The 57,671-nt window shown below is 71.6% G+C and carries 48 protein-coding genes and 1 pseudogene (1 of these 49 only partly in view); 36 read left to right on the top strand and 13 right to left on the bottom strand.

Features of this window, described 5'->3' with window-relative positions; translation table 11 throughout:
* The 8 genes from CPH93_RS09915 to CPH93_RS09880 form a co-directional block, all read left to right on the top strand.
* Positions 1-452, top strand: partial view of an enhanced serine sensitivity protein SseB gene (locus CPH93_RS09915; protein ID WP_096212566.1) — the 3' portion only. 346 nt of this gene lie to the left of the window's left edge; 452 of the gene's 798 nt are visible here — the last part of the coding sequence; its start codon lies beyond the left edge, outside the window; its stop codon occupies positions 450-452.
* Positions 453-575: 123 nt separating this feature from the next.
* Positions 576-1,367 (top strand): enhanced serine sensitivity protein SseB C-terminal domain-containing protein, encoded by a 792-nt coding sequence (locus tag CPH93_RS09910; protein ID WP_093485278.1) that lies wholly within the window; start codon positions 576-578, stop codon positions 1,365-1,367.
* Positions 1,368-1,758: 391 nt separating this feature from the next.
* A complete protein-coding gene (locus tag CPH93_RS09905; RefSeq protein ID WP_093485279.1) occupies positions 1,759-2,757 on the top strand; it encodes an ABC transporter permease in 999 nt (332 codons plus the stop codon).
* An 84-nt stretch (positions 2,758-2,841) separates the two neighbouring features.
* Positions 2,842-4,596 (top strand): ABC transporter substrate-binding protein, encoded by a 1,755-nt coding sequence (locus CPH93_RS09900; RefSeq protein WP_093485280.1) that lies wholly within the window; start codon positions 2,842-2,844, stop codon positions 4,594-4,596.
* A gap of 77 nt (positions 4,597-4,673) precedes the next feature.
* The gene (locus CPH93_RS09895) at positions 4,674-5,684 is read left to right on the top strand and encodes an ABC transporter permease (protein ID WP_093485281.1); all 1,011 of its coding nucleotides are present in this window, start codon (positions 4,674-4,676) and stop codon (positions 5,682-5,684) included.
* The gene (locus tag CPH93_RS09890; protein WP_093485282.1) at positions 5,681-6,781 is read left to right on the top strand and encodes an ABC transporter ATP-binding protein; all 1,101 of its coding nucleotides are present in this window, start codon (positions 5,681-5,683) and stop codon (positions 6,779-6,781) included. Before CPH93_RS09895 ends, CPH93_RS09890 begins: the two co-directional genes overlap by 4 nt.
* Entirely contained in the window at positions 6,778-7,902 is a 1,125-nt protein-coding gene (locus CPH93_RS09885) for an ABC transporter ATP-binding protein (protein WP_391257089.1), read from the top strand. The genes CPH93_RS09890 and CPH93_RS09885 overlap by 4 nt, the downstream gene beginning before the upstream one ends.
* Positions 7,903-7,999: 97 nt before the next feature.
* Entirely contained in the window at positions 8,000-9,409 is a 1,410-nt protein-coding gene (locus tag CPH93_RS09880; protein WP_093485283.1) for a M1 family metallopeptidase, read from the top strand.
* Positions 9,410-9,516: 107 nt separating this feature from the next.
* On the opposite strand, the gene CPH93_RS09875 is transcribed toward CPH93_RS09880, so the two are convergent.
* Positions 9,517-10,152, bottom strand: a complete 636-nt coding sequence (locus CPH93_RS09875) for a trimeric intracellular cation channel family protein (RefSeq protein WP_173909762.1) — start codon at positions 10,150-10,152, stop codon at positions 9,517-9,519.
* Between the two features lie 95 nt (positions 10,153-10,247).
* Here CPH93_RS09875 and CPH93_RS09870 point away from each other — a divergent pair, with 95 nt between their 5' ends.
* The 5 genes from CPH93_RS09870 to CPH93_RS09850 all read left to right on the top strand — a co-directional run bounded on the left by CPH93_RS09870 (position 10,248) and on the right by CPH93_RS09850 (position 18,590).
* On the top strand, positions 10,248-11,096 hold the full coding sequence (locus CPH93_RS09870; RefSeq protein ID WP_096212565.1) for a thioesterase family protein: 849 nt from the start codon (positions 10,248-10,250) through the stop codon (positions 11,094-11,096).
* Between the two features lie 154 nt (positions 11,097-11,250).
* On the top strand, positions 11,251-11,721 hold the full coding sequence (locus CPH93_RS09865; protein WP_093485286.1) for a CU044_2847 family protein: 471 nt from the start codon (positions 11,251-11,253) through the stop codon (positions 11,719-11,721).
* A complete protein-coding gene (locus CPH93_RS09860; RefSeq protein WP_096212564.1) occupies positions 11,718-13,895 on the top strand; it encodes a VMAP-C domain-containing protein in 2,178 nt (725 codons plus the stop codon). Before CPH93_RS09865 ends, CPH93_RS09860 begins: the two co-directional genes overlap by 4 nt.
* A 73-nt stretch (positions 13,896-13,968) precedes the next feature.
* Positions 13,969-14,979: an AAA family ATPase gene (locus tag CPH93_RS09855; protein WP_173909761.1), complete on the top strand. Its 1,011-nt coding sequence runs from the start codon at positions 13,969-13,971 to the stop codon at positions 14,977-14,979.
* On the top strand, positions 14,976-18,590 hold the full coding sequence (locus tag CPH93_RS09850) for a tetratricopeptide repeat protein (RefSeq protein WP_096212563.1): 3,615 nt from the start codon (positions 14,976-14,978) through the stop codon (positions 18,588-18,590). Before CPH93_RS09855 ends, CPH93_RS09850 begins: the two co-directional genes overlap by 4 nt.
* Here CPH93_RS09850 and CPH93_RS09845 read toward each other — a convergent pair.
* Positions 18,580-19,461 carry an alpha/beta fold hydrolase gene (locus CPH93_RS09845; RefSeq protein ID WP_173909760.1) on the bottom strand — a complete coding sequence of 294 codons (882 nt, stop codon included), beginning with the start codon at positions 19,459-19,461 and terminating at the stop codon, positions 18,580-18,582. The two genes, CPH93_RS09850 and CPH93_RS09845, sit on opposite strands and share 11 nt — an antisense overlap.
* Positions 19,462-19,669: 208 nt before the next feature.
* Between CPH93_RS09845 and CPH93_RS09840 the strand changes: the two genes are divergently transcribed.
* Complete coding sequence (locus CPH93_RS09840) at positions 19,670-20,839, top strand: cysteine desulfurase family protein (protein ID WP_093485289.1); 1,170 nt, start codon at positions 19,670-19,672, stop codon at positions 20,837-20,839.
* A gap of 90 nt (positions 20,840-20,929) precedes the next feature.
* Here CPH93_RS09840 and CPH93_RS09835 read toward each other — a convergent pair whose 3' ends face one another.
* Both CPH93_RS09835 and CPH93_RS09830 read right to left on the bottom strand, forming a co-directional pair.
* Positions 20,930-21,661 carry a dienelactone hydrolase family protein gene (locus CPH93_RS09835; protein WP_096212561.1) on the bottom strand — a complete coding sequence of 244 codons (732 nt, stop codon included), beginning with the start codon at positions 21,659-21,661 and terminating at the stop codon, positions 20,930-20,932.
* A gap of 248 nt (positions 21,662-21,909) precedes the next feature.
* The gene (locus CPH93_RS09830) at positions 21,910-22,650 is read right to left on the bottom strand and encodes an N-acetylmuramoyl-L-alanine amidase (protein WP_231977255.1); all 741 of its coding nucleotides are present in this window, start codon (positions 22,648-22,650) and stop codon (positions 21,910-21,912) included.
* Positions 22,651-22,704: 54 nt separating this feature from the next.
* On the opposite strand from CPH93_RS09830, the gene mnmA reads away from it, so the two are divergent.
* Positions 22,705-23,835 carry a tRNA 2-thiouridine(34) synthase MnmA gene (mnmA, locus tag CPH93_RS09825; RefSeq protein WP_093649138.1) on the top strand — a complete coding sequence of 377 codons (1,131 nt, stop codon included), beginning with the start codon at positions 22,705-22,707 and terminating at the stop codon, positions 23,833-23,835.
* Positions 23,836-23,919: 84 nt separating this feature from the next.
* On the opposite strand, the gene CPH93_RS09820 is transcribed toward mnmA, so the two are convergent.
* From CPH93_RS09820 to CPH93_RS09805, 4 genes are all read right to left on the bottom strand, one after another.
* Positions 23,920-24,150, bottom strand: coding sequence for a hypothetical protein (locus CPH93_RS09820; protein WP_159394986.1), 231 nt, complete (start codon positions 24,148-24,150; stop codon positions 23,920-23,922).
* A gap of 64 nt (positions 24,151-24,214) precedes the next feature.
* Positions 24,215-24,643, bottom strand: coding sequence for a type II toxin-antitoxin system VapC family toxin (locus tag CPH93_RS09815; RefSeq protein ID WP_096212558.1), 429 nt, complete (start codon positions 24,641-24,643; stop codon positions 24,215-24,217).
* Positions 24,640-24,921, bottom strand: coding sequence for a hypothetical protein (locus tag CPH93_RS09810; RefSeq protein ID WP_096212557.1), 282 nt, complete (start codon positions 24,919-24,921; stop codon positions 24,640-24,642). The genes CPH93_RS09815 and CPH93_RS09810 overlap by 4 nt, the downstream gene beginning before the upstream one ends.
* Positions 24,922-25,024: 103 nt before the next feature.
* Positions 25,025-25,879 carry a GntR family transcriptional regulator gene (locus CPH93_RS09805; RefSeq protein ID WP_096212556.1) on the bottom strand — a complete coding sequence of 285 codons (855 nt, stop codon included), beginning with the start codon at positions 25,877-25,879 and terminating at the stop codon, positions 25,025-25,027.
* Between the two features lie 680 nt (positions 25,880-26,559).
* Between CPH93_RS09805 and CPH93_RS09800 the strand changes: the two genes are divergently transcribed.
* The 16 genes from CPH93_RS09800 to CPH93_RS09725 all read left to right on the top strand — a co-directional run bounded on the left by CPH93_RS09800 (position 26,560) and on the right by CPH93_RS09725 (position 44,506).
* Positions 26,560-27,240 (top strand): VC0807 family protein, encoded by a 681-nt coding sequence (locus tag CPH93_RS09800; RefSeq protein WP_096215373.1) that lies wholly within the window; start codon positions 26,560-26,562, stop codon positions 27,238-27,240.
* Between the two features lie 384 nt (positions 27,241-27,624).
* Positions 27,625-29,001 carry an NADP-specific glutamate dehydrogenase gene (gdhA, locus tag CPH93_RS09795; protein WP_173909759.1) on the top strand — a complete coding sequence of 459 codons (1,377 nt, stop codon included), beginning with the start codon at positions 27,625-27,627 and terminating at the stop codon, positions 28,999-29,001.
* A gap of 329 nt (positions 29,002-29,330) precedes the next feature.
* Positions 29,331-29,873, top strand: a complete 543-nt coding sequence (locus CPH93_RS09790; RefSeq protein ID WP_093485295.1) for a TIGR00730 family Rossman fold protein — start codon at positions 29,331-29,333, stop codon at positions 29,871-29,873.
* An 86-nt stretch (positions 29,874-29,959) separates the two neighbouring features.
* On the top strand, positions 29,960-30,649 hold the full coding sequence (locus CPH93_RS09785) for an SDR family oxidoreductase (protein WP_096212555.1): 690 nt from the start codon (positions 29,960-29,962) through the stop codon (positions 30,647-30,649).
* Between the two features lie 131 nt (positions 30,650-30,780).
* The gene (locus CPH93_RS09780) at positions 30,781-31,221 is read left to right on the top strand and encodes a MarR family winged helix-turn-helix transcriptional regulator (RefSeq protein ID WP_231977254.1); all 441 of its coding nucleotides are present in this window, start codon (positions 30,781-30,783) and stop codon (positions 31,219-31,221) included.
* Positions 31,222-31,238: 17 nt separating this feature from the next.
* Positions 31,239-31,970: an MFS transporter gene (locus CPH93_RS09775; RefSeq protein WP_231977253.1), complete on the top strand. Its 732-nt coding sequence runs from the start codon at positions 31,239-31,241 to the stop codon at positions 31,968-31,970.
* A 374-nt stretch (positions 31,971-32,344) separates the two neighbouring features.
* Positions 32,345-33,301, top strand: a complete 957-nt coding sequence (locus CPH93_RS09770; RefSeq protein ID WP_443031459.1) for a methionine synthase — start codon at positions 32,345-32,347, stop codon at positions 33,299-33,301.
* A gap of 31 nt (positions 33,302-33,332) precedes the next feature.
* On the top strand, positions 33,333-35,549 hold the full coding sequence (gene ligA / locus CPH93_RS09765) for an NAD-dependent DNA ligase LigA (RefSeq protein ID WP_096212551.1): 2,217 nt from the start codon (positions 33,333-33,335) through the stop codon (positions 35,547-35,549).
* A 156-nt stretch (positions 35,550-35,705) separates the two neighbouring features.
* Complete coding sequence (locus CPH93_RS09760; RefSeq protein ID WP_096212550.1) at positions 35,706-37,814, top strand: putative bifunctional diguanylate cyclase/phosphodiesterase; 2,109 nt, start codon at positions 35,706-35,708, stop codon at positions 37,812-37,814.
* A 77-nt stretch (positions 37,815-37,891) separates the two neighbouring features.
* Positions 37,892-38,287, top strand: a complete 396-nt coding sequence (locus CPH93_RS35725) for a hypothetical protein (RefSeq protein ID WP_159394985.1) — start codon at positions 37,892-37,894, stop codon at positions 38,285-38,287.
* Between the two features lie 154 nt (positions 38,288-38,441).
* Positions 38,442-38,738 (top strand): Asp-tRNA(Asn)/Glu-tRNA(Gln) amidotransferase subunit GatC, encoded by a 297-nt coding sequence (gene gatC, locus CPH93_RS09750; protein WP_006602950.1) that lies wholly within the window; start codon positions 38,442-38,444, stop codon positions 38,736-38,738.
* Positions 38,739-38,743: 5 nt separating this feature from the next.
* Positions 38,744-40,237, top strand: coding sequence for an Asp-tRNA(Asn)/Glu-tRNA(Gln) amidotransferase subunit GatA (gene gatA / locus CPH93_RS09745; RefSeq protein WP_096212549.1), 1,494 nt, complete (start codon positions 38,744-38,746; stop codon positions 40,235-40,237).
* 5 nt (positions 40,238-40,242) lie between these two features.
* On the top strand, positions 40,243-40,476 hold the full coding sequence (locus tag CPH93_RS09740) for a hypothetical protein (RefSeq protein WP_033266953.1): 234 nt from the start codon (positions 40,243-40,245) through the stop codon (positions 40,474-40,476).
* 16 nt (positions 40,477-40,492) lie between these two features.
* Complete coding sequence (gene gatB / locus CPH93_RS09735) at positions 40,493-42,001, top strand: Asp-tRNA(Asn)/Glu-tRNA(Gln) amidotransferase subunit GatB (protein ID WP_096212548.1); 1,509 nt, start codon at positions 40,493-40,495, stop codon at positions 41,999-42,001.
* A gap of 216 nt (positions 42,002-42,217) precedes the next feature.
* Positions 42,218-43,114, top strand: coding sequence for an LLM class F420-dependent oxidoreductase (locus CPH93_RS09730; RefSeq protein WP_093485305.1), 897 nt, complete (start codon positions 42,218-42,220; stop codon positions 43,112-43,114).
* A gap of 177 nt (positions 43,115-43,291) precedes the next feature.
* Positions 43,292-44,506: a beta-ketoacyl-[acyl-carrier-protein] synthase family protein gene (locus CPH93_RS09725; protein WP_256332024.1), complete on the top strand. Its 1,215-nt coding sequence runs from the start codon at positions 43,292-43,294 to the stop codon at positions 44,504-44,506.
* 101 nt (positions 44,507-44,607) lie between these two features.
* Here CPH93_RS09725 and CPH93_RS09720 read toward each other — a convergent pair whose 3' ends face one another.
* Positions 44,608-45,453 carry a COG4705 family protein gene (locus CPH93_RS09720; RefSeq protein WP_096212547.1) on the bottom strand — a complete coding sequence of 282 codons (846 nt, stop codon included), beginning with the start codon at positions 45,451-45,453 and terminating at the stop codon, positions 44,608-44,610.
* Positions 45,454-45,725: 272 nt separating this feature from the next.
* Here CPH93_RS09720 and CPH93_RS09715 point away from each other — a divergent pair, with 272 nt between their 5' ends.
* Positions 45,726-47,390, top strand: a complete 1,665-nt coding sequence (locus tag CPH93_RS09715) for a N,N-dimethylformamidase beta subunit family domain-containing protein (RefSeq protein ID WP_173909757.1) — start codon at positions 45,726-45,728, stop codon at positions 47,388-47,390.
* 25 nt (positions 47,391-47,415) lie between these two features.
* Here the strand turns inward: CPH93_RS09715 and CPH93_RS09710 are convergent, their stop codons facing one another.
* From CPH93_RS09710 to CPH93_RS09700, 3 genes are read right to left on the bottom strand one after another with little or no spacing between them, the layout of a single operon-like run.
* On the bottom strand, positions 47,416-48,420 hold the full coding sequence (locus tag CPH93_RS09710; protein ID WP_096212546.1) for an aldo/keto reductase: 1,005 nt from the start codon (positions 48,418-48,420) through the stop codon (positions 47,416-47,418).
* 17 nt (positions 48,421-48,437) lie between these two features.
* Positions 48,438-48,701 carry a DUF397 domain-containing protein gene (locus CPH93_RS09705; RefSeq protein WP_096212545.1) on the bottom strand — a complete coding sequence of 88 codons (264 nt, stop codon included), beginning with the start codon at positions 48,699-48,701 and terminating at the stop codon, positions 48,438-48,440.
* The gene (locus CPH93_RS09700) at positions 48,698-49,522 is read right to left on the bottom strand and encodes a helix-turn-helix domain-containing protein (RefSeq protein ID WP_096212544.1); all 825 of its coding nucleotides are present in this window, start codon (positions 49,520-49,522) and stop codon (positions 48,698-48,700) included. The genes CPH93_RS09705 and CPH93_RS09700 overlap by 4 nt, the downstream gene beginning before the upstream one ends.
* A 113-nt stretch (positions 49,523-49,635) precedes the next feature.
* Between CPH93_RS09700 and CPH93_RS09695 the strand changes: the two are divergent.
* Positions 49,636-50,085: pseudogene (locus CPH93_RS09695) on the top strand (ATP-binding protein).
* On the opposite strand, the gene CPH93_RS09690 reads toward CPH93_RS09695, so the two are convergent.
* Positions 50,070-51,782, bottom strand: coding sequence for a chitinase (locus CPH93_RS09690; RefSeq protein ID WP_096212543.1), 1,713 nt, complete (start codon positions 51,780-51,782; stop codon positions 50,070-50,072). The pseudogene CPH93_RS09695 and the gene CPH93_RS09690 overlap by 16 nt on opposite strands.
* 291 nt (positions 51,783-52,073) lie before the next feature.
* On the opposite strand from CPH93_RS09690, the gene CPH93_RS09685 reads away from it, so the two are divergent.
* The 3 genes from CPH93_RS09685 to CPH93_RS09675 all read left to right on the top strand — a co-directional run bounded on the left by CPH93_RS09685 (position 52,074) and on the right by CPH93_RS09675 (position 57,586).
* The gene (locus CPH93_RS09685; protein WP_096212542.1) at positions 52,074-54,185 is read left to right on the top strand and encodes a phosphocholine-specific phospholipase C; all 2,112 of its coding nucleotides are present in this window, start codon (positions 52,074-52,076) and stop codon (positions 54,183-54,185) included.
* A 363-nt stretch (positions 54,186-54,548) separates the two neighbouring features.
* Entirely contained in the window at positions 54,549-56,807 is a 2,259-nt protein-coding gene (locus CPH93_RS09680; RefSeq protein ID WP_096212541.1) for an MMPL family transporter, read from the top strand.
* A gap of 116 nt (positions 56,808-56,923) precedes the next feature.
* A complete protein-coding gene (locus CPH93_RS09675; RefSeq protein WP_093485314.1) occupies positions 56,924-57,586 on the top strand; it encodes a hypothetical protein in 663 nt (220 codons plus the stop codon).
* The last annotated feature ends 85 nt before the right edge of the window (positions 57,587-57,671 follow it).

The following is a 57,671-nucleotide window of genomic DNA, read 5'->3' as shown; positions in this document are numbered from 1 at the left end:
TCAACCCCGACGGCACGATAGGCGTCCCGCTGCCGCCCGCCGCGGTCTCCGAACTCTGCCGGGCGGGGCAGCAGTCGATGGACGGGCTGCCGAGCGGCGGCCGGGTGCGGCTCTTCGAACCGGACTGGCAGCACGAGCCGGTGGACTTCCTCGCCGCCGCCGGACTGGAGTTCTCCGCCGCCGGAATTGTCCTGACTGCCCGGCGTGCCCTGGCAAGTGTCGAGGGCGACACGCCCGCGCTGTTCGTCGGTGTTCAGGTCGCCGCCGACCCCGCCGCAGTGCACGACGGCACGGCCCGCGAGGCGGTACTGTCAGCCCTTGGACGTGCGCTCGGCGCCGTACCGGTGCCCTGGCCCGTGCAGCTCGTCATGCTCGATCTCGCCCAGGGGGACCCGGTCGCCGACTGGATGCTGGAGCGTGTGCGCCCCTTCTTCTCTCGGCACCACTCATAAGGGCTGAGTGCGGAGCACCAGATGCCGCGGCCTTCCGGCCCTGGCCCCTCGGCAAGCCCTAAGCTGGTTGGATGACGGGCGGGCGCACCCTCACGTGCCCTGCTGACAGAAGGGACGGACGACGTGAGCGCGGGTGCGCATCAGGGGCCGGCGGCGGCCGGGCAGCTGGAGCAGCTGCTCCAGCAGGTCTCGCCCGGCCGTTACGACGCCTATGAGGCGCTGCTGCACGCGCTCGCCGCGGGCCAGGTCTGGATGCTGCTCTGGCAGGGCAGGGCCGGTGCGCCCGACGCGCAGTACGGCAACATGGAGGTCGACGGCCTCGGCTATGCGCCCTGTGTGACCTCGGCGCCCGAGCTTGCCGCCTCCGGCTGGAACCGCGACCACGAAGTGGTCACCGGCCCCGAGATCGCCGCCGCGCTCTTCCCCGACCGCTGGGGCCTGTGGCTCAACCCGCACGCCCCCGGGGGCGGCGTCGGCATCCCCTGGCTGGATCTGCGCCGGATCGCCGGCGGCCTCGACCGGCTGCCCGCCGGGCCGTTGCGGATCTCGGAGCCGGTCATCGACATCCCGCAGTTCTATGCGCTGCTCGCGCAGAACGCCCACCGGACGCCCGCCGTCCGGTCGCTCCGCCGGGCCTGGGTGCAGCCCGCGCTCGGTGCCCCGTATCTGGCGGTCGGTCTGGATCTGTACGACACCGGCCAGCAGGCGGTGGATTCGGCGCGGTTGATGATCCAGCAGTCGATCGGCGCGGTGCCGGACGGGCTGCCGGTCTCCACGGTCGCGATGAACGACGAGTACGACCCGGTCGCCCTGTGGATGCGGGCCTCCACGCGCCCCTTCTTCGACCGTGACGGCTACACCCAGCAGCAGCCCCCCGCCGCCTCGTACGGCTACGGCTACCCTCGCCCGTACTGACACGGTGCTGACACGGCACGGCGCGTCGGCCCGATGCCTTTTCAGGGTGAATTCTCCCGCTTTGACCCGCGGTTGAGGCCCTCTCGCGCGGTGGTGCGCCCCGCTCAGACCGCGTTGTTGTCCGTATAACGGAAAGCCGTGGGCCACATCACAGTTACGCATCCTTTCCCGACCGGGTCTGGTGAGTGATCGCAACTCGGATGAAGACTCCGGCAGCAGAGGACCTCGGTTCTTTCTACGAGTGTCATCCCGCACGACGTCACGCGAATCCCCGAATTCCACCGCGCGAATTTCCGGGAAATCCGCAGGACTTGCACCAGTGATGTGAAGCAGGCCGCTATGCGGCGGGGATGTGGGCCGGTCATTGCCGGCCGAGAGGGGTCAAGGCACCGTGACCGCACCGATCGAGACCACCGGGGCGGCTGCCCAGGCGCAGCCGGAAGCGGTGCTGAAAGGCGTGGAAGGAAAGCGGATCGAGGGGCGTTCGCTCGGTCAGATCGCCTGGCTTCGCTTCCGGCGGGACAAGGTCGCGGTGGCCGGTGCCATCGTTGTCATCCTGCTCGTCCTCGTCGCCTCGCTCTCCCGGCCGCTCCAGGCTCTGCTGGGGCTGGACCCCGACAACCCCAACCAGGCGCTGATCGACCCCAACACCACCCTTCCCAAGGGCGACTTGGGCGGTATGAGCGCGGACCATCCGCTCGGTGTGGACCCGAAGTTCGGCCGCGATCTGCTCGCCCGGGTCCTGGAGGGCTCCTGGGTGTCGCTGATCGTGGCGTTCGGCGCGACCTTGCTGTCGGTCGCCCTCGGCACCGTCCTCGGGGTGGTCGCCGGCTTCTACCGCGGGCGGGTGGACGCCTTCATCAGCCGGATGATGGATGTCTTCCTGGCCTTCCCGCTGCTGCTGTTCGCCATCGCGATCTCCGCCTCGCTGCAGGGCGGCGCCTTCGGCCTGGAGGGCCTGCCGCTGCACATCTCGGTGCTGATCTTCGTGATCGGCTTCTTCAACTGGCCGTACATGGGGCGCATCGTGCGCGCCCAGACGCTCTCGCTGCGGGAGCGCGAATTCGTCGACGCCGCCCGCGGCATGGGTGCGCGCGGCCCGTTCATCCTCTTCCGGGAGCTGCTGCCCAACCTGGTGGGGCCGATCATCGTCTACTCCACCCTGCTGATCCCCTCCAACATCCTCTTCGAGGCGGCCCTGAGCTTCCTCGGCGTCGGCATCCAGCCGCCCCAGGCGTCCTGGGGCGGGATGCTCAACCAGGCGGTCAAGTACTACGAGGTCGACCCCCAGTACATGATCGTCCCCGGCCTCGCGATCTTCGTCACCGTGCTCGCCTTCAACCTGCTCGGTGACGGTCTGCGGGACGCATTGGACCCGCGCAGCCGCTGACGGCGGTGCGGGGCGCCCGCTCACATGTCCCACCTGCGTTTTTGATGTTGACCTTTCTCGACGAACGAAGGGGCACCGACCATCATGCGAAGGTCAGTTCCGGTCGCGGCGGTTGCGGCCATCACCAGTGCGGGCCTTTTGCTGGCCGGCTGTAGCGGGGGCAAGGATTCCGGAAGCGGTTCGGGCGAGGCGAACGCCGCCACCAAGGGCGTCGTCAACGCTTCGGACGCGAAGGGGGGCACGGTCACCTACGCGATCAGTGACGCCCCCGAGTCGTTCGACCCGGGCAACACCTACTACGCCTTCGTCTACAACTTCAGCCGGCTCTACGCGCGCCCGCTGACCACCTTCAAGCCGGGTCCCGGCAGCAAGGGCAACGAGCTGGTCCCGGACCTCGCCGAGTCGATGGGCAAGGCCAGCGACGGCGGTAAGACCTGGACGTACAAGCTCCGCAAGGGCGTCAAGTACGAGGACGGCACCGAGGTCACCTCGCAGGACGTCAAGTACGCCGTCGAGCGCAGCAACTTCGCGCGCGACACCCTCTCGCTGGGCCCGAACTACTTCCAGCAGTTCCTCCAGGACAACGACGGCGGCGGCTACAAGGGCCCCTACAAGGACAAGGGCAAGGCCGGGCTGAAGTCCATCGAGACCCCCGACGCGCAGACGGTCGTCTTCCACCTCAAGAAGCCGTTCGCCGAGTTCGACTACCTGGTCAGCGCCCCGCAGACCGCCCCGGTCCCGCAGGCCAAGGACAAGGGCGCGGACTACACCAAGGCGGTGCTGTCCACCGGTTCGTACAAGTTCCAGAGCTACCAGGAGGGCAAGCAGCTCACCCTGGTCCGCAACCCGCAGTGGTCGGCGAAGACCGACCCGCTGCGCAAGCAGCTGCCGGACAAGATCGTCCTGAATCTGAAGGTCGCCCAGTCGACCATCGACAAGGACCTCCAGTCGGGCAACACCCTGGTGGACCTGGCCGGCCGCGGTGTCGACGGGCAGACGCAGGCCAAGCTGCTGGTCGACCCCAAGGAGAAGGCCAACACCGACAACGCGCTCGGCCAGCGCCTGGTCTACACGGCGATCAACACCAAGGTGAAGCCGTTCGACAAGCTGGAGTGCCGCAAGGCCGTCGAGTACGCGATCGACAAGAAGGCCGTCCAGACCTCGCTCGGCGGCCCGATCCGCGGTGCCGTGGCCTCGACGGTCCTGCCGACCGACATCGAGGGCTACCAGAAGTACGACCTGTACCCGCAGAAGTACAGCGGCGACAACCTGGACGTGACCGAGGCCAAGAAGCACTGGGACGCGTGCGGCGCGGGCAAGGCCACGACCACGATCCTGGCCCGCAACGACCGTCAGGACGAGGTCGACGCGGCCACCTCGGTCATCGAGTCGCTCAAGAAGATCGGCGTCACCGCCAAGATCCAGTCCTACCCGTCCAGCAAGTACTTCTCGGACTACGCCGGTGTGCCGGCGTTCGACAAGAAGAACAACGTCGGCCTGATGATGATGCAGTGGGGCGCGGACTTCCCCACCGGCTACGGCTACCTCCAGCAGATCCTGCACGGCAAGGCGATCGGCCAGTCCGGCAACTCCAACCTGTCGCAGCTGGACGACCCGGAGATCAACAAGCTGCTCGACAGCGCCATCGCCAACACCGACAAGGCGGCCCGCGAGAAGGCGTACGCGGAGATCGACAAGAAGGCGATGGAGCAGGCGGCGATCGTCCCGCTGACCTACTTCAAGGTCCTGATGTACCGCTCGCCCAAGGCCACCAACCTGGTGTCCACCTCGGCCTTCAGCGGTGAGTACGACTACCTCAACATCGGCGTCAAGAAGTAGCAGCCCTGGAAGGCAGGTGAAGGCAGGGTGTCCGCGGGCCGGTTGCGGCCGGCCCGCGGCGCCGGCGCCGCGTCCCCGTGTTCTCGTACCTCATCCGCAGGCTGATCAGCGCAGTGGTCCTGCTGCTGATCGTCAGCGCGGTCACGTTCGGCATCTTCTTCCTGCTGCCGAAGCTGGCCGGGCAGACCACCGACCAGCTTGCCCAGCAATACATCGGAAAGGCCCCCACGCCCGCGGACATCGCGGCGGTCAAGAAGAACCTGGGCCTGGACAAGCCCGTCTTCGAGCAATACTGGGACTTCCTCAAGGGCATTTTCGTCGGCGTCGACTACAAATTCGGACCGGAAGCGGCCAAGTGCCATGTGCCGTGCTTCGGTTATTCCTTCAAGACCCATATCGAGGTCTGGCCGGAGATCCAGTCCCGGCTCCCGGTGACCCTCTCGCTGGCCGCCGGCGCGGCCGTGCTGTGGGTGGTCTCCGGTGTCGCGACCGGTGTGCTCTCCGCGCTGCGCCCCGGCTCGTTCTTCGACCGGATGGCCATGACCGTGGCGCTGGCGGGCGTCTCCCTCCCGATGTTCTTCACCGGCGCCCTGGCGCTGGCGCTGTTCACCTACCAGTGGCCGATCTTCGAGCGCAGCGACTACGTACCGCTGATGGACGATCCGTTCCTGTGGGCCCGGACCCTGGTCCTGCCCTGGGTCACCCTGGCCTTCCTCTACTCCGCGCTCTACGCCCGGCTCACCAGAGCGGGCATGCTGGAGACGCTCAGCGAGGACTACATCCGCACCGCCCGCGCCAAGGGCCTGCGGGAGCGCAAGGTGGTCCTCCGGCACGGCCTGCGGGCCGCGCTCACCCCGATCATCACGGTCTTCGGCATGGACCTGGGCCTGCTGCTCGGTGGTGCGCTCATCACCGAACAGGTCTTCTCGCTCAAGGGAGTCGGGGCCTTCGCCGTCGAGGCGATCAACGCCAACGACCTGCCCAACATTCTCGGCGTCACCCTGCTCGCCGCGTTCTTCATCGTCATATGCAACCTGGTGGTGGACGTTCTGTACGCCGCCGTCGACCCGCGGGTGAGGCTCTCGTGACCGACTCCACCGATGACCGGAAGGGGACCGCGGCGGCCGCCCCCGAGAAGGCAGCGCAGCCGGCCGCCTTCCTCGACGTGCGCGATCTGAAGGTGCACTTCCCCACCGACGACGGCGTGGTGAAGTCCGTCGACGGGCTGACCTTCAGCCTGGAGAAGGGCAAGACGCTCGGGATCGTCGGCGAGTCCGGCTCCGGCAAGTCCGTGACCTCGCTCGCGGTGATGGGTCTGCACCGCGCCGCGCGCCAGCAGCGCAGCAAGGTGACCATGTCCGGCGAGATCTGGCTGGACGGCAAGGAGCTGGTCTCCGCCGATCCGGACGAGGTGCGCCGGCTGCGCGGCCGCGAGATGGCGATGATCTTCCAGGATCCGCTGTCCGCGCTGCACCCCTTCTACTCGGTCGGCACCCAGATCGTGGAGGCCTACCGCGTCCACCACGCCGTGGACAAGAAGACCGCGCGCAAGCGGGCGATCGAGATGCTCGACCGGGTCGGCATCCCGCAGCCCGACAAGCGGGTCGACGACCATCCGCACCAGTTCTCCGGCGGGATGCGCCAGCGCGCCATGATCGCGATGGCGCTGGTCAACAACCCCGAGCTGTTGATCGCGGACGAGCCGACCACCGCCCTGGACGTCACCGTCCAGGCGCAGATCCTGGACCTGATCCGCGATCTGCAGAAGGAGTTCGGCTCGGCGGTCATCATCATCACCCACGACCTCGGGGTGGTCGCCGAGCTCGCCGACGATCTGCTGGTGATGTACGGCGGCCGGTGCGTCGAGCGCGGCCCGGCCGAGAAGGTCTTCTCCGCGCCGCAGCACCCCTACACCTGGGGCCTGCTCGGCTCCATGCCGCGCATCGACCGGGACCAGACGGACCGGCTGATCCCGGTGAAGGGCTCCCCGCCCAGCCTGATCAACGTCCCGTCCGGCTGTGCCTTCAACCCCCGCTGCCCGTACGCGGACGTCCCCGAGGACAACCTGACCCGTACGGTCCGTCCCGAGCTGCGCGAGGCCGGCGGCGGGCACTTCTCCGCCTGCCACATGTCGCAGGAGGAGCGGGAGCGTATCTGGACCGAAGAGATTGCGCCGAAGCTGTGACCGAGACGACGGACGACCAGAACAAGACGATCCCGCTCCAGAAGGGGACCGAGGCTTCGAAGGCCCCCGCCGACCCCGAGCCGCTGCTGCGGGTCCGCGGTCTGGTGCGGCACTTCCCGATCACCAAGGGGCTGCTCAAGCGGCAGACCGGGGCGGTGCAGGCGGTCGACGGCATCGACTTCGACGTACGGCCCGGGGAGACGCTCGGCGTCGTCGGGGAGTCCGGGTGCGGCAAGTCGACCATGGGCCGGCTGATCACCCGGCTCGACGAACCGACCGGCGGCTCCATCGAGTTCCAGGGCCGGGACATCACCCACCTCTCGCCGGGCAGGCTGCGGCCGATGCGCCGCGACGTCCAGATGATCTTCCAGGATCCGTACGGCTCGCTGAACCCGCGGCACACCATCGGCGGCATCGTCTCCACCCCCTTCCGCCTCCAGGGCGTCGAGCCCGAGGGCGGGGTGAAGAAGGAGGTGCAGCGGCTGCTGGAGCTGGTGGGCCTGAGCCCGGAGCACTACAACCGCTATCCGCACGAGTTCTCCGGCGGTCAGCGCCAGCGCATCGGCATCGCCCGCGCGCTGGCGCTCAAGCCCAAGCTGGTGGTCGCCGACGAGCCGGTCTCCGCGCTGGACGTCTCGATCCAGGCGCAGGTCGTCAACCTCATGGACGACCTCCAGGAGGAGCTGGGCCTGACGTACGTCATCATCGCCCACGACCTCTCGGTCATCCGGCACGTCTCGGACCGGATCGCGGTGATGTACCTCGGCAAGATCGTGGAGTTGAGCGACCGCAAGGCGCTCTACGAGACGCCGATGCACCCGTACACCAAGGCGCTGCTGTCCGCGGTGCCGGTGCCCGACCCCAAGCGGCGCACCGAGCGCGACCGGATCCTGCTCAAGGGCGATGTGCCCTCGCCGATCAACCCGCCCTCCGGCTGCCGGTTCCGTACCCGCTGCTGGAAGGCCACCGAGGTGTGCACCACCACCGAGCCGCCGCTGGTCGCGCTGCGGACCGGCCATCAGGTGGCCTGTCACCACCCGGAGAACGCCGGCGACCCGGCACCGGCCGCCGCTCCGGCGGCCGAGGGCCCCGCCGGAAGTAAGGCCTCAACCGGCGAATAACGCCTGGACTTGGCAAAGTCCTGGGCAAGACGCAGCGGGAGAGTGCAGAGTCAGCACGGTTGTTCGATCTTCATCCGTGTGTCCGAAGGGATGGCTCATGGCACTCTCCCGTTCTGCGCGTCGCACCTCCCGGTGGCTCGCCCTGGCCACCGCGGTGGCCGCGACGGCCTCGATCGCCGCGGCGCCCGGTGCGTCCGCCGGTGCCGCCGGAGTCGGCGACTCCTATTTCCCCAAGTTGGGCAACGGCGGCTTCGACGCCCTGCATTACGACCTCGGCGTCAGCTACCACCCCGACAGCGGCCGCCTCGACGGCCGCACCACGCTCACCGCCCGGGCCACCCAGAATCTCTCCGCCTTCGACCTCGACCTGCAGCAGCTGACGGTCGACTCGATACGGGTGAACGGCCGCAAGGCCCACTTCGCCAGATCCGGCGACGAGATCACCATCCGCCCGGACTTCGCGCTGCACCGCGGCCGGAAGTTCACCGTCACCCTCGCCTACCACGGTGTTCCCAAGCCGCTGGGCGGGCCGATCATCTTCGGCTCCAACTACGGCTGGATGAAGACCAAGGACGGTGTCTTCGTCGCCTGTGAGCCCAACGCCGCCTCGACGTGGTTCCCCTCCAGCGACCACCCCAGCGACAAGGCGACCTACGACATCCGCATCGACGCCCCCAAGGGCCTGACCGGCGTCTCCAACGGCCGGCTCATCAACTCGGGGGAGGCGCACGGCCGGTCCTACGCCCACTGGCGCGAGAACCGCCCGATGGCCACGTACCTGGCCACCGCCACCATCGGCAAGTTCGACATCCGTACGGGCACCACCCCCGGCGGCACCCCGATCTACGTCGCCACCGACCCCACCCTGCCCACCGGCAAGGTCGACGTCTACGGCATCACCGCCGAGGCCACCGACTACTGGTCCAAGATCTTCGGCCCGTACCCCTTCGAGGAGACCGGGGCGATCGTCGACGACATGCCGGAGGCAGGCTTCTCATTGGAGGTGCAGTCCAAGCCGGTCTACTCGGCCGTGCGCAACGAGACCACCATCGTCCACGAGCTGGCCCACCAGTGGTTCGGTGACTCGGTCTCCGTCAAGCAGTGGAAGAACATCTGGCTCAACGAGGGCTTCGCCAGCTACGCGCAGTGGCTGTGGTCCGAGCACCGCGGGACCCTCAGCGCCCACGACGCCTTCCGCAAGGCCTACAACGACATCCCCGCCGACAGCGACTTCTGGAAGCAGAAGATCGCCGACCCGAAGCGGGACACCATGTTCGCCGACTCCGTCTACCGGCGGGGCGCGATGACGCTGCAGGTGCTGCGCGAGCGGATCGGTGACAAGGCGTTCTTCAAGCTGCTGCCGGCCTGGACCGCACAGCACCGTTACGGCAACGCCGACACCGGCCAGTTCATCGCGCTCGCCGAGAAGATCTCCGGCAAGCAGCTGGACGACCTGTTCCACACCTGGCTCAACACGGACAGCAAGCCGGCGCTGCCGGGGAAGTAGGGGCTGAGGGCCGCGGCCCGGCGGGCTCTCCCCCGCCCCCTCCCCCCTCCCCCCTTCGGGGGAGGGGGCGGGGGTGGGTTCGGGGGTGGGGGGTGCCAGAGCCCCGTTCAGCCGCCGTCCGGCCGGCCGCCCCGGGGGCGCAGCTGCTGCGGCCGCGGCAGATGCAGCCCGAGGTAGACCGCGCCCATCCGCAGGGCGAAGACCACCCCCGCCGAGATCGCCGCGGCGGGGGTGGCGCCCGTTCCGAGGTGGTGCAGCAGCAGGTAGCAGCAGGCGCCGGCCAGCGCGGCGATCGCATAGACGTCCTCGCGCAGCAGCAGCGGCGGGAACTCGCCGCACAGCACATCGCGGATCACCTCGCCGGTGACGCCGGTCAGCACGGCCAGGATGATCACGGCGAGCGGGGTGGCGCCCGCCTCGATCGCCGCCCGCGCACCTATCACCGTCACGACGGACAGCCCGACCGCGTCGACCACCAGCAGTGATTTGTGCGGCAGCTGCCAGAACCGCAGATACGCCATGGTGCCGACGCCGACACAGATGATCACGGTCAGCAGCACCCAGTCGTGCGTCCAGTACAACGGCCGCCGGTCGAGGATGAGATCACGCAGCGTGCCGCCGGAGATGGAGGCGGCGAAGGCGAGCACCAGCCCGCCGAAGGGGTCCATGTTGGCGCGGTAGGCGGCCAGCACCCCGCTCGCCGCGAACGCCGCGACCCCGGCCAGGTAGAGGACGTGAAGCATGGCGCTCATCATCGCAGGCCCCGGAAGGACTGCTTCCGCCGAGGCCGCAAAACTGACACTACCGGTCGGTAACTATCCGGTGTAGCGTGCAACCCATGGCTCTGGTGACCCTTGGCAACAGCGAGTTCGACCGCGATACGGCGGTCAGCCGCCGCGCCCCGGGCGTGTACGACGCGCACCTCTCCGCCGGCTGGACGATCATCCAGGCGGTCAACGGCGGCTACCTCCTCGCCCTCATGGGCCGCGCCCTGGGCGAGGCCCTCCCGCACCCCGACCCGCTGTCGGTCACCGCGCACTATCTGACGGCCTCGGTCCCGGGCCCCGCCGTCATCCGCACCGAGGTGGTCCGCACCGGCCGCACCATGTCGACCGGCACCGCCCGCCTCCTCCAGACCGACGAGGACGGCAACGAGATCGAGCGGCTGCGGGTGCTCGCCTCGTACGGCGACCTCGACGCCCTGCCCGACGACGTCCGCACCACCGCCAAGCCGCCGGCCATCCCGCCGTACGAGCACTGCCTGGGCGCGGACGACGCCCCCGGCGACGCCTCCGCCATCCCCGGCAGCACGGCCATCACCGAGCGGCTCGACCTGCGCCTGGACCCGGCGACCGCCGGCTGGGCGGTCGGCGCCCCCTCCGGCAAGGGCGAGATGCGCGCCTGGTTCGGTCTGGCCGACGGCCGCGACCCCGACCCGCTCTCCCTGCTGCTGACCGTCGACGCGCTGCCGCCCACCGCCTTCGAGATGGGCCTGCTGGGCTGGGTGCCCACCGTCGAACTGACCGCCCACATCCGCCACCGCCCCGCCCCCGGCCCGCTGCGGGTCGCCATCACCACCCGCAATCTGGCCGGCGGCTTCCTGGAGGAGGACGCGGAGGTCTGGGACTCCCAGGACCGACTGGTCGCCCAGTCACGGCAGTTGGCGCGGGCGGTGTTGCAGGGGTAGGGCCCAGCTCTACGGCTGGTCCCCTGTCCGGGAGGGCCGGGCCCCGGCCCGACGTCGCGTCCGGCCCCGTTCGCAGCCCGCCCCGGGCGCGATGACGGAAAGTGTGACGCAAAGAGCAGGCGGTGGCCGACCGGCTCATGTCAGACTGATCGCCATGGGGGATGTGGCTCTCAGGATCGACGACGCGACCGTGGTGTGGCTGCGGGACGGGCACCCGGCCGCCGGGCAGCACTCCGGCACACACGAGCGGTCCACCGGACAGCGGCCGACGGACGGGGACCGGCCTCGACATCCCGGCGACGACGCCGAGTTGGAGCTTCCGGACGGCTTCGGCGCCGCCCTTCCGGTCAGTGTGGACGCCCGGATGAGCCGGGCGCTGACCCGTGGCGGCGAGGCCCTCGAAGAGGCCCTGCGCCCGCTCGGCGGCGTACTCGGCCAGATCCACCGCTCGATCTCCGCCGGCAGTCACCGCCCCGACGAGGTCACCGTCGAGTTCGGGGTCACGCTCGGCTCCGACCTGAGCCTCGGGGTGTTCTCCGGCAGCGGCGAGGCCAGCTTCAAGGTCTCCGCCACCTGGAACCTCGGCAGCGGCACGGACGGATCCGGAGGGACGACGACGCCGTGAGCGCAGGCGCAGGTCCGGACACCCCGCTTCAGCAGTCCTTCGCCTCCTTACGGTCCGGCGACCGGGCCGTCGGCGCGGGCGTACTGGTCGCCGAGCGGCTCGTGCTGACCTGCGCCCATGTCGTCAACAGCGCACTGGGCAGGGACCGTTTCGCCCAGGACACCCCCGGAGCGGGCGACCCGGTCACCCTCCGGCTGCCCCATGTCGCGGCCGGCCGCGATCTGACCGGGCGGGTCGTGCGGAAGATGTGGGTGCCGCCGCGGGCCACGGCCGCCACAAGCGCCCCGGTCCGGCCCGGACAGGTGCCCTACCACGGCGATCTGGCCGTCCTGGAACTGGCCGAGGCCCCGCCCGCCGGCGCCGAGCCGGCACCGTTCCTCCAGCACAGCTACGCCAACGAGACCATCGCCTTGTGGGCCAGCGGCAATCCGCTGCCCACGGTGCGCGCCGTGCCCCGGGTCTCGGCCCCGCCCTGGATCGCCCTGGACGTGCTCGGCGGCGCCGAGGTCACCGAGGGCTTCAGTGGCGGGCCGCTGTGGGACCGGGCCCGGCAGGCCGTCGTCGGTCTGGTCGCGGCCGTCCATCAAGCCCCCCAACCGGCCGCGCCCGGCGCCCTGCCGACGACGATGTACGCCATCAGCGTCCCGGCCATCGAGGCCGAACTCCCGGCGCTGCCGCCCTCGGCGGTGCCCACCGCCCGGCGCGGGGTGCAGCAGTTGCTCACCGCCCTGGAGCGGGTACTCCAGGGCCGCGAGGCGGTGCTGGCCTGCGAGGAACGGCTCGCCGCCCGGTTGGGCAGACCCTCGGCGGGCCCGGCGGCCGACCTCGAACGGCTGGTCGGCCTGGCCGTGGGCGTCCGCCGCGGCATCCCCGAACTCCTCGACCTCGTACGGGACTACGAGCCGCCGCATGCCGGCGGCCCCTACGAGCCGCACCCCTGGCCCGGCCACCACGGCGCCCGCGAGGACTGGGAACGGCTGCGCCGGGCCGCCCGTACGGTCCGCCCCGGCGAGTACCTGACCACCCGTCAGCGCCGCGATCTCTCGGGCCTGCTGGCCCACTGCACCCGCACCGACCCCCGCACCCTCCTCGAACGCGTCCTGCCGCACGCCCCGGAGCTGCCCGCCGTCGCCGGCCTGGCCGATGCGATGGACGCCCTGGAGGGCTTCAGCTCCCTCAGCGGCGCGCCCGTGCCGCCGCTGCTGCAAGGGGTGGTGCGGGTCAGCGTCGAGGAGAGCGCGGCCGGTACGTACCCGTCCGAGGACCTGGACGCCTGGGTCGAGCGCGTCGGTGCCCGCTCGGGCGTCGACGAGGCGGCGGTCAGCCAGTTCCGCGCCGATGTGGTCGCGGCCGCCGCCCCGGTCCGTACCCCGGCAGCGGGCCTGCCGGGCACCGTCGCCCCGTCCGCCGCCCCGCGCGTCCAGGTGGAGCTGCTGCCCACGGCGACCGGACGCCGCTTCACCTACCAGATCTGGACCCTCGCCGACCGCCGGACCCACCGTCTCGCGCTGGTCCGCGACGCCGAGGCGGGCAGCGAGCAGGTGGTGGACGACATCCGCCGGGTGCTGCGCACCGAGGTCCGGGAAGACCCGGAGACCGCCCTGGTGGAGTACTTCCTCCCGGCTGCCTGGCTCGGTCTGGACGTCGACTCGTGGGAGTCGCCCGACGGCGACGAGGACGGGCCGTTCGTCCCGGGGATCACCCGCCGGGTGGTGGTGCGGACCACCGAGCGCTCCCGGGAGAGCTACGCCGGATGGAAACAGCGCACCGCGGCCCTGCCGCACGCCAAACGCCTGGTCCTCGACGAGCGGCACACCGACCGGATGGTCGCCCGCGCCCAGCTGGAGGTGCACCGCGACGCCGGGACGGTGATCGTCTGCTGCCCGCCCCACCACCACGGCACGCTGTTGCGGCAGTGCGTCCAGGCGGGCGTCCACACCGTGCTGTGGCACCGCGCCGAACACGGCGCACAGCTCGCCCAGGACCTGCTGGCCCTGGTGGACGGCGCCGACCACACCGAGGTCCCCGAGGTGGTGCGCCTGGAGCGGGCCAAGGCGATGGCCGAGCCGGAGAGCGCCACCCACCACGGCCGCCGGCTGTCCCTGCTGTACGACGCACCCGACCACCGTCCCCCGCAACTCGCCCCGGATGCCTGGGTGCTGACCCAGCCCTGAACGCCCGGGTGTGCACCGTGGACACGGCGGCCCACCCGGCGAGCCACACAGCAAAGAACGAGGAGAACGTGCGGTGACCGGACAGAGCGCAGCAGGCGCACCCCACGACCCGGAGGCGGAGCCCTGGTGGGTGTTCCGCGGCCCGTCGGACCTGCCCGCCCCACCGCCTTGGCGGCGCTTTCCGGCCGGAGCCGGGGCGGCGGCGCCCCGTGCGCCGTACCTCCTGGAGCGCAATGAGATCTCCGTGGTCAATGCGGCGCTGCATCTGCACCGTCCGCTGCTGGTCACCGGCCGCCCCGGCGCCGGCAAGAGCTCGCTGGCCCATGCCGTCGCCGAGGAGCTCGGGCTCGGGGACGTCCTGCGCTGGTCGGTCAACAGCCGCTCCACGCTCCAGGACGCCCTCTACCGCTACGACGCCGTGGGCCGCCTGCGGGAGGCCTCGCTGCGCCGGGAGCGCGAGGCGTCCCACGGCTCGGTGCGCCGGCCCAGGGCTCCGCGCGCCACGGCCGCCGGCGACATCGGCCAGTATCTGCGCCTCGGCCCGCTCGGCAGCGCACTGGCCGCCGGCCGGCCCCGGGTCCTGCTCGTCGACGAACTCGACAAGGCCGATATCGACCTGCCCAACGACCTGCTGGTCGTCCTGGAGGAGGGCGAGTTCGAGATCCCGGAGCTGGCCCGGCTGCCCGAGCACCAGCAGGAGGTGCCGGTCCTGCTGAGCGGAAGCCGGGAGCGGGTCGCGATCCACCGCGGGGTGGTGCGCTGCACCCACTTCCCGGTGGTCGTCATGACCAGCAACGGCGAACGGGACTTCCCGCCCGCGTTCCTGCGCCGGTGCGTGCGGCTGGATCTGCCGGAGCCGACCGGGGACCGGCTGCGGAAGATCATCGAACACAATCTGGGCGCGCCGGCGGTCGCCGCGGCGGAGGACCTGATCGAGGTCTTCCACCAGCGCGCGCAAACCCAGACCCTGGCCACCGACCAGCTGCTGGCCGCCGTCCACCTGCGCATCAGCGGCGCCGACCTCACCAAGGACGAGCTTCTCGGCGCCGTACTGCACCGCCTCGACGAGCCCATGGCGCCATGATCGACCGACTGCGACAGGCGATGTCGGCCGCCGGCTACGACCTCGGGGCCACCGAACTCCTCGACGTGCTGTGGCTGGCACGGGTGATGGAGGGGCGTACGGCGGCCGGGGGGCCGGGGGATTCGGGGGAGCCGGGGGAGTGCGTGGGCGGGACGGGGGACGGGGCTGCATCCGGGGACGGGGCCGCATCCTGGGGCGAGGACGCCTCCGGGCACGGGGACGGAGCGGAGGAGGGCCGGCGGCGTACGGAGGCCGGGGGAGCGGAGGGCACCACGGCCGCTGCGGACACGGCACCCGAGGGGCGGTCGGCGGACGCCGCGCCCACGACGCCTGCCGCCCCCGCCGACTCCACCGACCCCGCCGACTTCCCGGCCTCCTCCTGTGACTCCCGACCCACCGACTCCACCCGTCCGTTGACGCCTCCCGGCCCGCCCCGGCGCGCGCTGTACGCCTGGGGGAGCGCGGGCGGTGAATCCGGCGCGGACCGGGCCCGCCCCGCGCGGGTCCCCGGCGGGCGTGCGCTGCCCGATGCCCAGCAGCTGGGCCGGGCGCTGCGCCCGCTGCGCAGATCCCGTGACCACCCGCACCGCACCGTCACCGACGTCGAGGCCACCGTCCGGCTCGCCGCCGAGACCGGCTTCCTCGATGTCGTCTCCCGCCCGGAGCAGGAACCGCGCTGGTCGGCCGTGCTGTTGGTGGACTGCTCGGCCGCCATGCAGGTATGGGGGCCGCTCGCCGCCGAACTGCGCGCGCTGCTCGCCCGGAGCACGGTCTTCCGCTCCGTCCGGATCCAGCGGATCGACCCCCGGAACCCCGCCGGCCCGGTGCACCGCCGGCGGTCCGCGGGCGCATCGGTGACCTTTCTGCTCACCGACGGCACCAGCCCGGGATGGCGCAGCCCGCAGACCGTCCGCGCCCTGACCGCATGGGGCAACTGCGGCCCGCTGGCCGTCCTGAACCCGCTGCCCCGGCGGCTGTGGCGCGGCACCGCCCTGGACGCCCGGCCCCGACTGCTGGCCGCGCCCGCCGAGTTCGGCGGCCTCGGCCGGCTCCTCGTCTGTGATCCGCTCAGCGGTGAGCGCGACCCGGAGGCGGCGGGGGTGCTCGCGCTGCCCGTGCTGCATCCGACCGCGTCCGCGCTGGAGCAGTGGGCCGGTCTGCTCACCCGCCCCGGAGTGCCGCATCTGATCGACACGGTGCTGCTGGACGAGCTGCCCGGGCACCGGGGGCCGGACCGGCCCGAGGGCAGCGCCGAGGAGCTGCTGGCGCACTTCCGCGGCGCGTTCTCCCCCGAGGCCTACCGGCTCGCGGTCCGCCTCTCCGCCGTCCGCCCCCTGACCACACCGCTGATGCAGCTGGTGCGCGCGGCCACGATGGGCGACGCCGGCCCCACCCATGTCGCGGAGATCCTGCTCGGCGGCCTCCTGGAGCGCACCGACCGGGCCCGGGACACCTCCGCCGCACACACCCTGGACCGCGCCCTGGGCGCCCCGCCACCGGGCCTGGCCACCGAGCCCGTCTACGACTTCCGCCCCGGCGTACGGGAGTTGCTGTTCAGCGGGCTGGGCGCGGAAGCGGCCGTGGAGGTCGTCGAGGCGGTCGGCCGGTCGCTGGAGCCGTACATGGGGCGGCTGCCCGACTTCCCGGTCCTGATGGGCGACGAGGACGGGGAACTGCGGCTACAGGCCTCGGCGCGGGCCTTCGCCGTCCTGGCCAGCCCGGTGCTGGAGCGGTTGGGGGGTGCGGTGCCGGGCCCGCCGGGCGGGGTGGTGCCGTCGCAGCGCCGCCCCGAGCCGACGCCCCCGTCGCTCGACGAGCAGCTCTCGGTGCCCGCGCGCCGGGCCGTCCGGCTGCTCGCGCTGGCGGACCTCGCGGACACCTCGCCCGCCGGCCTCCCCTTCGGCGCCACGGCCGCGCTGCTGGACGAGAACACACCGCGGACCCGTGAGGTGCTGGACGAACTGGTGGCGGCCGGCGCCCTGCGGAAAACGGCCGCCGATCGCCACCGCTTGGCCGACGAGATGCGGGGCCCGGCCTGCGAGGCCGTCGGCCGCGAGCTGCCCGCGGCACAGCGGGATGCGGCGCTGTCGCGGCTGCTGGCCTGGTATCTGGCCGTGGGCCGGCAGATGTTCGCGCTGCGCTACCCCGGTGAGCGGATGCTCCAGGACCTGGCCCGGGTCTCGTCCCCCGGCCCCCTGCCCACGACGAAGGACCGCACCAAGGCCCTGGCCGTTTGGGTCGAGGAGCTGCCGCAGCTGCTCGCCCTCGTCCGCCGTGCCGTGGTCCGCTCCCCGGGGACCGTCCGGACCGCCGCCGACCTCCTTCTGCTCGCTGGGACGACCGCGGATTGCGGAGCGCTCTCCGCCGCCTTCGAACCGGCCGCCCGGACCGTGGCGGCGCGGGCGGCAGGGGCGGGAGACGCCCGGGCCGAGGGCCGTGCCCGGCTGGCACTGGCCGAGGCGTACCTCGCGCTGGGCAAGGCCGACGAGGCCGAGGCCGCGGCGCGCCGGGCACAGGAGCTGGCCGGCCGCTGCGGGGATGCGCTGACCCGCTTCCGGGCACCGTATGCGCGCGGGATCATCGCCCTGCACCAGGGGCAGCACGACACCGCGGAGCGGTATCTCACCCCGGCATGGGAGCAGTGCGGGCGCCGCGGCGATGCACTCGGCGAGGCCCTCGTGCTCGGTGCGCTGGCCCGGCTCTGGGCGGCGACCGGCAACGGCTACGAGGCGGTGCTGTTCGCCGAGCGGAGCATCGGCGCCCACCGCAGCGCCGGCGGCGGCTCCCCGCGGCTCGCGCACGGCCACTACGCCCTCGCCGTGGCGCTGTCGTCGGCCGGCCGGCCCGCCGGCGCACTCCGTGAACTCTCCCGGGCCCTGCCCCTGTTCGAGGAGGACCGGCAGCGCCTGTGGGCAGGGCGCACCCGCTGCCGGATGGCCGAGGCGAAGGTCGCCCTGGTCCGGCCCGGCGAGGCGGTGACGGCTGCTGCGGACGCGGCGGAGCGGCTGCTGGTGCCGGGCGGGGAGCGATGGCGGGCCGACGCACTGACCGCGGCGGGACATGCCCAGACTGCCCTGGGACACAAGCAAGGGGCCCGGTCGCACTGGCGCGAGGCGCTCGCCGTCCTGGAGGACTTCGGCGCCCCGCAGGCCGTCGAACTGCGCGCGCTGCTCCGGGAGAAGCCGGATTCTTCGGCGTCCGGTCCGCACCGGCCGGGGTTCTCGCGCACCGCGGAGACCGCCCGCACCGGCACGGCGCTACGTGATCTGACGGCGGCCGTCCGCACCCTCGGCGATCAGCTGCGGCTGCGGGGCGCGGACGAGGCAACCGGCCCGCGGCCTGCCGGCCCGACCGCCCCGCCGGAGTCTCCAGATTCTCCAGATACCCCGGACACCTCGGACGCCTTGGACGCACTGGACGCCCTGGCGGCCGAACTCGCCGGCCACGTCCGTGACCTGGAGAGGACGGGCCGGGCGCCGCGCGCCGGTCTGCCGCGCCTGCGCGCAGCCCTGGAGTCGCTCACCGCCTCCGACGCGCTCACGGCGGCGGAGGCCGGGGTGGCCGAGGTGGTGGCCGCCGTTCGCACCCTGAGCCGTCGCCTCACCCCGTAGGTACGCCGCGCCCCGGAGCGCCTTCCTCCCGCAGGAACTCCCCCAGCGCCGCGGTCAGTTCCGCCGGGGCATCCTCCTGCACCAGGTGGCCCGCGCCCTCGATCAGCCGCAGACGGGAGCCCGGGATGCGGGCCGCCAGTTCGCGGCCCTTGGCGGGCGGAATCCAGGTGTCCCGGGCGCCCCAGCAGATCAGCGTGGGCAGCGCGATCTCGCCGTAGCGCCCCTCGATCTCGTCGGTGAACCGCTGGTCGTTCTGCCCGATCTGGCGGTAGAACGCCGGCTGCCCCTCGTCCGTGCACCAGGGCTCGACCAGCCGGTCGAGGACGGCCGGGGGCAGCCCGGCGTGACTCGCGGAGGACACGTACTCCCGCACCAGCGCCCGGTGGAGCGCCGGCGGCAGCTGCCCGAACACCTCGCGGTGCGCCCCGAGCAGCCGGTAGGCGGGCGAGCCCCAGGGCGCCAGCGCCACCGGGTCGACGAGCGCCAGCCGTTCGTACCGCGCGCCGTGCAGCAGATGCGCCCGCAGCGCGACACAGCCGCCGAAGTCGTGCGCGACGACAGCCGGCCGGGACCGGTCCCCGGCGAGCTCCCAGTGCTCCAGCAACTCCCCGAACACCCGGGCCTGCGCGCCGAGCGAGACATCCTGCCCGTCGCGCTTCCCGGAGGCGCCGTACCCCGGCATGTCCCAGACGAACACCCGGTGCCGCGCGGCCAGGGCCCGGGCGACACCGCGCCAGACGTACGACGAGAACGGCGTCCCGTGCAGCAGGACCACCGCGGGCGCCGTCTCCCGCCCCGCCCCGAGCACGGCCCACCGCACCTCGTCGCCCGACGCGGTGCGGAACGTACGGTCCAGAAGCCAGTCAGTCATGACCATCAGGCTAGTGACTCCTTACAGGGGTGTCGAGGGGGGGCGGGCGGACCGGCGGCGGGCCGCGCTCGGCGGCCCGGGACGAGCTGTTCGGGCCGCCGAGCGTGGTCCGAGCGAACGGACGGTGGCCCCGCCGGGCACGAAGCATCCACGCGCTGCGGATGCGCCCCCAGACCCCGTCGCGCCAGCTCGTAGAATCGTGCGCACCATGGTTTACCTCGACCACGCCGCCACCACTCCGATGCTCCCGGAGGCGGTGCAGGCGATGACCGCCCAGCTGACCGTCACCGGCAACGCGTCCTCGCTGCACGCCGACGGCCGGCGGGCCCGGCGCACCGTCGAGGAGGCGCGCGAGTCCCTCGCCGCCTCCCTCGGCGCCCGCCCGAGCGAGATCGTCTTCACCGCGGGCGGCACCGAGGCCGACAACCTCGCGGTCAAGGGCCTGTACTGGGCGCGCCGGGCCGCCGACGCGTCCCGTACCCGGGTCCTGGCCAGCCCCGTCGAGCACCATGCCGTCCTCGACGCCGTGGAGTGGCTCGCCGAGCACGAAGGCGCCCGGGTCGAATGGCTTCCGGTCGACACCTACGGACGGGTGCATGCCGGCGCGCTGCGCGAGGCCATCGCCCGCAACCCCGCCGATGTCGCGCTCGCCACCGTCATGTGGGCCAACAACGAGATCGGCACCGTCCAGCCGGTCCGCGAACTCGCCGAGGTGGCCGCGGAGTTCGAGATTCCGCTGCATGCCGACGCGGTGCAGGCGGTCGGCCAGCTGGAGGTCGACTTCGCCGCCTCCGGGCTCGCCGCGATGACCGTCTCCGGCCACAAGATCGGCGGCCCGTACGGCATCGGCGCCCTGCTGCTGGGCCGTGAGTACGCCCCGGTGCCGGTGCTGCACGGCGGCGGCCAGGAGCGGCAGGTGCGCTCCGGCACCCTCGACACCCCCGCCATCGCCGCCTTCGCGGCCGCCGCCCGGTGCGCCGTCACCCGCCGCGCGGACTTCGCCCGCGACATCGGCGCGCTGCGCGACGACCTGGTCAAGGCGGTCCGCGCCGCCGCCCCGGACGCCGTCCTCGGCGGCGACCCGGACCCGGCCGGCCGGCTTCCCGCCAACGCCCACTTCTCCTTCCCCGGCTGCGAGGGCGACTCCCTGCTGCTCCTCCTGGACGCCCAGGGCATCGCCTGCTCGACGGGCTCCGCCTGCACCGCCGGCGTCGCCCAGCCCAGCCATGTCCTGCTGGCCACCGGCATGTCCCCGGAGCTCGCCCGCGGCACCCTGCGGTTCTCCCTGGGCCACACCTCCACGGCCGAGGACGTCGCCGCCCTGGCACAGGCCATCGGCCCGGTGGTGGAACGGGCCAGGAGCGCGGGCCTCAGCTGACAACTGCATCAGGCAACGTTGGCCTGGCGACGACGCGCCGACCGGGAACGGATCCCGATCGGCGCGCGTCGCGGACCTCGCTCGGCGGTATCAGCCGAGGTGCCGGGCGAAGAACCGTAGCGTGCTGTCCAGCTCGAACGCCGGGAGCTCCCCGTGCTTGCCGGGGTTGGCGTGCAGCGTCTTCTCGGCCGAGGCCAGGGCGTCGAACAGTGCCAGGCTCTGGGCCCGAGGCACCCGCTCATCGTCCCACTGCACCAGGAACTCCACCGGGACGGTGATCCGCGCGGCGGCCCCGGCCGATGCCGACGCCCCGCCCAAGCCCAGAACCGCGGCGCGGACCCGGGGCTCGGCGGCAACGAACGGAACACCAAGTCCACAACCCAACGACACCCCCCAATAGCCCACCGGGCCGGTGCCGACGTGATCGAGTCCCTGGACCGCGCCCAGGACCGCCTGCCATTCCGGGACGGTCCGGCGAGCTACGAGCGCCTGGAACTCAGCGATCAGCGGAGCCAGTTCCGCTCCGGCCGCCACGCGAGCCTGGTTCTCGGTCGCGATCCGGTCGTACTCCTCATCCTTTGGTCGGTCGCCATGGCCGGGCACGTCGAGCGCCGCGACCGCGAAATCGCATTCGGCCACGAAGCGGCGCGCACGGGCCACTATTCCGGGGGCCTTCTTGTGCTGGCCGCCGCCGTGTCCCAGCAGGACCAGGGGACGAGTACCGGCGGCACCTTCCGGCGTCCACAGCACGCCGGGAATCTCACCGAGGGTGAAGAGCTGTTCGCGGACGCCGTCGGACGACGTCTGAGAGGCGAAGCGCATAGCGTTTCAAGCCTTTCGGGATGCCTTCTGCGGGCACTCCCTAGGCCTTGCGCGGGAGGGAGCCCCGACCTGTCACAGCGTTGATCGGTCTCACCTCCTCAGTTCGCAGCGGCGCACGGCGGCGCCGAACGTATCACAAGGGCTGAACCCCCATCTGGGCAAGGACGTCGACAGGGCGAACGTTGCCTGACGCGGCTCCAGGGAGGGGTCTTTTGGATCACCCCGGGGCCGACCCCCAAGACCCCTCCCTAGGCCTTCCGCACGGGCGGCCGCTGCGTCGCCCGTGCCGCCCGGTGCAGCTCGGCCCGGACCAGCCGCAGATAGCGGTCCCAGTCCCAGTGCCGCCCCGGGTCGGTGTGATCCGTCCCTGGCACCTCCACATGCCCCACGATGTGCTCCCGGTCGGCCGGAAAGCCGTAGCGGCGGCAGATCCCCGCCGTCAGTCGTGCCGACGACGCGTACATGGCAGCGGTGAACGACTCCGGCCGGTCCACGAACCCCTCGTGCTCGATCCCGACGCTCCGCTCGTTGTAGCCGCGGTTCCCGGCGTGGAACGCCACATCCAGCTCACGGATCATCTGGGCGATGTGCCCGTCCTTGCGGACCACATAATGGGCACCCGCCTCATGATCCGGATCCCGGAAGACCCTCAGCGCCGTCGCATAGCTGCCCTGGACGACGTGGATCACGACCCGGTCGATCCCGTAGTCCGCCGGCCGGTCCGCCCGCCGGTAGTTCTCCGGGGACGCCGCGACCCACTGCGCACCCCGGAAGTCGACCGCGCCCGCCGTCCGCGGCTTGTCGTTCCCCGGCAGCCGCCACCACCAGTGGGCCAGCTCGTCCCGCGCCGCGAACGCCGCGGCCCCGGCGGCCACCACCGAGCCGCCCCCGATCCACAGCGCCCGCCGCCGCGTCACCCCGGGCCCGGCCCCCTCGCCGCTGCCCCCGTCACCGTGCTGCCCACCGTGCTCCCCGCCACTTTTCCCCATGCGTTGATCAACGCTTTCCGCACTGTCACCGGTTCCGTCTACTCTGGACGGGCTATGACTGATGACGCCCCCCGCCGCCTCCGCGTACTCGCCGCCATGTCCGGCGGTGTCGACTCCGCCGTCGCCGCGGCCCGCGCCGCCGAGGCCGGCCATGATGTGACCGGCGTGCATCTCGCGCTCTCCGAGAACCCCAAGTCCTTCCGCACCGGCGCCCGCGGCTGCTGCACGATCGAGGACTCGCACGACGCCCGCCGCGCCGCCGACGTCATCGGCATCCCCTTCTACGTCTGGGACCTCGCCGAACGCTTCCGCGAGGACGTCGTCGACGACTTCCTCGCCGAGTACGAGGCCGGACGCACCCCCAACCCCTGCCTGCGCTGCAACGAGAAGATCAAGTTCGCCGCCCTCCTGGACAAGGCCCTCGCCCTCGGCTTCGACGCGGTGTGCACGGGCCACTACGCCACCGTCGTCCTGCGCGAGGACGGCACCCGCGAACTCCACCGCGCCTCCGACATGGCCAAGGACCAGTCCTACGTCCTCGGCGTCCTCGACGACCGCCAGCTGGCGCACGCCATGTTCCCGCTCGGCGACACCCTCACCACCAAGGCCGAGATCCGCGAAGAGGCCGCCCGCCGCGGCCTGTTCGTCGCCAAGAAGCCGGACAGCCACGACATCTGCTTCATCGCCGACGGCGACACCCAGGGCTTCCTCGCCAAGCGGCTCGGCACGGCCCAGGGCGACATCGTCGACGAGTCCGGCAACCGCCTCGGCACACACGAGGGCGCGTACGGCTTCACCATCGGCCAGCGCAAGGGCCTGCGCATCGGCCACCCGGCCCCCGACGGCAAGCCGCGCTACGTCCTGGACATCTCCCCGGTCGACAACACCGTCACGGTCGGCCCCGTCGAAGCCCTCGACGTCACGGCCCTGACCGCCATCCGCCCCCGCTGGTGCGGCCGCCCCCCGACGGCCGGCCCCGCCACGTACACCGCCCAGCTACGCGCCCACGGCGGCGAAACCGAGGTCACGGCCGAGCTGGTTGACGGCGACGAGCTTCAGGTGACGTTCACGGAGCCCGTCCGCGGCGTGGCCCCCGGCCAGGCGATCGTGCTGTACGACGGCACGCGGGTGGTCGGCTCGGCGACCATCGCCACTACGGAGCGGCGGGCACGGGCGGGGGCGTAGCCCCGGCTGGACCTGCCCAGGCGGTTCACAGGCAGGAGGCGCTGACCACCACGATGCGTTCCCCGCACACGTCCGTCGGATAGCTCAGCATGCGATAGCGGCCCCCGGGAGTCGGGCTGCTCTGGCCGGATCACGCTCGATGGCGACGAAGATGGCCCAGCGACGGTAGAGCATGCGGATCGGTGCCGTGCTGCCGTCCTGGCCCGCCCGGTCGAATGCCTGCCGCATCTCCTCGACCAGCTCCGGCAGCTTGGCGGAGGCCAGTGCGGCGACCGCCGAGCGCAGTGCCGGGAGGGTCAGATCAGGCATCGGCATGAGGGGACCGTCGCTGTGCACTGGTTGGCTGCTCATGCGGAACTTGTCTTCCCGGGCCGGGCGCCTATGCGGCGTGGTCCCAGGGGTTGACGACGCTGGCTCCGGTGCGCTCGAAGTGCTTGGCGTTCCGGGTGGCCACCGTCCAGTCGTTGGCCAGCGCGGTTGCGGCGATCAGGGCGTCGGGCGGGTCGATGCTCGTTCCGGCCGCCTTGAGCTGCCTGTGCAGCTCGACGTAAGCGATCGCCCCCGGCTCATCGAGCACGGCAATACGGTCTTGGTATTCCCGGCGCAATTCGTCTAATGCCTGGGCGTAGTGTGCGCGACGCCTGTTGTCGGGCGCCGCGGCGATTCCGGCCTCGATCTCGCCGATGGTGATGACGCTGATGTACATGTTGCCGGCCGGGAGGGACTTCGCCCAGGAAACAACCTCGGGTGCGGGCCTGGGCCTGACGGAGATTTCGGAGATGACATTGGTGTCGAGGAGATAGATCACTCGCTGTCATCCTGCTCATCGTAGGAACGCTCGCCGAATTCCAGCCCCTCGAACGGAGTCGAGAGCAGGAATTCCAGGAACCCATCGTTCCCCAGCTTCGCCCAGCGGGTGAGCATTGAGGGGAGGTCATCCATGTCGGTCTCGGCGAGTTCGGCGTCGAAGTGACGCACCTGATCCTCGGGCAGCGAATCCCGGATTTCGCGAATGGTACGAAGCGGATGTGCGGGCTTGCGGGCAGCAGCGGAGTGCGGCTCGTCATCGGGGGGTGCGGACGTCATGGGCGCCTCCCTGTTTGCCAGTGCGGAACTCATCCTGTCCTGTCCTTTCAGGCTACGGCCTCGGCCGCTGATGTGGGTTGGTGATTCTCGGCGTGTGGCCCGTTCAGGCGGCTCGCCGCACCTCGGCCGGGGCGCGGCAGTCGCGGCAGCGGCCCGGGCCGTCGGCGCGAAAAGCGCGATCGCAGCCGTCGCAGTTCTGGAGGGGGACGACGGGTGGGCGGTCGGGCTGCGCGGGCGGCCCCGTACGGGACGGTGGGCGCAGGGCGGACAGGCGGTGGGCGAGGAGGCGGGCCGGGCGGCGGTTGAGGCGTGCGGGGAGGCCGCTGGTCAGGGCGTCGGTGATCTCCTGCGGACCCGCCCCGCGGTCGAGCCAGTCGGTGACGGCCGGGGCGAGCGCCGTGATCTCCCGTTCGGAGAGGAGCAGGCGGCGGTCGCGGTGGGGGAGGGCGGCGAGGAGCTCGGCGGCTTGCGGTGTGGGCGGGGTGGAGGCTGGTGCGGGCTCTGGTTCCGCGATGTGGGTGCGCTCCGGCTCGGTGATGGGCTCGGGGCCGTCCGCTTCGGCCGCTACCGGGGGCGCTCCCGGGGCTGCCTCCAGCGGTACTTCTGGGGGTGCTCCCGGCAGGTCGTAGGCGAACGTGCGGGTCGTGATCCGGCCGTGCGGCCCGCGCTCGACGCGGCGCTCCAGCCAGCCCTCGGCCTCCAGCTCGCGTAATGCAGCGGCGATGGCCGTCTTGCCCTCGGCGAAGTGAGTGCAGAGCGCGTCGATGGTGATCGGTGCGCCATCGGGGAGGGACAGGATGTACGCCGCGACGCCCACCGTGACCGCGCTGCCGGCGCGCTGCGCAAGGCGGTTGGCGAGGACGGTGAAGCGGGAGGTCTGGCGCGTACGGATGTGGATGACGCCGCTGGAAGGGCGAGCGTGCGCGGATGAGGGCGCGTTAGAATGCGCGGAAGTCATGGGGAAGGTTCCGTCTTCCTAGTGATCAGGCCCTCGGATTGGGATTGCCGTCCCGCCGGGGGCCGTTCTGTGTGCGGTTGTGGGCTGCTGGCGCAGTGGAACTGCGGCGAGCGTAACCGCATTCCGGACGCTCCCGCGCCCAAGTCACCCGATGAGGTGAGGAGTTGGGGCGGCGGTAGGTGGGTGGGGGTTCTCTCCCCGGGTTCTTTGGTTGGTCGGCCGGACCACCGGCGGGCGGTGGGGCGGAACCTGGTGCCGGCCCACCGGTATCCGGTCAGACGGCTTCCGGTGCGACCTGCGCGTATGCGAGGAAGACGCCCAGGCGGCGGGCGTGACGGTGAGGTGGGGGAGGGCGTGCTGCCGAGATGCGGTTGCTGCCGTGGACCTCGCCGGACGACAAGCCCTGCTTCTGTCGCGACGGCTCGCCGAGGCGCTGGGTGATGCGCTGCGCGTCGCTCGGAACTGACCTCGGACCTGACAAATGTCATGGGGAAGCCGGGACAGTCGAAACTGTTGCGGCCTGCGGCCGTGCCCGAAGCTGAGGACGTAGCGGTAAGACGCAGTGCAGAGAACACATCGGGGGAGCCACCGTGAGCCAGAGCAAGAGCCAGACTGAGAGTCAGAGCCGGAGTGAGGGCGCCGGCAACGGCAAGGGGCCCAGTCCGCTGGCGCAGAGTCTGATGCCGCTCGTCGTGGACGCGGGCGTTCCGCTGGCCATGTACTACGTGCTCAGCGACGGTTTCGGGCTGAGCGAGGTGGCCGCGCTGGGCTGGAGCAGTGTGGTGCCGGCGCTGCGTACGGTCTGGAGCCTGGTGCGGCGCTCCGGCGTCAACGGCCTCGCGCTGCTGATGCTCGTGGTCAACGCCGTGGGCCTGGCCACCAGCACGATGACCGGCGATCCGCGGCTGATGCTCGCCAAGGACAGTGTGACCAGCAGCGTCATCGGGATATCGATGATCGTCTCCGTGTTCCTGGGGAAGCCGCTGATGACCGCCGGGCTCAAGCCGTTCGTGACGAAAGGCGGCCCGGCCGGCGAGGCCGCCTGGGACCGGCTGATAGTCGAGTCCGCACCGTTCCGCCGGGCCGAGCGGAGGTTCTCGCTGATATGGGGGACCGTGCTGCTGTCCGAGTGTGTGGTGAAGGCGATCGGCGCGTACACGATTCCGGTGCACACGATGGTCTGGCTCGGGACCGTGCTGACGGTGGTGGCCATCCTGCTCGCGATGGTCCTCGGGGGCGGAAGCTGCGCGGACCCGATGGAGAAGATGGTCAAGGCCGAGGTGGAGCGTGCGGCGGGCGCCGCGCCCGGTGCTGCGGGATCGGCCGCCTCCACCGCTCCGGTGGTCGGGGCCGCGGGCTGAGCGGCCCAGGGGACTAGTGATCGCCCTCGTCAACCGGTGCGGGGTCGGCCGAGTGGGGGGCGGTCAACTGTGAGGTGCCGCACAGCGCGCGGGGGCGGTGTGCGGTGCCCGTCCACCGAGGTCGAGGCGTTGACCTGCGGGCATGCAGCGGGGCAGGGGCGCGGCGGGGGAGTGGGGCGAGGGTGTACGTGATCGACGTGTCGCGCATCCCACAGACGATCGGTGCGCTGGTGCCGAATAGTGTCGGTGGTGCGACAGGACGTCGGCGCTGCCGGACGAGGAGTGGTGACGACCCGCGTGCACCAGGAGTTTCCGTGCACGTGAGGGGTCGTCAGGTCCGGACCGCAGACGGCCTCACCGCGGCCACGAAGGGAACGGAAGTCAATGTCGACTGTTCAATCTGAGGTCAAGCCCGGCGTTCATCCGGCCGGGCCGGCGGCCCTGTACGCCGAGCTGGTCCGGCGCAATCCCGGGGAGCCCGAGTTCCACCAGGCGGCTCTCGAGGTGCTGGAGACGCTGGCCCCCGTACTGGCGGCTCGTCCGGAGCTCGCCGAGGCGAAGGTCCTGGAGCGGATCTGTGAGCCGGAGCGGCAGATCATGTTCCGCGTCCCCTGGACGGACGATTCCGGGACGGTTCATGTCAACCGGGGCTTCCGGGTGGAATTCAACAGCGCGCTCGGCCCGTACAAGGGCGGTCTGCGCTTCCACTCGTCGGTGAATCTGGGGATCGTGAAGTTCCTCGGCTTCGAACAGATTTTCAAGAACTCCCTTACCGGGCTGAACATCGGCGGCGGCAAGGGCGGCAGCGACTTCGACCCGCACGGGAAGTCCGACGCCGAAGTCATGCGTTTCTGCCAGTCGTTCATGACGGAGCTGTACCGCCATCTCGGCGAGCACACCGACGTACCGGCGGGCGACATCGGTGTCGGCGGCCGCGAGATCGGCTATCTCTTCGGGCAGTACCGGCGGATCACCAACCGCTGGGAGGCCGGTGTGCTCACCGGCAAGGGGCTCGCCTGGGGCGGCTCCAAGGCCCGTACCGAGGCCACCGGTTACGGGAACGTGCTGTTCACCGAGGAGATGCTCAAGCAGCGCGGTGAGGAGCTGGACGGGCAGCAGGTGGTGGTCTCCGGGTCCGGAAATGTCGCGATCTACACCATCGAGAAGGCCCAGGCCCTTGGCGCCAACGTGCTGACCTGCTCGGACTCCGGCGGCTATGTCGTCGACGAGAAGGGCATCGATCTGGCGCTGCTGCGGCAGATCAAGGAGGTCGAGCGCGGCCGGATCAGCGAGTACGCCGAGCGGCGCGGGGTGTCGGCCACCTATGTGCCCGGCGGGCGGGTGTGGGACGTGGCGTGCGATGTGGCGCTCCCGTCGGCGACCCAGAACGAGCTGAACGAGGACGCCGCCCGGATCCTGGTCCGTAACGGCGTCAAGGCGGTCTCCGAGGGCGCCAACATGCCGACGACGCCCGAGGCGGTCTCGCTCCTGAAGGCGGCCGGGGTGGCCTTCGGTCCCGGTAAGGCGGCCAATGCGGGCGGTGTGGCGACCAGCGCGCTGGAGATGCGGCAGAACTCCTCGCGGGAGGCGTGGGCCTTCGAGCGTACGGAGGGTGAGCTCGCGACGATCATGCGCGGGATCCACCGGCGCTGCTACGAGACCGCGGAACGCTTCGGGCTGCCCGGTGACTACGTCGCGGGCGCCAACATCGCGGGCTTCGAGCGGGTGGCGGACGCGATGCTGGATCAAGGGTTGATCTGATCTCCCGCTTCTGAACCCGCTCTTCCCCCCACCCCCGAACCCACCCCCGCCCCCTCCCCCGAAGGGGGAGAGGGGGAGGGGGCGGGGGAGCGCTCCGGCGGTCCCGCGAGGCGCCCCGCCCGGCGCCCCGGCAGCCTCGCTGCGTACGCCTCCGCCCCGCCCGCGAGGCGCCCCGGCCACGCCCCGGCAGCCTCGCTACGGAGGCCTCCCCCCCCCGCCCGCGAGGCGCCCCGGCCACGCCCGGGCCACCCCGCGCCGGCCACCTCCGCGCCGACCGCCCCCGCCCGGCTCCCGCGAGCTCCCCACCCCCCGGCTCGTAAAGTGACCGCATGAACATCTGCGTCTTCTGCTCCGCCGCCGATCTCGATGACCGCTATGTCGTCCCCGCCCGCCAGTTCGCCGAGTTGATGGGCAAGGGCGGGCATGCGCTGGTCTGGGGCGGCTCGGACGCCGGCCTGATGAAGGTCATGGCCGAGGGGGTGCAGCAAGCCGGCGGGAAGCTGATCGGCGTCTCCGTGGAGTTCCTGGCGCACAAGGCCTTTGAGGGTGCCGACGAGATGGTCGTCACCCGGAATCTCGCCGAGCGGAAGGCGCAGATGCTGGCGCGCGCCGACGCCATCGTCGTCATGGTCGGCGGAATGGGCACGCTGGACGAGGCCACCGAGATACTTGAGCTGCGCAAGCACGGGATGCACACCAAGCCGGTGGTGCTGCTGAACACCGCTGGTTTCTATGACGGGTTGAAGGAGCAGTTCCAGCGGATGGAGGCGGAGGGCTTCCTGCCGGTTCCGCTCACCGACCTGGTCTTCTTCGCGGCGGACGGCGTCGGGGCGCTGGCCTACCTGGAGGAGCGCGCGGGCATCCAGGCCTGACCGCCGCTCCGGGATCCCGCCGCTCCCGGCGCTCCCGGCGCCCCTTCACCCGCTCGTGAGGATCACCTGCTCGTTAGGATCTCCCCATGGGTACGCACTTGATCACGGGCGCAGGATCGGGCATCGGAGCGGCGGTCGCACGGCGGCTCGCGGAGCGCGGGGAGGACCTGTGGCTCTTGGCGCGCCACGCGGTCCGGGCGAAGGAGCTGGCCGAGCAGTTCCCCGGCGCCCGCACGCTCGTGGGTGACCTCGCCCATCCCGAGAAGCTGTCCTGGGCCTTCGGGCAGCAGCCGCTGCCGGACCGTCTCGATTCCCTGGTGCACAGCGCGGGCGTGATCGAGCTGGGTGCGGTCGGCGATCTGCCGACCAAGGCATGGCAGCGGCAGCTGGCCGCCAACCTGGTCGCGCCCGCCGAGCTCACCAGGATGCTGCTGCCGCTGGTACGGGTCGCCAAGGGGCATGTCGTCTTCGTCAACTCCGGTGCCGGGCTGAGTGCGCGTGCCGAGTGGGGCGCGTACGCCGCGAGCAAGCACGGTCTGAAGGCGCTGGCCGATGCGCTGCGGGCGGAGGAGCACGACAACGGGGTCCGGGTGACGTCGGTCTACCCGGGGCGTACGGCCACGCCGATGCAGGAGAGCACCCACCGGCAGGAGGGCAAGGAGTACGACCCGGCGCGCTGGATCGATCCGGAGTCGGTGGCGACGGCCATCCTCACGGCCATCGACCTGCCGCGGGACGCGGAGATCAACGATGTCTCGGTGCGGCCGGGGCGCTGAGCCGCAAGGGGGCGGGCCCGCGGTGCCGGCTCCCGCCCCGCTTCACGGTTTTCCACAGCCCTGCTCCTTTCACAGCCCTACTGCTTTCCACAGCCCTGCTGCTTTGCGTGGCGCCGACGTACGCTGCATGCGTGACCACTCAAGCGAAGTCGACCGCGGCGGCCGGGTGCGGGTTCCGGGAGATCCGGGGGCTCGTGACGGAGCTGAGTCGACGGCTGGACGCCCATCAGCGCAGCCGTGTCGCCGAGGTCGATCTGACGCCGACGCAGGCCAAGGTGCTGGAGGAGCTCGGCGAGCCGAAGACCGCGCGGGAGCTGGCCGGGGTGCTGTGCTGCGAGCCGCCGAATGTCACGTATGTCATCTCCAGGCTGGAGAAGCAGGGCATGGTCGTGCGCCGGCCGCACCCCTTGGACGGCCGGGCCAAGCAGCTCGTACTCACCGACGCGGGGCGGGAGTTGCGGCACGATCTGCTGCGGCGGACGGGGACCGCCTCGCCGCTGGATCATCTCTCCCCCGAGGAGCGGGCCGCGTTGCGCGATGACCTGCTGAAGGCGCTGGGGCGCGGCGACTGACCCTGCCGTCGTACCGCGTGTCCGGCCGGACCTGGGTCGTCGACGGCTATGTCCTCGCCTTCGCCGCGCTGTTGCTGCTCGCCGACACCCGGCGAAGCGCTACGGCGCCCGCCGGCTTCGTGCTCCGTGCACGGGCCGCCCGCACCCCGATCCTGCCGGTCGCACTCTTCGCCGACAGCAGCTTCACCGCGGCCAATACGGTCGGATTCCTCTTCAACTTCGCCTTCTACGGGGTGCTGTTCGTCCTCCGGCTCTTCCCTCAGACCGGGCGCGGCGCGAGCCCGGTGACGGCGGGGCTGCAGATGCTCCCGGCGGTTCTGGCGCGCCCGTTCAGCAACCTGCTCTACACCCGGATCGGGCCGCGCCTCGGCAACCGGGCCGCACACAGCGGGTCGCTGGCGTTCTCCGCTGCGGGGTATGCCCTGCTGTTCATGATCCTCACGCCCGGCCTGCCGTACGGGGTGCTCGCGACGGTGCTCGCGGTCGCCCACATCGGCAGCGGGGTCAGCTCCCCGGCGCTGACCGGGGCCCTGATGGACGCCGCGGGCCGTGAACACGCCGATATCGGCAGCGCGACGCTCAACGCCAACCGCCAGATCGGCTCCCTGGTCGGCATCGCCGTCATGGGCGCGGTGTTCACGGGGGTGGGCAGCGGCCACCGGGGCGCGACCTGTGCCTTCGCCCTGACGGCCGGCGCGCGGGCCGTCGCCGCGGTGGCCGGCCGGCTCGGCATACGCAGCCGGGCGTGAGGGGCGGGCGCGGTCCGACGTGACCGGTGTAGCCCGCCTGTGGCGACCGTTGAAGCTGCTCGTGGTGACGGGTGTACTCCTCCTGTGGTGACCGGTGCACTCGCCCGTGACGACCGGTGTACGCAGGCCGTGGTGGGCGGCATGCCTCGTCCGCGGCGCCGGAGGCGGATCGTCCGTCGCGGCGGCCGTACGTTCCGGAGCGGGCCCGCCGTACGCCTGCGAGCGTGCGGGCCCGGCACCCAGGGCTGGCCGGTCCCCACCCCGCCGCACCCCGCCCGCCGCACCCCCTCCGGCGGGCCGCCGCATACCCTGCCTGGGTGAGCGAGAACAGCACGCAGAAGTGGGCCGCAGGTGCGGCGACCGGGATCGGGTCGATGCCGGGCGGTGACGCACGAGAGGCGGCGAAGACCGTCACCGGGTCGCTGGAGACCTTCCCCTACCTGCCGGAACTCCCGGCCCGGGGGCCCGGCGCCGACATGATCGGGCGGACCCTGGGGCTGCTCGTCGAGGTCTACGGCCATGTGGAGCCCAGCGGCTGGCGGATCAGCGACCGGCCGGGCCGCGACACCCGGCGGGCTCACTCCTGGCTCGGCGAGGACCTCGATGCCTTGGAGGAGTTCACCCAGGGGTACGAGGGGCCGCTGAAGGTCTCCGCGGTCGGCCCGTGGACCCTGGCCACCGCCTTGGAGCGGCGCAACGGCGAGGCGGCCGTCGGTGACCCAGGTGCCTGCCGGGATCTTGCCGCGTCCCTGGCGGAGGGGCTGCGCGGCCATCTCGCGGACGTACGGCGGCGGGTGCCGGGCGCCCGGGTCGTGCTGCAGCTCGACGAACCGTCGCTGACGGCGGTGCTCCAGGGGCGGGTGAAGACCGCCAGCGGCTACCGGACCTACCGCGCCGTCGACCGGGCGGTCGTCGAGGGGGCGCTGCGTGATCTTGTCGGGGTGGCGGAGGGCGGTCCCGTGGTCGTCCACTCGTGCGCCCCCGGGGTGCCCTTCGGGCTGCTGCGGCGGGCCGGTGTCGCGGGCGTCTCGTTCGATTTCTCGCTGCTCACCGAGCGTGAGGAGGAGGCGGTCGGGGAGGCCGTCGAGGGCGGGACGACGCTGTTCGCGGGCGTGGTGCCGGGCATGGACGGTCCATTGTCAGACCCTGCCGGTAGCGTCATGGGTGTCAGGACGCTGTGGCGCAGGCTGGGGCTGACGCCGGGGACTCTCAGCGAGTCCGTGGTGATCACTCCGTCCTGTGGGCTCGCGGGTGCTTCGCCCGCTTATGCCCGCTCGGCCCTCGCCCACTGCGTCCGGGCGGCGAGATCACTCGCAGACAACCCTGAGTGACCGCACTCAAGGACCACGGGAGGACAAGACGGTGGCTGGCGAACAGCACGCAGCGGGATCCGACGTGCCCGCGGCGGCGCGGGAGCAGCACGCGCAGCTCGCTGAGCAGATCGAGGAGCACCGCTTCCGGTATTACGTGAAGGACGCCCCGGTCGTCAGCGACGCGGAGTTCGACAGGCTGCTGCGCTCCCTGGAGGCCTTGGAGGACGAGCACCCCGAGCTGCGCACCCCCGATTCACCGACCCAGAAGGTCGCCGGTGCGTACGCCACGGAGTTCACCGAGGTCGAGCACCGCGAGCGGATGCTCTCGCTCGACAACGCCTTCGACGACGAGGAGTTGGCCGGCTGGGCCGAGCGGATCGCCGTTGAACTGGGCGGCGACCCCCGGAGCGCCGGCTACCACTTCCTGTGCGAGCTGAAGGTCGACGGCCTCGCGGTCAACCTCACCTACGAACACGGCCGGCTGACCCGCGCCGCCACCCGCGGCGACGGCCGTACGGGCGAGGACATCACCCCCAACGTCCGCACGATCACGGAGATCCCGCACCGCCTGAAGGGCGACCGGATCCCGGACCTGGTCGAGGTGCGCGGGGAGGTCTACTTCCCGATGGAGAAGTTCCTGGAGCTCAACGAGCGGCTGGTCGCCGACGGCAAGCCACCGTTCGCCAACCCCCGTAACGCCGCGGCCGGTTCGCTGCGCCAGAAGGACCCCAAGATCACTGCCAGCCGCCCGCTGCACATGGTCGTCCATGGCGTCGGCGCCCGCGACGGCCTGGTGATCGACCGCCAGTCGCAGGCCTACGACCTGCTCAAGGAGTGGGGCCTGCCGACGGCCGCGCACAACCAGGTCGTCGACTCCCTGGCGGCGGTCCGCGAGTTCATCGCCCATTACGGCGACGCCGAAACCCGCCGTACGGCCGTCGAGCACGAGATCGACGGTGTCGTCGTCAAGCTGGACGAGATCCGGCTCCAGGGGCGACTGGGCTCGACCTCGCGCGCGCCGCGCTGGGCGATCGCCTGGAAGTACCCGCCGGAGGAGGTCAACACCAAGCTGGTCGACATCCGCGTCGGAGTCGGCCGTACGGGACGGGTCACGCCGTACGCCGTGGTGGAGCCGGTGACGGTGGCCGGCTCCGAAGTGGAGTTCGCGACCCTGCACAACCAGGACGTGGTCAAGGCCAAGGGCGTGTTCATCGGCGACACCGTCGTGATCCGCAAGGCCGGCGATGTCATTCCGGAGATCCTGGGACCGGTCGTCGATCTGCGGGACGGCAGCGAGCGGGAGTTCGTGATGCCGGCCGAGTGCCCCGAGTGCGGCACGGCGCTGCAGCCCGCCAAGGAGGGCGACGTCGACCTGCGGTGCCCCAACGCCCGTTCCTGCCCCGCCCAGATCCGTGAGCGGCTGTTCTACCTCGCCGGCCGCAAGTGCCTGGACATCGAGAACTTCGGCTATGTCGCCGCGACCGCGCTCAGCCAGCCGCTGGAGCCCGCGGAGCCTCCGCTGAGGGACGAGGGCGATCTTTTCGGCCTCTCCATCGAGCAGCTGCTGCCCATCAAGTCCTATGTCCTGGACCCCGATTCGGGTCTGCCCAAGCGCGATCCGAAGACCGGCGAGGAAAAGGTTGTCACCTTTTTCGCCAATCAAAAGGGCGAGCCGAAGAAGAACGCGCTGGCCATGCTGGAGAACATCCAGGCGGCCAAGCAACGCCCGCTGGCCAGGATCCTTACCGGTCTGTCGATCCGGCATGTGGGCCCGGTGGCCGCCGAGGCGCTGGCGCGGGAGTTCCGCTCGATCGACCGCATCCGGGACGCGGACGAGACCGAGCTCGCCGCCGTCGACGGCGTCGGGGCCACCATCGCCGCCTCGCTCAAGCAGTGGTTCGCCGTGGACTGGCACCAGCAGATCATCGAGAGCTGGCGGGCCGCAGGCGTCCGGATGGAGGAGGAGCAAACGGGTGACGAGGGCCCGAGGCCTCTCGAAGGCGTCACCGTCGTCGTAACGGGCACACTTCAGTCACACACCAGAGATGGCGCGAAAGAGGCCCTCCAGAACCTCGGAGCGAAGGTGACCGGTTCCGTTTCGAAGAAGACCGGATTCGTAGTGGTGGGCGACAACCCGGGTTCGAAGTACGACAAGGCCATGCAGTTGAAGGTCCCCGTGCTGGACGATGATGGCTTCGCGGTGCTGCTGGAACAGGGTCCGGACGCAGCACGAGCGGTAGCTGTCACTCCGCCTGAGGAGGAGTGAGGTGTCACCCCATCGGCGCATACCAGATTGATCCGCGACGCCTGGTCGCATTCGGGCAACCGTCACCGATCGCTGCCCGCGGCGGCCTTCCGCGGCCTACTGTTGAGGAGTGCGCCTGCCGTGGCGCGGGCACAGCCGGCTGTGAGAGGGATCGGAATGAAACCGACCGACAGCGCCGCTCCGGCGTCGCGGCTCCGGCGGCTCGTCGTGCCCGCGCTGCCCGGGACCATCGTCACCGTGGCGGGCCTCGCGCTCGCCACGGGCGTCCTCGTGAACCTCGGCGAAGGTGACGCGCTGTTCCCCGGCGGCTCCATAGGCTGGTCGCTGGCGGTCCTCACCGGCATCATCGTGGGCCATCTGGTCGCCCTCGGCCGGGACCGCTGGTGGGGCGGCACGGGCTCCGGCGCCGCGCTCGCCCTCGCCGTCCTGCTGCTGTTCGGCTGGGTGCCCGCCACCCTCGTCAGCCTCTCCGTCGTCGTCCTCGTCGGCGCCGCCCGGCGCCACCGCTGGCGGCAGGCCGTGGTCCACGGCTCGGTGGACATCCTCGGCATCGGCGCCGCGGCGCTCGGCCTCGCCGCGTTCGGCGTGGCCTCCAGCGTCCGCCACCCGTGGTCCCCGCCGGCCTGGAACCTCTCCGTCCTCCCCGAAGTCGTCGTCACCGCCGCCAGCTATCTCGCCGTCAGCCGCGGTCTGCTCTGGCTCAGCCTCACCCCGCGCACCGGCCAGCTGCCCGCCATCCCCCGAACGGCCGTCGTACGACAGGCACTCGTCGGCATCGCCCTGCTCGGGATCTCCCCGCTGATCGCCGTCTGCGCCGTGCACGCCCCGCTGCTGCTGCCGCTGTTCGCGGTCCCGCTGATCGCGCTGGACTCCACCCTGTGGATAGCCCGCGCCCGCGCCGAGGAGCAGCTGCGCGACCCGCTCACCGGCCTGCCCAACCGCCAGTGGCTGCTGGAGCGCACCTGGACCGCGCTGGACGACGCCGAACGCGTCGGCGCCCGCTCCGCGCTGGTCCTCATCGACCTGGACCGCTTCCGCTCCGTCAACGACACCCTCGGCCACCTCGCCGGCGACCGGCTGCTGCTGCAGATCGCGGACCGGCTGCGGCACGCCCTCCCGCGTGGCGCCGAGGCGGCCCGGCTCGGCGGCGACGAGTTCGCCGTCCTGCTGCCCACCACCGACTCCCTCACCAGCTCCCAGCGGGCGGCCCGCCATCTCGTCGCCGCCCTCGGCTCGCCGCTGGATCTCGACGGGCTGACCCTCGTGCTCGAAGCCAGCGCGGGGGTCGCGGTCTTCCCCGACCACGCCCTCGACGCCGAAGGCCTGCTGCGCCGCGCCGATGTGGCGATGTACCAGGCCAAGCGCGACCGCAGCGGCGTCGAGCTCTACGAGGCCAAGCGGGACGGCAACACCCCCGACCGGCTCGGCCTGTTGGGCGATCTGCGGCGCGCCCTGGACGCGGGCGACGTCGAGCTGCACTACCAGCCCAAGGTCGGCTTCGACGGCCATGTCGCCGGGCTGGAGGCACTGGTCCGCTGGGTGCACCCGGACCGCGGCAGGGTCCCACCGGACGAGTTCATCGCCATCGCCGAGTCCTCCGGGCTGATGCCCCGCCTGACCGAGTACGTCCTGGAGACCGCCCTCGCCCAGGTGGCGCGCTGGCGTGCGATGGGCCTGGAGGTGCCGGTCGCCGTCAACGTCTCCCCGCGCGATGTGCACTCCCCGGGGTTCGCCGGTGCGGTCGCCGCGCGGCTCGCCCGGCACCGCGTCCCACCGGGCGCCCTCCAGCTGGAGATAACCGAGCACGTCCTCCTGGAGGACCCGCAGCGGGCCGCCGACACCCTTGCCGGGCTCACCGCGCACGGCGTGAAGATGTCCCTCGACGACTTCGGCACCGGCTACTCCTCCCTGGTCCATCTGCGGCGCCTCCCGGTCAGCGAGCTGAAGATCGACCGCTCCTTCGTGGCACGGCTGGCGGTCGACACCGAGGACGCGGAGATCGTCCGCTGCACCCTCGACCTCGCCCACTCCCTCGGCCTCCTGGTCGTCGCGGAGGGCGTCGAGGACGACGAGACCTGGGAGCGGCTGCGCGACCTCGGCTGTGACGCCGTACAGGGCTGGCTGGTGGCCGCCGCGATGCCACCGGACGAAACCACGGCCTGGCTGAGAGCCCGCGGTGAGCGCGGCTGGCAGCGTGAATCGGAGACGGCCGCCCTGGCGGCGGAGAAGGCCGCCGAGCGCCCTTCGGGACAGGTCCTGAACTGACCCGGCCACCGGCCGTCCCGTGTCCCCGCTCCGAAGAACACCCCGAAGCCCCCGGGGAGGGTGCGGCACCAGACCCGGTGCCGGAGCTCCCGCCCCGTCACGGCGACCGGTCCACCGAGCCTGTCCGCGACGATCCCGAAGCTGCCGAGCCGGCCTGCGATGATCCCGTAGCCGCCGGGCCCGAAGCCGTCGAGCCGGAAGCCGCCGGGCCCGAAGCCGTCGAGCCGGAAGCCGCCGGACCCGAAGCCGTCGAGCCGGAAGCCGCCGGGCCCGAAGCCGTCGAGCCGGAAGCCGCCGGACCCGAAGCCGTCGAGCCGGACGCCACCGGGCCCGATGGTGGCGACGAGCCCGATGCCGCGGAGCCCGACGCCCCTGCCCGGCCCGAGCCGCAGGCCCCCCGGCCCCGGCCCGGGCCCACCGCGCCCCAGGCCGGAGATCACCACCCCGGCGGCCCGTCGTCCAGCGACCGCTGACCAGGCCGTCGGACGACGGGCCGCCGGCGGCCTGCGGCGGCCCCGAGGGGCCTGCGGGAAAGCCCTGCGCGATTCCCATGCGGTACGCAATAGGATTGGGCCCGCATAAACAGCTACAGCCAAGAACACTCCGAGAACCCAGCAGAGGATCTGCATGCCTGGCATCACGCGCGAGGAGGTCGCCCACCTCGCCCGGCTGGCACGTCTGGAGCTGAAGGCCGAAGAGCTCGACCACTTCGCCGGACAGCTCGACGACATCATCGGCGCGGTCGCCCGCGTCTCCGAGGTCGCCGATCAAGACGTACCGCCGACCTCCCACCCGCTGCCCCTGACCAACGTGATGCGGCCGGACGAGGTCCGTCCGTCGCTGACCCCCGAGCAGGCGCTGTCCGGCGCCCCGGCCCAGGAGCAGCAGCGTTTCAAGGTGCCGCAGATCCTGGGGGAGGAGTGACCGACATGGCAGACCTGATCAAGCTCACCGCCGCCGAGATCGCGGCGAAGATCGCCGCCGGTGAGGTCACCGCCGTCGAGGTGACCGAGGCCCATCTGGCCCGTATCGAGGCCGTCGACGAGAAGGTGCACGCCTTCCTGCACGTCGACCGCGAGGGCGCGCTCGCCCAGGCCCGCGCCGTGGACGAGAAGAAGGCCCGCGGCGAGAAGCTCGGCCCGCTGGCCGGTGTCCCGCTCGCGCTCAAGGACATCTTCACGACGGAGGGGATCCCCACCACCGTCGGCTCGAAGATCCTCGAAGGTTGGCTGCCGCCGTACGACGCCACGGTCACCAAGAAGCTCAAGGCCGCCGACGTCGTCATCCTCGGCAAGACCAACATGGACGAGTTCGCCATGGGGTCGTCGACGGAGAACAGCGCCTACGGGCCGACCGGCAACCCCTGGGACCTCACGAAGATCCCCGGCGGCTCCGGTGGCGGCTCCAGCGCCGCCCTCGCCTCCTACGAGGCCCCGCTCGCCATCGGCACGGACACCGGCGGTTCCATCCGCCAGCCCGCGTCCGTCACCGGCACGGTCGGCGTCAAGCCCACCTACGGCGGCGTCTCCCGTTACGGCATGGTGGCGTTCTCCAGCTCCCTGGACCAGGGCGGCCCCTGTGCCCGTACGGTCCTGGACGCCGCGCTGCTGCATGAGGTGATCGCCGGCCACGACCCGCTGGACTCCACCTCCATCGGCGCGCCGGTCCCGCCGGTCGTCGAGGCGGCCCGCAACGGCAGCGTCGCGGGCATGCGCGTCGGCGTCGTCAAGCAGTTCCGCGGCGAGGGCTACCAGGCCGGTGTCATCCAGCGCTTCGACGAGTCCGTCGAGCTGCTGAAGCAGCTGGGCGCCGAGATCGTCGAGCTGGACTGCCCGTCCTTCGACCTGGCGCTGTCCGCGTACTACCTCATCGCGCCCTCGGAGTGCTCCTCCAACCTGGCCCGCTTCGACGCCATGCGCTACGGCCTGCGGGTCGGCGACGACGGCAGCAAGTCCGCCGAGGACGTCACCGCCCTGAGCCGTGAGGCCGGCTTCGGCCCCGAGGTCAAGCGCCGGATCATGCTCGGTACGTACGCGCTCAGCTCCGGCTACTACGACGCGTACTACGGCTCCGCCCAGAAGGTGCGGACGCTGATCACCCGCGACTTCGAGAAGGCCTTCGAACAGGTCGATGTGATCGTCTCGCCGACCACGCCGACCACCGCCTTCCCGATCGGCGAACGCGCCGACGACCCGATGGCGATGTACCTCGCCGACCTGTGCACGATCCCCACCAACCTGGCAGGCAACGCGGCCATGTCGCTGCCCTGCGGCCTGGCTCCCGAGGACGGGATGCCGGTGGGCCTGCAGATCATCGCCCCTGCCATGGCCGACGACCGGCTCTACAAGGTCGGTGCCGCGGTCGAGGCCGCGTTCACCGACAAGTGGGGCCACCCGCTGCTCGAGGAGGCACCTGCACTGTGACCGCCATGACCAAGAAGGCCAAGAACTTCAAGAAGTCCAAGTCCGGTCTGTACCTGTCGATCGGCAGCACCGCGTTCGGCGCCATCAGCGTCGCCAAGCAGGCCAAGCTGGCCCGCAAGGAGAACGACACGCTCCGCCTGATCGACGCCGCCGTTTCGGCCGCGGCGATCGTCACCGGCCTGGCGATCCTCTACCGCGAACTGAAGCGCCTGGGCGACGACGACGTCCTGCTGGGCTGAGAGGGAAAGTTTCACCGTGACTGTCACTGACCTGGTGTCGTACGAGGACGCCCTCGCGACGTACGACCCCGTCATGGGCCTGGAGGTCCATGTCGAGCTCGGCACCAACACCAAGATGTTCTGCGGGTGTTCCACGGCTCTCGGCGCGGACGCCAACTCGCAGACCTGCCCCACCTGCCTGGGCCTGCCCGGCTCGCTGCCGGTCGTCAACGCGACCGGCGTCGAGTCCGCCGTCAAGATCGGCCTGGCCCTGAACTGCTCCATCGCCGAATGGTGCCGTTTCGCCCGGAAGAACTACTTCTATCCGGACATGCCGAAGAACTTCCAGACCTCCCAGTACGACGAGCCGATCGCCTTCGACGGCTACCTCGACGTGCAGCTGGAGGACGGCGAGATCTTCCGGGTGCACATCGAGCGTGCGCACATGGAGGAGGACACCGGCAAGTCCACCCACATCGGTGGCGCGACCGGCCGGATCCACGGTGCCCGGCACTCCCTCCTGGACTACAACCGCGCCGGCATCCCGCTCATCGAGATCGTCACCAAGCCGATCGAGGGCGCGGGCGAGCGGGCCCCCGAGGTCGCCAAGGCGTACGTCGCCGAACTGCGCGAGCTCATCAAGGCGCTGGACGTCTCCGAGGCCCGGATGGAACAGGGCCAGATGCGCTGCGACGTGAACCTGTCGCTGCGCCCCAAGGGCACCGAGAAGTTCGGTACGCGGTCGGAGACCAAGAACGTCAACTCGCTGCGCTCCGTGGAGCGGGCGGCCCGCTTCGAGATCCAGCGGCACGCCGCGGTGCTCTCCTCCGGCGGCACGATCATCCAGGAGACCCGGCACTTCCACGAGGAGGACGGCTCCACGACGGCCGGCCGCATCAAGGAAGAGGCCGAGGACTACCGCTACTTCCCCGAGCCGGACCTGGTGCCGGTGGCCCCCTCCCGCGAGTGGGTCGAGGAACTGCGGGCCGCGCTCCCCGAGCTGCCGCGGGTGCGCCGCAACCGGCTGCGCGAGGAGTGGGGCATCTCCGCGCACGACATGCAGTCGATCCTCAACGCGGGCGCGGTCGACCTGATCACCGCCACCGTCGACGCCGGCGCGGACTCCGCCTCGGCCCGTAAGTGGTGGATGGGCGAGCTGGCCCGCCGCGCCAACGAGGACGGCATCGACCTGGCCGCCCTGCCGATCACCCCCGAGCAGGTCGCCCGGGTCGCCGCGCTGGTCGCCGACGGCTCGCTCAACGACAAGCTGGCCCGCCAGACCATCGAGGGCGTGCTGGCCGGCGAGGGCGACCCGGACACCGTCGTCGAGAAGCGCGGCCTGAAGGTCGTCTCCGACGAGGGCGCCCTGGGCACCGCCGTCGACGAGGCCATCGCCGCCAACGCCGCCATCGCCGACAAGATCCGCGGCGGCAAGGTGGCCGCGGCCGGCGCTCTGGTCGGCGCGGTCATGAAGGCCACCCGCGGCCAGGCGGACGCGGCCCGCGTTCGCGAACTCATCCTCGAAAAGCTGGGCGTCGAGGGCTGACGCGTCTGCTTCTCGGGTACGACGCCGAGCGGCCGTCCTTCTTTGGAAGGGCGGCCGCTCTGCCATGTGTTCCAGCCGAATCGGGCCACCCGTTTGGCCCAATCGATCGGCGACCGGGGAATGCCGTACCGGTCCGCCGTGCTGTGACCGAGGAGAAGCCCCGTACGCCGCCTTGAGGCGGGCGGGGCTCGCTACCCCTCAACCAGTGGAGGAACGGTGCAGCAGCAGGGTCTTGCGGCGAGGATCGGCCGGGTCGGTGTCTGGCACGGCGGACTTGGCCGGGTGCCGGCCGCCGTGGCGCGTCAGGCGGCGGCCGAGATCGAGCAACTGGGGTACGGCGCCCTGTGGTTCGGTGAGACGCCGGCCACCGAGTCGATGAGCCAGGCCGCGCTGCTGCTGGCCGCGACGGAGCGGATCACGGTCGCCACCGGCATCGCCAACATCTGGGTACGCGACGCCTCCGCCACGCACGTCGCCGCACAGACCCTGGCCGAGGCGTACGACGGGCGCTTCCTGCTCGGCCTGGGCGCGAGCCACGCCCCGATCGTCGGGGCGCGCGGCCACACCTTCGCCAAGCCGCTCGCGGCCATGCGTGAGTATCTCGACGCGATGGACGAGGCGCCGTACGCGGGGCCGGTGGCCGACCCTCCGCCCGCCCGGGTGCTGGCGGCGCTCGGCCCGAAGATGCTGGAGCTGGCGCGGGACCGGGCGGCCGGCGCGCACCCTTATTTCGTCACTCCCGAGCACACCGCCCGCGCCCGGGAGATCCTCGGCGCCGGTCCGCTGCTCGCGCCCGAACAGGCCGTGCTGCTGGAGTCCGACCCCGCAACGGCCCGCTCCCTGGCCCGCGAACACCACACGCGCCTCTACCTCCAGCTGCCGAACTACACCAGCAACCTGCGCCGACTCGGCTTCGGGGACGAGGACTTCGCCGACGGCGGCAGCGACCGGCTGGTGGACGCGGTCGTGGCATGGGGTGACGCGGACGCCATCCGCCGCCGTGTGCAGGAACACCACGACGCCGGAGCGGACCATGTCGCCCTCCAGCCCCTGGTGGCGGACCGCGGCCTGGGGCTGGAACAACTGCGGGAACTGGCACCGGTGTTGCTGTAGCCCAGTCTCCAGCTGCGCATACGCCACGACTCCAGCCTCGCAAATTGTTGGAATGGGACAGTCTCTCGCTTTTGAATCGGTCGGCTCCTGCCCTGATTTCCCTTCTGAACGCTGGCATGATCCCCGTGAGGGCAAGTCAGGTGCTGTGTAGCATCTACACAATTCAGGGAGGCTCGTGTGACCCGTAACGGCCGTGTGCTGGTGACGGGCGTCGGTGCAATGACGCCACTGGGAGCCGATGCGCCGTCGTCGTGGGCGGGGCTGCTGGACGGTAAGTCGGGGGTGCGTTTCCTGGAGGAGGAGTGGGCCGTGGACCTGCCCGTGCACATTGCGGCCGGGCTCACGGTGGACCCTGCCTCCCTGCTTCCGAGGGCCGAGGCCAGGAAGCTGGACCGCGGTGAGCAGGTCGCCCTCCTCAGTGCGCGCGAAGCCTGGCAGGACGCCGGGGCTCCGCAGGTCGAACCGGAACGATTCGCCGTCGTCATTGGTACGGGGACCGGTGGAGTCCTCACCACGCTGGGGCAGGACGATGTCTTCGAACGCGCCGGGATTCGCCGGCTGTCGCCGTTCGCGGTCCCCATGCTGATGCCCAATGGGCCGGCTGCTTGGGTGAGCATGGACCTGGGCGCGAAGGGAGGCGCCAGGACTCCGGTGAGTGCCTGTGCGTCCGGGGCGGAGGCCCTCGCCCTGGGGCAGGATCTGATCCGCAGCGGGCGGGCGGACGTGGTCGTCGCAGGCGGGGTGGAGGCATGCCTGCACCCCTTCACCATCGCGGCATTCGCCCAGATGAAGGCCCTGTCGACGCGGTCCGTGGACCCAGAGACCGTGTCCCGCCCGTTCGACGTCAAGCGGTCCGGGTTCGTTATGGGCGAGGGCGCGGGGATGATGGTGCTCGAACGCGCCGAGTGCGCCCGGGCCCGTGGAGCACGTGCCTACGGCACGCTGGCCGGCAGTGCCGTGAGTTCGAGCGCGAACCACATCACGGCCTCCGACGCGGAAGGCCAGGCCTTCGCCATGGAACTGGCGTTGCGCGACGCCGGCCTGGCCCCGGCGGACATCGGGGTCGTGCACGCCCACGCCACCTCGACGGAGTCCGGTGACCTGGCGGAGGCCGAGGCGATCGGCCGGGTGATCGGCAGCCACGCTGCGGTGACGGCGACGAAGTCGATGACAGGTCACATGATGGGCGCGTCCGGAACGGTGGGCGCTATGGCGGCTCTGTTCGCGCTCAAGGACGGCACGGTGCCGGCCACGCGCAACCTCGACGAACTCGACCCGCGCGTGGAACTGGACGTGGTGCGCGGTGAGCGGCGCACCGGTCGGTGGTCTGCTGCGCTGACCAACTCGTTCGGGTTCGGCGGACACAACGTCAGTCTCGTCTTCACCGAGTGACGACGAGACCTCGGGATCCCTTGGCCTGCCGTGGCTCGTGCTCGACGCCGTGCAGGACGCGGCCTTGGCCGGCGGCGCCGTTATCGCTGCTCCGTTCGCCCTCAGGTGGTGGCGCCCACGGCCTGCTGCTCGGGTGGGGTGTCCTTGTGGGTGATCGCCAGGTAGCCCACGAGCAGGACGATCGGGACGATGAGGGTCAGGGTGACCGGTCCCGTTCCCCAGCCGAGGCCGCCGCGGGAGGCGGAGACGCCCATCCAGTCGGCGAAGGAGGCGCCGAGCGGGCGGGTCAGCACGTACGCCCACCAGAAGGCGGCGACGGCGTTGAGCCCGAGGAAGCGGCCGGACAGTGCGGGCACCGCGATCAGCGCGGTGAACAGGAGGCCGGAGGGGAGATAGCCCCAGCGCAGGGTGCCCGCGGTGAGGTCGCCGACCGCGGTGCCGAGGGCGAAGGTGGCGAGCACCGTCGCCCAGTAGAACGTCTCGCGGCGGCGGGTGCGGATGCTGTGGATGGACAGCGTGCCCTCGGACACGCACCAGGCCGTCAGGATCGCGGCCAGTCCGACGGAGAAGGCGATGACCGAGACGGTGTAGGGGATGCCGGCCACGACGTGGACGACGTCGGCGGCCATGGTGCCGAAGACGCTGACCATGACGATGGCGGACCAGTAGATCCAGGGCCGGTAGCGGGTGCTCCGGAACTGGAGGATCAGCAGGGCCACCAGCCCGGCCAGCCCGATGCTGCCGGCCGGTATCGGCCCGAGCGTCCGGCCGAGGTAGTCCGAGGCCGTCTCGCCCATGCCTGTGGTGAGCACCTTCACTCCCCAGAACAGGGCGGTGACCTGCGGTACCTTGCTCCAGCCCGGTCCGTGTCCACCCTCGGGCAAGGAGGTGTGGGACCACTCCTCGCCCCCGGGCCGTGCCAGCGCCTCGCTGCTCGACTGCGCCATCGCCTGTCCGCCCTCCCGGCGCGTTGCGCCGTATCGGCAACCTTGTGCATTTCGGGCGCTGTTCAGCCGACCACGCGGGGTCGGTGAGCACTGCCCAGCTTTCGTCTACAAGACTGTAGACGATGGGGTGGGGTGCGCAGTGGCCGCCTCCGGCCTGCGGCCCCGGAGGCCGCCGTACCCGCATTCGGGCCTCCTGGGGTCGTGCGGCGGCGGGTGTCGGCAGATGATCGTCCCGACGGCTCGGTGGGAAGGGTGCGCACGGGAGCAGCGCGATGGGCGACGACCCACAGCATGGTGATCATCAGCGCCTGGGTGGCGCGGAATGTGGCGGCAGGGAACGCGGCGGCCCCGACTGTCCCGACGCCCCCGACTGTCCGGACAGCCCCGGCAACCCCGCCGGCCTGCGCCGCAGGCGATTCCTCGGTGCCGCCGCCCTAGGGGCCGCCGGTCTCGCCGCCGGGGTGACCGCCGGCTGTGACTCCACGTCAGGCGGGGACCCCGGCGCCGGCCCCACCGGTGGCGACCAGCCGGACCTGGACGCGGAGCGGGAGCGCCCCGGAGACCCCGACTGGCGGATCCGTTCGGCCGGTCCGGCCGACGCCGTCCAGGGCTACACCGACAAGGTGAGCGTCCTGCCGGGCGAGGAGTTCGGGCTGTACGTCTCGACCACCGCCCCCGGCTTCCGCGTTGCGGCCTACCGGGTGGGCTGGTACCGAGGGGCGCAGGCCCGGCTGGTCTGGCGTTCGGAGCGGGTCGCCGGGCGGCGCCAGCGCGCCCCGCGGCTGCTGCCCGGGACCCGCAGCGTACGGGCGGACTGGCAGCGCAGCCTCGGGGTGCGCACCGACGGCTGGCCGCCGGGCGCCTATCTGCTCCGGCTGGACGCGGAGCACGGGCACCAGCGGTACGTCCCGCTGATCGTCCGCTCGGCGCAGGCCGCGGGCCGGACGGTGCTGATGCATGCGGTGACGACCTGGCAGGCATACAACGCATGGGGCGGCTACAGCCTCTACCGGGGTGCGGACGGCGCGTACGGGACGCGGTCGTTGGAGGTCAGCTTCGACCGGCCCTACGACACCAACGGCGCCGGGAAGTTCCTGGTCTACGAGCGTGCGCTGGTGGTCCTCGCGGAACGGCTCGGCCTCCCGCTGGCCTACACCACCGGTCTGGACGTCCACCGCAGCCCATCGGCACTGCGGGGCGCCACGGCGGCGCTCTCGCCCGGCCACGACGAGTACTGGACCCCGCAGCAGCGCCAGCACGTCACCCGGGTTCGCGATACCGGCACCAATCTGGCCTTCCTCGGGGCCAACGCCTGCTTCCGCCGGGTCCGGCTGGAGCCGGGGCCGTCCGGCGCCCTGCGCACCGTGGTCTGCTACAAGACCTCCTACCGGGACGACCCGCACTTCGCCGGTCCGCACCGGGCACTGCCGACCCACGACTTCCGTCAACCGCCCGCCGCGGACCCGGAGTCGACGCTGACCGGTGTCTTCTACGAGGGCTACCCCACGGATGCGCCGTACGTCGTCCACAGTGCGGACCACTGGCTCTTCGCCGGAACGGGCGTGCAGCGCGGCGAGGCCTTCGACCACCTCGTCGGGGTGGAGTACGACCGGGTCACCCCGGAGGCACCCACACCGGCGCGGCTGGAGATCCTGGCCCACTCCCCGCTGGTCTGCAACGGCCGGCACAGCCATGCGGACTCCGCCTACTACACCGTCCCGAGCGGCGCCGGAGTCTTCTCCTCCGGAACGATGCGGTGGGTCGAGGCCCTGATGGCGGGCACCCGCGAGGACGGCCGCGATCACGGCATGGACGCCCGCACGCGCGCCTTCGTCACCCGGACCACCGAGAATCTGCTCCGCGCCTTCGCCGAGGCGCCCGCGGCGAAGATCCGGCCGGCACCGCGGAACAACGTGACGGGCGTGTACGGGACGTGAGCCTCGTGGTCGCGCCCGGCCCGGCTCAGTGACCCAGTCGCTCCAGGGCGGCGAGCGGGTAGCGCTCCCCGGCGACGGCGCCGTCCGGCACTGCCGCCCGAAGCCGGGCCGCCTGCTCCGGACCGAGCGCGATCCCGGCGGCCGCCGTGTTCTCCTCCAGGTAGGCACGGCGTTTGGTGCCGGGGATCGGGACGATGTCCTCGCCCTGGGCGAGCAGCCAGGCGAGGACGGCCTGGGCCGGGGTGCAGCCGAGGGACTCGGCGATCGTCCGAACTGCCTGGACGAGCCGCAGATTGCGCTCGATGTTCTCCGCGGCGAACCGCGGCCACCGGCGCCGGGCGTCCTCGGCGGTGAGGTCGTCGCGGGACGCCAGCGCGCCCGTCAGCATGCCGCGCCCGAGCGGGGAGTACGCCACGATCCCGATGCCGAGCTCCCGGCAGGTCGCCAGCATCTCGCCCTCCAGGACATCCCGCGTGAAGAGGGAGTACTCCACCTGGACCGCGCTGATGGGGTGGACGGCGTGTGCCCGGCGCAGCGTCTGCGGGCTCACTTCGCTGAGGCCCAGATGGCGTACGGCACCGGCGGCGACGAGCTCGGCCATCGCGCCGACCGTCTCCTCGATGGGGACGGCCGGATCGCGGCGGTGCAGGTAGTAGAGGTCGATACGGTCCGTGCCGAGGCGGCGCAGCGAGGCGTGACAGGCCTCGCGCACCCAGGCGGCGGAGGAGTCGACCTCGTTCACCCGCCCGGTCGCGGCGTCGTGCCGCAGCCCGAACTTGGTCGCGACGACCAGCCCGTCCCGCTGCGAGGCGGTACGGCTGCGCAGCCAGCGGCCGAGGAACTCCTCGTTGGCGCCCCGCCCGTAGGCGTCCGCGGTGTCGAGCAGGGTGACGCCGAGCTCGACCGCCCGGTCAAGGGTCCGCACGGACTCCGCGTCGTCCGGGACGCCGTACGAGGTCGACATCCCCATGCAGCCGAGGCCGAGCGCGGAGACGATTGGCCCGTGTGTACCTAGCCGCCGGTGTTTCATCGTCCCTCCGGCGCCGGTCAGGCGGAGACGTCCGCTATGAAGGCGGCCCAGGCGGAGACGCTCAGGGTGAGCGACGGTCCGGTGGGGTTCTTGGAGTCGCGGACGTGGATGGCGTGGGGGCAGGTGGCCACTTCGAGGCAGTCGCCACCTTCGCTGCCACTGTGGCTGGACTTGTACCAGTCGTAGGCGACTTCGATGCAGTTGCCGCCTTCGCTGGCGCTGTAGCTGGACTTGAACCAGTTAAGGCCGTGAGAGAAGTGCTGGGCTGCTGTGCTGGTCATGACTCTCCTAGCAAGTCGTCCAGCAGGCTCTTCGTCTCCTCAGGGGTGAGGGCCTGCGACCGCAGCATCCCATATTTCTGTTGGTACACACTGACCTCATCCGGATCATCGACCAGGAAGCTGATCCGCTGCGCCTCGATGTAGGCAAGGTGATCGTGTTCGGGTGTCTCCAACAGGACCAGCGGGCCATCCAGGGAAGCATGGGAACGTCGGGCCGTCGGCATGATCTGGAGTCCCAAGAAGGGGAGTTCGGCGCATGACCGGAGATGACGGAGCTGTGCAAGCAGGATCTCCGGGCTGCCGATCGGCCGATGGAGTACCACCTCTTCCAGGATGAAGTTCAGCATGGGCCGAGGCTTTGTGCGCTCCAGCAGCTTCTGTCGGCTGATTCGTCCGGAAACCCACTCCTCGGCCTGGCCCTCGTCCAGCGGCGGGTAGAGGGAGTCGAATGTTGCTCGTGCGTACGGCTCGGTCTGCAACAGGCCGGGCATCACCTGGTTTTCGTACGACAACAGCGTCAGCGCCTCCTCCTCATGCTCCACCAGGTCCTGGACGAACGCGGGCAGCTTCTCCCGCTCGGGGACCTTGGCCACCGCGACCGCCAACGCCCCCTTGGTGTCGAGGATTTCATCCAGCGTCTCTGCCAGGTCGATCTTCAGTGGTCTGCGGCCCTGCTCGATCGAGCCGATGGTGTCCTCATGGAGCCCGACCATCTCGGCCAGCTCGGGCTGGGTGAGACGGGCGGCCTTCCGGAAGTGACTCAGCTGGGCGCCGATCACATGCCAGGAAGTGATCCTCTTCGGTTTGTTCGCCGGGTGCATGCGCTCTGCCTTCCCCTCCCCGCGACGGCATGACACCGCCAGAAGTCGTACATCGCATCCGTACGACCTGACGCTGTGGTCCAGCATAGTCACGCACTGTGACAGTGGAAGTTATGCACAAGGAGATCCGGGAACTCTGCGCCCGTACGGCCTTTTACCGGCGCGAGCGCCGATCCGTCCCGCTGGCCCGGGAGTTCGCCCTTACCGCCCTCACCGCATGGGACCTGGACCACCTCGCGGAGGACGTCCTGCTCTGCGTGAGCGAACTGGCCACCAACGCCCTGCTGCACGGCGTTCCGCCCGGCCGTGGCTACCGGTTATGGCTCTCGCTGGGCGAGGACGGGCTGCTGCGCGTAGAGGTGCACGACAGCGGTGACGGGGAGCCTCATGTGCCGGTGTGGGCGCCGTACGACGGAGAATAGGGCGAGTCCGGGCGGGGGCTGTTGCTGGTGTCCGCGCTCGCCGACGCGTGGGGCGTCGGCGAGCGCGTGCCGGGGAAGATCGTGTGGTGCGAGTTCCGCGGCTACGGCAAGGGTTACGGCAAGGGCTACGGCAAGCCGTGAACGTGCGGGCCGACCGCGTTCGACCAGGCGTTGCCGCTCGCCGCGTCCCAGTTGGTCGACCAGGTCATCGCGCCCCGGATGCCGGGATAGGTCCTGGCGGGCTTGAAGGAGCCGCAGGCGGTGCCCTTGGTGAGGCAGTCCAGGGCGGCGTTGACGACGGACGGGGCGACATAGCCGCTGCCCGCGCCCCGGGTGGAGGCGGGCAGGCCGAGGCCCACCTGGGACGGGTCGAGGCCGCCTTCGAGCTGGATGCAGGCGAGGGCGGTGAGGAAGTCGACGGTGCCCTGGGAATAGACCTTGCCGTCGCAGCCGAGCATCGAACCGCTGTTGTAGTACTGCATGTTGACGACGGTGAGGATGTCCTTCACGTTCAGCGCGGTCTGGAAGTAGCCGGCCGAAGTGGACTGCATGTCGAGGGTCTGGGGCGCCATGGTGAGAACGAGGTTGCCGCCCGCCTTCTGGGAGAGCGAGCGCAGTGCCTGGCTCATATAGGTCGGGTTGAGGCCGTTTTCGAGGTCGATGTCGACGCCGTCGAAGCCGTACTGCTGCATGAGGGAGTAGAGGCTGGTGGCGAAGTTGGCGGCCGAGGCGGAGTCGTTGACGGAGACGGTGCCCCGTTCGCCGCCGACGGAGAGGATCACCGACTTTCCGGCCGCCTGCTTGGCCTTGATGTCGGCCTTGAACTGGTCGACGGTGTAGCCGCCCAGGCCGGCCGAGTCGAGGTTGAAGGTGACGGCGCCGGGTGTGGTGGTGGCGTCGGCGAAGGCCACCGCGATGATGTCGTACTGGGCGGGCACGTCGCTGATCTTCTGGACCGTCGCGCCGTTGTTGAAGTTCTGCCAGTAGCCGGTGACCGCGTGCCGGGGGACGGCGGGGGTGCCGCCGCTGCCGGAGGGGGCGGTGGTGGCCGTGACCGGGGCCGAACGGGCCGATTCGCCGGCCGCGTTGGCGGCCGAGACCTGGAAGCGGTAGGAGGTGGCGGGGGCCAGGCCGGAGACCGTCGCCGACGTGCCGTTCACGGTTCCGTACTTGGTGCCGTCGCGGTAGACGGTGTAACCGGTGGCGCCGGGGACCGGGGTCCAGGACAGGGCCACGGAGGACGGGGTCACCGCGCCGGCGGTGAGTCCGCCGGGCGTGGCCGGGACCTGGGGCCCGGGGTCGGTGCCGCCTCCGCCGTCGGGTCCCAGGACGCTGAAGTCGTCGGCGTAGTAGGCGGGTTGCCCGTACCAGCCATGGGTGTAGACGGTGACCGAGGTGGTGGCGGGGCCGGTGGTGAAGGTGGTGCTGAGCTGCTGCCAGTCGGCGGCGGACGGGGTCCAGGTGGAGACGTCCGTGGTGCCGGTGCCGGAGGCGCCCAGGTAGACGTAGGAGCCCTGGACGTATGCGCTGAGCCGGTAGGTCGCGCCGGGCTTGACCGCGACGGTCTGGGAACAGGTGGCGTTGTCGGAGGCGGTGGGGGTGGCCTTGAGGGCGCCGGTGCCGCTGTGGACGGGGGAGCCGGTGGTGCTGCCGCTGCCCTCCGAACAGGTCCAGTTGCTCAGGCCGGATTCGTAGCCTGCGTTCCTGGCGGCATTGACGTCGGCCGCGGCGGCCGGGGTGGAGCCGGACAGGGTGGCGGCCGCGGCGGTGAGGGCCGTCAGTGCCGCCGTGCGCAGGCGTCTGCGGCGGGCCGGCCGGGGGTGTGGGGTGCGAGGCATGGCTGTCTCCAGTGCCGAAGGGGGGAACACGGGGAGAACTGCAGCAAGACGGTGGCCACCGCTCCTGGCCACAGAATGGTTCAGACCAATCAGGTGGTCAAGAGGTCTGGCGCGATGGGGACTTGTGCGTGCGCCGCAGACCAATCGACGGTCGTCCACCCCGGCGAAGTTGGCCCCCCGTACACCTGTCCTCCGTCACCCCCGTCCACTACCGTCCCCGTCGCCTCGTCGCACGGGATGGGCGGGGCGCGTAGCGATCGGTAGCGAGGGCCGTCGACTGGGAGGTCGAGCGTGGCACCGGAGTTATCTCGTAGACGGGTACTGGGCGTGGGGGCCGCGGCGGTGGGGGCGGCGATGGCTGGCTCGCTGCTGCCGCCGTCGTTGCAGCAGGCGCTGGCGGACGAGGCGGCGCGGCCGGCACGGGGCGGGGGAGGGCTGGGGGACATCCGGCACGTCGTCGTGCTGATGCAGGAGAACCGCTCCTTCGACCACTACTTCGGGACGCTGCGCGGCGTCCGCGGCTACGGGGACCGCAACGCCGTCGAACTGCCCGGTGGCCGTAGCATCTACGAGCAGCCCGGGCTGCTGGGCCTGGGCACCGTCCTGCCCTTCCCGGTGCGGGCGGCGGCCGCGGCGCAGAAGAAGGACCTGCAGTACATCGGCGCGCTGGACCACAGCTGGTTCGGCGGGGCCGTGGCCTGGCACGGCGGCTGGATGAACGGCTGGGTCACCGCCAAGACGGCCGCCACGATGGCGTATTACGACCGGCAGGACGTCCCGCTCCACTACGAGCTGGCGGACACCTTCACCGTCTGCGACGCCTACCACTCCGCCATCCACTCCTCCACCAGCCCCAACCGCAACCATCTGGTGAGCGGGTGGACGGGCTTCGAGCCCAACGGCAAGCGGGCGGTGGGCAACGACGCCTACGAGGAGGACACCCACACCGGCTACACCTGGACCACGTATGCCGAGCGGCTGGAGAAGGCCGGCCGTAGTTGGCGGGTCTACCAGGAGTGGGACAACTTCACCGACAACAACCTGGAGTTCTACGCCGTCTTCAAGGCGGTCGCGAAGAAGGCCCTGGTGAAGGTGGACGGGGCGCACACCATGACCGCCTTCTACACCAAGCTGGCCGGTGCGGACGAGGCGGGGCGCACCCGGCTGACGGCGCTGCTGGAGGAGGGCGTCCGGGGCCTGGACCGCGGCGAGCGGAGCCTGTTCGAACGGGCGCTGCGGCGCGGCGTGCCGGGCAGTACGGCGAGTGCCTTCGCCGCCGATGTGGCGGGCGGCACGCTGCCCGAGGTGTCCTACATCGTCCCGTCCGCCGCGGATTCCGAGCACCCCGGTGCATCCTCGCCGGCCGCGAGCGCCACCCTCGTCTACAAGGTGCTGGACGCGCTGGGCAGGAACCCGGACGTCTGGCGGCACACCGTGCTCTTCCTGACCTACGACGAGAACGACGGGTTCTTCGATCATGTGCCGCCGCCGGTGCCGCCGCCCGGGACGGACGGGGAGTTCTGGGACGGGCTGCCGACCGGGCTGGGCATACGGGTGCCGATGCTGGTCATCTCGCCGTGGTCGGTCGGCGGCTACGCCTGCTCGCAAGTCTTCGACCACACCTCGATCACCCGCTTCCTGGAGCGCTGGACGGGGATCAGGGAACCCAACATCAGCGCCTGGCGGCGCACTGTCTGCGGCGATCTGACCGCCGCCTTCGACTTCTCCCGCGGGCGGGGACAGCCGGCGGTGCGCCCGCCCGGCCCGGTCCCGGCGTTCAGCGGGCGCTGGTCACCGTGGCCGCCACTCCGCCAGGCGCTGCCCCGGCAGGAGCCCGGCAGCCGGCCGGCGAGGGCGCTGCCGTATCAGCCGGACGCCGACGGCGGCTTCGATCCGGGCGCCGCGGTCTTCCGGATGGCCGTCCGCAACACCGGCCGGGCCGCCGTACATCTGGCGCTCTACCCGTACGCGAAGGAGTGGGACGCGCCGCAGCATCGTGAGGTGCGGGGAGAGGGTGAGTGGGATGTCCCGGTAAAGGGGGGTACCTACCGCTTCACCGTGACCGGGCCGAACGGCTTCCGGCGGGAGTTCGCCGGGACGGCGCAGGGTGCGGCCGCGGCCGTCGGCCTCGCCACGCGGATCGACGCCGGTCGGCGCACCCTGCATCTGACCGTCACCAATCCCGGGCGCACCGATCTGACCTGCACCCTGAAACCGCTGGCGTACGCGGACGCGGCGCCGCGCACGGTGATGGTGCAGGCCGGGGCCGCCCGCACCCTCGCGTACGACACCCGGGACGCGCACGGCTGGTACGACCTCGGTCTCACGGTGGCCGAGGACGCGTCCTTCCACCGGCGGCTGATGGGGCATGTGGAGAACGGGAGGGAGTCGGTCACGGGCTGACGCCGGGGGGACGGGCCGGGCGGACGAAGCCGGGCGGACGGCTGGGGGACAGGCCGAGGCGACGGGCCGGGGCGGCGGGGCCGGGGCGAGGAGCGGGAGCCCGGACCCGTCCCCCGCGAAGGCGGTTCCCTATTCCCCTTTCTGTGTGGGGAAGTCCACAAAGCGGTCTAAGGATCTTTTCGGGCTGCGACCCTGCTCTGAACAGGTGGGACGGCCGCGCCCCGGTGGGCATGCGGCGGCCCGCCCGTCCCCTTTGCCGTTTTCACTGGTTCCACCGTTTTCACCGTTCACTGTTCATCCGCGCTCGGCACCACCCGTCCTCCGGGAGATATCGACGCACGACCCGGGAAGCAGACGAGGTCCGTGACCGCTCTGGCTCGGTGGTGTCTCAGGCGCCGCATCGTGGTGCTCTTGCTCTGGCTCGCCGCCTTTGCGGGGGTCGCTGTCGCCGCGGGCGTGACGGGTTCTGCGTACTCGAACAACTACGAGGTGCCGGGGACCGAATCCAGCCAGGCCTCCGCCCTCCTGGCCAAGGCGTTCCCCGGGAGCTCCGGGGACAGCGACACGATCGTGTGGCACACGGACTCCGGGACGGTGCGGTCCGGCGCGGTCACCAAAACGATGACGCACACGCTGGAGAAGGTCGCCGGCCTGCCCGGCGTCTCCGAGGTACGCAGCCCCTACGACCGGTCCCAGGCGGGCGCCTCCCACGGGCAGGGCGCGCGGCAGATCAGCAAGGACGGGCACACCGCCTACGCCACGGTCACCTTCGACCGGCCCACCGACGAACTGGACGCGGCCCAGGTCCGCAAGGTCGTCGACACCGCGCAGCGCGCGTCCGGCCATGGCCTCCAGGTCGAACTGGGCGGCGCCGGGATCGCGCTGACCGAGGCGCCGCGCGCCCAGCTGCCGGAGATCATCGGGCTGTGCGCCGCGGCCGTGGTGCTCTTCCTCGCCTTCGGGTCGCTCGCCGCGACCTTCCTGCCGATCGTCACCGCGGTGGCCGCCGTCGGCACCGCCTCGGCCGGCATCTCGCTGCTCAGCCATGCGATGACCGTCGCCGACTTCGCCCCGATGCTCGGGATGCTGATCGGCCTCGGCGTCGGCATCGACTATGCGCTGTTCATCGTCACCCGGCACCGCAAGGGCCTGCGGGCGGGCCTGTCCGTCGACGAGGCCGCCACCCGCGCCGCCGCCTCCTCCGGGCGCGCGGTCGTCTTCGCCGGGGCCACCGTCTGCATCGCGCTGCTGGGCATGCTGATCCTGCGGCTGAGCTTCCTCAACGGCGTCGCCCTCGCCGCCTCGCTCACCGTCGTGCTGACCGTGGCCGCCTCGGTCACCCTGCTGCCGGCGCTGCTCGGGCTGATAGGGATGCGGGCACTGAGCGGCCGCGAGCGCCGGCAGCTGGCCGCGCACGGCCCGCGGCGCGAGCGGTCCACCGGCATCGCCGCCCGCTGGTCCGGCTTCGTCGAGCGGCACCCCAAGCTGCTGGGCCTGACCGCCGCCGTCGTCATGCTGGTCCTGGCACTGCCGGCCTTCGGCCTCCATCTGGGCACCTCCGACCAGGGCAACAACCCGGCCACCTCCACCACCCGCAAGGCGTACGACCTGCTCGCGGGCCGCGGGCCCGGTGCGGAACGGGGGAGCGGCTTCGGGCCCGGATTCAACGGGCCGCTGACACTTGTCGGCACCCTGGACGGCGCCAAGGACCGGATCGCCTTCGACGAACTGCCGCACCGGCTGCGGGAGGTGCCCGGCGTCGCCCAGGTCAGCGCCCCGGAGTTCAACGGCGGCCGCAGCACCGGCGTGATCACCGTCGTACCGGACAGCGCACCGCAGTCGAGGCAGACATCCGCCCTGGTGGCACGGCTGCGCGGCGAGGTGCTGCCCGCGGCCGAGCGCGCGACCACGCTGGACGTGCGGGTCGGCGGCATCACCGCCGGTTACGACGACTTCGCCAACATCATCGTCGGCAAGCTGCCGCTCTTCATCGGCATGGTCATCGCCCTGGGCTCGGTCCTGCTGCTGTTCGCCTTCCGCAGCATCGGCGTCCCGGTGAAGGCCGCGCTGATGAATATCGCCGCGGTCGCCTCGTCCTTCGGGATCGTCGTCGCGGTCTTCCAGTGGGGCTGGGGCAGCGAGCTGCTGGGGCTGGGCAGCGCCGGGCCCGTCGAACCGTTCCTGCCGGTCATCATGGTGTCGGTGCTCTTCGGGCTGTCCATGGACTACCAGGTCTTCCTGGTCTCCCGGATGTACGAGGAGTGGCGGCTGACCGGCGACAACCGGCGGGCCGTACGGGTCGGCCTCACCGAGACCAGCCGGGTGATCAACTCGGCGGCGGTCATCATGATCGCGGTGTTCGCGGCCTTCATCCTCAGCGGCGACCGGACCATCGCGATGTTCGGCATCGGCCTGGCCTCCGCCGTCGCCCTGGACGCCTTCGTGCTCCGTACGCTCCTGGTACCCGCCCTGATGCACATGCTGGGCGGCGCCAACTGGTGGCTGCCGTCCTGGCTCGGCCGGTGGCTGCCCCGGATCAGTATCGAGCCGCCGCCGGAGCAGCCGTCCGACGCGCAGGTCCCGGCCTCGCGGGACGGCGAGAAGCCGCTGGTGGAGGCCTGAACCAGGGGTCCCGGCGTGCCCCGGGCGGACGGCCCGGACGGCGCGTCGCCGCCCCTCGCCCGCCCGGTGGAGCCGTTCTCATCCGACTCTCAGACACGGCACCTACGGTCGCGCCCATGGGAACCACCAGGACGACCGAAAAGCGAACCGACGAGACGACCGTGCCGGCGCAGGCCGCCACGGAGAGCGACGCGGCGACGGACACTGCTGCGATCCCGGAGACCACCGAGGCGGAGGCGGCCGGCAAGGCCGCCGCCAAGGCGGACGAACAGGCCGATGACAACGCGGCCCTCGCCGAGCAGGACGAGGCGAGCGAGCGCGAGGCCGATGCGGTCGAGAACAGCGCGGACGGGGAGGCCGCTTCCGCACAGAGCGCCGGCGGGATCGCCGCCGGTGCCGGTGCCGTGGTCGCCGCGGGGCTCGGCCTCGCCTCCGTGACCGGCACCTGGCTGGGCACGCTGATGGCCGAGCGGCAGACCCTGATGGGCCAGATCGGCCTCCAGACCGGCAAGACCAGGGACCAGATCGCCGCCGTCTACGGCACCCCGTGGCACACGACCGCGCTGGTCAACGGCGTCTTCGCGCTGCTCGCCGTGATCGCCGCCGTGGTGGTGCTCACCGGTCGGCGCGCCACCTGGGTGCGGGCCGTGGCCTGGGGCGGGCTGGCGCTCGGCGTCCTGGGGATCCTGATCTCCGCGGGCATGTACCTCGACCTGTTCGCGAGCATGCCCGTCGTCCCGAAGGGCGCCGGAGGCGGCGGTGGCCCGGCGGCGCCGTAAGGAAACCTGGCCCCGACGAGCCGCCCGCCCAAGACCCACCGGTCCAGCCGGTGGGTCTTTGTCGTTCCGGGACGGGGCGGACAGG

The sequence above is a fragment of the Streptomyces sp. 2323.1 genome, assembly GCF_900221035.1.
In the GTDB taxonomy this organism is placed as follows: Bacteria; Actinomycetota; Actinomycetes; order Streptomycetales; family Streptomycetaceae; genus Streptomyces; species Streptomyces sioyaensis.
Note: the sequence above shows the minus strand (reverse complement) of the source record. Positions and strands in the feature narration are given on the sequence as shown.

What these genes read in the sequence shown, in the direction of transcription:
- CPH93_RS09900 (WP_093485280.1), top strand. Translation starts at nt 2,842, where the DNA reads ATGCGAAGGTCAGTTCCGGTCGCGGCGGTTGCGGCCATCACCAGTGCG.
- CPH93_RS09880 (WP_093485283.1), top strand. Translation starts at nt 8,000, where the DNA reads ATGGCACTCTCCCGTTCTGCGCGTCGCACCTCCCGGTGGCTCGCCCTG.
- CPH93_RS09875 (WP_173909762.1), bottom strand. Translation starts at nt 10,152, where the DNA reads ATGCTTCACGTCCTCTACCTGGCCGGGGTCGCGGCGTTCGCGGCGAGC.
- CPH93_RS09870 (WP_096212565.1), top strand. Translation starts at nt 10,248, where the DNA reads ATGGCTCTGGTGACCCTTGGCAACAGCGAGTTCGACCGCGATACGGCG.
- CPH93_RS09865 (WP_093485286.1), top strand. Translation starts at nt 11,251, where the DNA reads ATGGGGGATGTGGCTCTCAGGATCGACGACGCGACCGTGGTGTGGCTG.
- CPH93_RS09850 (WP_096212563.1), top strand. Translation starts at nt 14,976, where the DNA reads ATGATCGACCGACTGCGACAGGCGATGTCGGCCGCCGGCTACGACCTC.
- CPH93_RS09845 (WP_173909760.1), bottom strand. Translation starts at nt 19,461, where the DNA reads ATGACTGACTGGCTTCTGGACCGTACGTTCCGCACCGCGTCGGGCGAC.
- CPH93_RS09840 (WP_093485289.1), top strand. Translation starts at nt 19,670, where the DNA reads ATGGTTTACCTCGACCACGCCGCCACCACTCCGATGCTCCCGGAGGCG.
- CPH93_RS09835 (WP_096212561.1), bottom strand. Translation starts at nt 21,661, where the DNA reads ATGCGCTTCGCCTCTCAGACGTCGTCCGACGGCGTCCGCGAACAGCTC.
- CPH93_RS09830 (WP_231977255.1), bottom strand. Translation starts at nt 22,650, where the DNA reads ATGGGGAAAAGTGGCGGGGAGCACGGTGGGCAGCACGGTGACGGGGGC.
- mnmA (WP_093649138.1), top strand. Translation starts at nt 22,705, where the DNA reads ATGACTGATGACGCCCCCCGCCGCCTCCGCGTACTCGCCGCCATGTCC.
- CPH93_RS09820 (WP_159394986.1), bottom strand. Translation starts at nt 24,150, where the DNA reads ATGCCGATGCCTGATCTGACCCTCCCGGCACTGCGCTCGGCGGTCGCC.
- CPH93_RS09810 (WP_096212557.1), bottom strand. Translation starts at nt 24,921, where the DNA reads ATGACGTCCGCACCCCCCGATGACGAGCCGCACTCCGCTGCTGCCCGC.
- CPH93_RS09805 (WP_096212556.1), bottom strand. Translation starts at nt 25,879, where the DNA reads ATGACTTCCGCGCATTCTAACGCGCCCTCATCCGCGCACGCTCGCCCT.
- CPH93_RS09800 (WP_096215373.1), top strand. Translation starts at nt 26,560, where the DNA reads ATGCCGCTCGTCGTGGACGCGGGCGTTCCGCTGGCCATGTACTACGTG.
- gdhA (WP_173909759.1), top strand. Translation starts at nt 27,625, where the DNA reads ATGTCGACTGTTCAATCTGAGGTCAAGCCCGGCGTTCATCCGGCCGGG.
- CPH93_RS09790 (WP_093485295.1), top strand. Translation starts at nt 29,331, where the DNA reads ATGAACATCTGCGTCTTCTGCTCCGCCGCCGATCTCGATGACCGCTAT.
- CPH93_RS09785 (WP_096212555.1), top strand. Translation starts at nt 29,960, where the DNA reads ATGGGTACGCACTTGATCACGGGCGCAGGATCGGGCATCGGAGCGGCG.
- CPH93_RS09770 (WP_443031459.1), top strand. Translation starts at nt 32,345, where the DNA reads ATGCCGGGCGGTGACGCACGAGAGGCGGCGAAGACCGTCACCGGGTCG.
- CPH93_RS09760 (WP_096212550.1), top strand. Translation starts at nt 35,706, where the DNA reads ATGAAACCGACCGACAGCGCCGCTCCGGCGTCGCGGCTCCGGCGGCTC.
- gatC (WP_006602950.1), top strand. Translation starts at nt 38,442, where the DNA reads ATGCCTGGCATCACGCGCGAGGAGGTCGCCCACCTCGCCCGGCTGGCA.
- gatA (WP_096212549.1), top strand. Translation starts at nt 38,744, where the DNA reads ATGGCAGACCTGATCAAGCTCACCGCCGCCGAGATCGCGGCGAAGATC.
- CPH93_RS09740 (WP_033266953.1), top strand. Translation starts at nt 40,243, where the DNA reads ATGACCAAGAAGGCCAAGAACTTCAAGAAGTCCAAGTCCGGTCTGTAC.
- CPH93_RS09720 (WP_096212547.1), bottom strand. Translation starts at nt 45,453, where the DNA reads ATGGCGCAGTCGAGCAGCGAGGCGCTGGCACGGCCCGGGGGCGAGGAG.
- CPH93_RS09715 (WP_173909757.1), top strand. Translation starts at nt 45,726, where the DNA reads ATGGGCGACGACCCACAGCATGGTGATCATCAGCGCCTGGGTGGCGCG.
- CPH93_RS09710 (WP_096212546.1), bottom strand. Translation starts at nt 48,420, where the DNA reads ATGAAACACCGGCGGCTAGGTACACACGGGCCAATCGTCTCCGCGCTC.
- CPH93_RS09705 (WP_096212545.1), bottom strand. Translation starts at nt 48,701, where the DNA reads ATGACCAGCACAGCAGCCCAGCACTTCTCTCACGGCCTTAACTGGTTC.
- CPH93_RS09700 (WP_096212544.1), bottom strand. Translation starts at nt 49,522, where the DNA reads ATGCACCCGGCGAACAAACCGAAGAGGATCACTTCCTGGCATGTGATC.
- CPH93_RS09690 (WP_096212543.1), bottom strand. Translation starts at nt 51,782, where the DNA reads ATGCCTCGCACCCCACACCCCCGGCCGGCCCGCCGCAGACGCCTGCGC.
- CPH93_RS09675 (WP_093485314.1), top strand. Translation starts at nt 56,924, where the DNA reads ATGGGAACCACCAGGACGACCGAAAAGCGAACCGACGAGACGACCGTG.